Raw genomic sequence first — 57,671 nt, 5'->3', positions numbered from 1 at the left:
TAGCATACACATTAGCTAAACCACCAGCGTTTACTGTAACAGTAGTTTGTTGTGTAATACAATATTCGCCATCATATTTAGCACCAGAATTAGATAAAACATCCTGGTTTTTTACCGTTCCTTTTACAGTAACAATACTTCCAGCGCCACAACGAACGGTTAGCTTTTCAGCGACTAAGTTTTTTAAAACCACCTCAGAACCTTCTTTGGTAATAATATCGAAACCAATGGCTTTAATTTCACTTTCTGAAGCAATTCTACTTCCTTCATTGGCTTCTACAGCATCTAATTTCTTAAAATAGACTGTTGCAGAAATAGCATCACCTTTTAATAATTTTCCTAAAGGTAAACGTAATTTTAATTCGCCATTATTATTTACTAATTCTACTTCTTCAGAATTGGTTCCTTGTAAAATAACTTTGTTCTCCGTTCCTGGTAAAAGTAACACGTCTATTTTATCAAAAGAGGTAACTTTATTAAAATCACCAACAGATTTCTCAGTTTGGGCGAAAGAAATTGAACTTAAGAATAATATCGAATAAATGATTTTTTTCATTTTTATATTTTTAAAGATTCTGAAACAAGTTCAGAATGACAATTGTGAATTTATTTACTATTTTAACTAAACACTGAGACTGAATACTGTGACTGCGACTGAATACTATTTATTTTCTCTAACAAAATGAAAATCCAGTTGTTTTTTCACTAAATCGGCATTCTTTACTTTAACCCAAACTTCATCTCCTAATTGTATTAAATTTTTAGAAACTTCGCCAACTAAAGCATATTGTTTGTCGTCAAACGTGTAATAATCGTCTTTAATTTCTCTAATACGAACCATTCCTTCACATTTGTTTTCGATAATTTCTACATAAATTCCCCATTCGGTCACTCCAGAAACTACTCCTAAAAACTCTTGATCTTTATGGTCTTGCATGTATTTGACTTGCATGTATTTAATAGAATCTCTTTCTGCTTTTGCAGCTAAACCTTCTCTATCTGAAGAATGCATACATTTTTCTTCGTACAATTCTTCACTCACACTTTTGCCGCCATCTAAATAAAACTGTAACAAACGGTGTGCCATAACATCAGGATAACGACGAATTGGCGAAGTAAAATGCGAATAATAATCGAACGCTAATCCGTAATGACCAATATTATGGGTTGAATACGCGGCTTTACTCATACAACGAATCGTAAGAGTATCGACCATATTTTGTTCTTTTTTTCCTTGAACATCTTCTAATAATTTATTCAAAGAAGTAGAAATATCTTGTTTCGATTTTAAATTTAAATTATAACCGAATTTAGAAATCACATTTTGTAACCCAAATAATTTATCTTCATTTGGTTCATCGTGAATTCTGTATACAAATGTTTTCTTTTGTTTTCCTATAAATTCAGCCACTTTTCTGTTAGCCAACAACATAAATTCTTCAATCAAATGATTGGCATCTTTACTTTGTTTGAAATACACACCAACTGGTTCAGCATTTTCATTTAAGTTGAATTTCACTTCTACTTTATCGAAAGAAATAGCACCCGCATTCATTCTTTTTCTACGAAGAATTTTGGCTAAATCATCCATTTTTAAAGTCGCTTCTACAATTGGTTTTGGCGCGTGGTATTCTTTTCCAGTTAAGGAAATATGAGCTGGAATTATATCTGATTTACTTTCGATTATTTCTTGAGCTTCTTCATACGCAAAGCGTTGATCCGAATAAATTACCGTTCTTCCAAACCAAGAATCAATCACTTCTGCCTTTTCATTTAATTGAAAAATAGCGGAAAAAGTATATTTTTCTTCATTTGGTCGAAGTGAACAAGCAAAATTAGATAACACTTCTGGTAACATAGGAACAACTCTATCTACTAAATATACAGAAGTCGCTCTATCATACGCTTCATCATCTAAAATAGTTCCTTCTTGAAGGTAATGAGAAACATCGGCAATATGTACACCAATTTCATAATTTCCATTTGGTAAGACTTGAAACGATAACGCATCATCGAAATCTTTAGCATCTTTTGGATCAATAGTAAACGTTAAGACTTTTCTCATGTCTTTTCGTTTTGCAATTTCTTCTTCTGTTATAGATGTATCAATTTGATTTGCGTAGGCTTCGACTTCAATTGGGAAATCGTATGGTAAACCATATTCGGCTAAAATCGCATGAATTTCTGTATCGTGTTCTCCTGGTTTTCCTAAAACTTTAATCACTTTTCCGAAAGGAGAATCGGCTTTTTTTGGCCAATCGACCATAGAAACTAAAACTACATCACCATGTTGCGCCTCAAATATTTCATTTTTTGGAATGAAAATATCAGTGTACATTTTAGCATTTGTAGTCGTTACGAAAGCAAAGTTTTTTTGAATATCTATAACTCCGACAAATTCTGTTTTCGCTCTTTCTAAAATTTCTAAAACTTCAGCTTCTGGTTTACGAGAACTTCTTCTGTTGTAAATGTAACATTTGACTTTATCACCATCTAAAGCGTGGTTTAAATTGATAAACGGAATATACACATCATCTTCTAATTCTTTACAAACAAAATATCCTGATTTACGAGTGGTCATATCAACAGTTCCTTCGTAATATTCTGCTTTGGAAATGATTCTGAATTTACCACGTTCGGTTTCTTCAATTTTTCCTGCTTTCTTTAAAACTAAAAGTTCTTTAATAATTTCGTTTCTACTTTGTGTATCATTGACTTCAATTATCGCAGCAATTTGCTTGTAATTGAAATCTTTATTGGGTTCTTTCGATAGTATTTTATATACGTGAGCCGAAAAATCTTTGGCTTTTTTTGACATTTTTCTAAAATTCTTTTTCATTTGTTCTTAACATTATTTTTAATGGTCAAATGGTATCGCTTTCTATTTATTTGATTCTATTTTTAATACTTGCGATTTCATATTTCTTCATTAATCATTCTTAATATGGATTAAAAGTACAAAGAAGTATTTATAAATCGGAATTAAGTAGTAAGATTTAATAAAATATTAATTTTTATAAAATCTAAAATAAAATAAAAAAGGTTGTCTAAATAATTTCAGACAACCTTTTTTAAAAACGAAATATGTATTTATTCCACAATAATAGTTTTTGTGGCTTTACCTTGATTTGTGATTACTTCTACAAAATAATTTCCTTTAGCTAAAGATTTAACGTCAATAGTTTTATTTTTTTCTGATTTAATAATTTGACCTAAAGTATTATAAATGTTTACTTTTTCAAGAGTTAAATTATTTTCTAAATTGATATTTATAAACTCAGAAGTTGGATTTGGATAAATTGAGAAATTATCTAAAACAAAACTATCAGAATTTAAGAAAGCGGATAAATCATACACACGTACATGACCAGAATCTGTTCCATTTCCGTCATTATAACGAGCTCCTATTGCTACCGTATTTCCATCACTTGATAAAGAAACACTTGATCCACTCTTATCACCTTCAGATTCTCCATCAATATCTATACCTACTTGAGTCCAAACATCTGATATATTTTTAAAGATACGTACATGACCTAAATCTGCACCATTTCCATCATTTTGAGGAGCACCTATTGCAACTATATTTCCATCACCTGATAAAGAAACAGCATCACCAAATTTATCCATTTCCGCATCTCCATAAATAGGTAAACCTATTAGAGTCCAAACATCCGATATATTTTTATAAATTCGAACAGCACCACAATTAACAATATTTACATTATCATCGAAAAAAGTTCCTATAGCAATTATATTACCATCATTTGATAAAGAAATACTTTTACCACTATAATCAAGAGATGAATCTCCATCAATATCAGAGCCTATTTTAGTCCAAACTCCTGATATATTTTTATAAATCCTTACTTTACCTGAATCAAAACCAGGATCAGTAGAACTACCATCATTGTAAGGAGCTCCTATTGCTAATACATTACCATCACTTGATAAAGAAACACTAGTTCCACTTAGTTCAGTTACTGTTTCTCCATTAATATCTGAGCCAATTTGTGTCCAAGCTCCTAACACATTTTTAAAGATACGTACATGACCAGATTGTGATCCATTTCCATCATTCCCATAAGCTCCTATTGCTACTACACTACCATCACTTGATAAGGAAACACTATACCCGCTATAATCGCCTGCTGCTTCTCCATTAATATCTGAACCCAATTGTGACCAAACTCCTAATATATTTTTAAAAATACGAACATGACCAGAATATCCACCATTCCCATCATTCCCATAAGCTCCAATAGCAACTATACTACCATCACTCGACAAAGAAACACTAGATCCACTAATATCCACTGAAGCTTCCCCATTAATATCTGATCCTATTTGTGTCCAAACACCTAATACATTTTTATAAATACGTACATGACCAGATTGTGATCCATTTCCATCATTTTGAGTAGCTCCAATTGCAATTACACTACCATCATTTGATAAAGAAACACTATCTCCACTATAATCGTCTATTGCTTCTCCATTGATATCTGATCCTATTTGTGTTTGTCCGAAAGAGATTATAGAACTAAGAAATGCTAAAAAGTATAATTTTTTCATATTTAAATAATTTTTATTTTATCAAATGTAATCATTTAATATTATCTTCTAAAATCTGAAAGTTTTCAACATATATTAAAAACAACAAAAATATTTTTTAATTAAATTTAAATTATTGATGGTTATTATAGCGTGTTAATATGTACTATAAATTTATTTTCAAATGTTGTTTTTTAAACTTATAGTTAGTTATACAAAGTAATAAACAATGTTAATTTAATGTAAAGTCTTAGTTTTCAATTTGATTGAAAATTAAAAAGAAATCTTATTAACAACTGTTAAAATCTAAAAGTAGTTATCCTTTGTATAAAACTAAGTTTTCAAAATTTGTTAATAACCATCTAAAAACTATTAATAAAAAAACAATAAGATGTAACAACTTAATTAGGATTTGTAGTTTGGGATTTTGATTACAATTTTAAATCAGATAACCAAAAAAAACTTCTTACATTCTATCTTTAGTTATTAACATGTTTTGTTAAATTAAGATTAACTGATTATCAAGCAATTGCGATTTTCTATTAACAATGCACTTTTTTTGTTAAAATTTTTACGAATTCTTACTTTTTCCTTAACTTAATAATAAATACAAATTTACTTCTTGATACAGAGGATATTGATTATTTTTGTCAAACAATATTAACAACACAATACACACTTATGACTATCTCAATTGGCAATGACCACGCGGGTCCAGACTACAAAAAAGCAATTGTTGACTATCTAGAAAACAACGGACATCAAGTTATTAACCATGGAACGGACACTTTTGAAAGTGTAGATTATCCTGATTTCGGACACGCAGTTGCGTATGATGTGGAAAGTAAAAAAGCACATTTCGGAATTGTAATTTGTGGTTCTGGAAACGGAATTGTGATGTCGGCAAACAAACACCAAGATATTCGTGCGGCTTTATGTTGGACTAAAGAAATTGCGGAATTAGCACGTCAGCATAATGATGCGAATATAATTTCTATTCCAGCACGTTATACTTCTATTCAACAAGCTGTAGAAATGGTTGATACTTTTTTAAGTACCGAATTTGAAGGCGGAAGACACGCGAATAGAGTTAATAAAATTGCTTGTAAATAAATTAAAATAAGATTTCGCTCATTATACAATGTGGGCGAAATTTTAAATCATAGGTAATTGTAATTTTTTTCGAATTGAATAAATTCGAATGGTTGCCGTTACCAACACACATACAATCATACTGATTTCGGCATTAATTTTAAAAAATTTCATAGCTAAATATAAAGCACCACCAATTAAACAAGCTGTGGCATAAAGTTCTCCAGGTTTTAATAAATTCGGTACTGAATTACATAAAATATCGGCTATTAATCCACCAAAAGTTGCTGTAATTACACCCATTATTAAAGCATAACCTTCACTAATTCCAGCTTGAAGGGCAATTTGTAAACCCACAATTGTAAAAAATCCAATACCAAATGCATCTGTCCAAAACAGTAATTTTTTAATCACTTTAAAGTCCAACTTAAAGAAAAATGTTAAGATGGTTGCGATAAGAACTAGTATGATTGCAAAGTTGTCATTAATCCAACTCACAGGTCGAATTCCAATTAATAAATCACGAGTTGTTCCACCGCCATACGCCATTACGAAAGACAAAATCACAGCGCCAATTAAATCGAAACGCTCGGTTCTCGCTTTTAAAACACCGGTTACAGCAAAAACAAATATGCCTAAGTAAGAAAGTATGGGTAAAATTTCCACAGCAAAAAATAAAATCGGTTAATAAGTAAACAAAAATAGTACTATTTCAGCAAAATAGTAGTTTTAATATTATCGCAACAAAAAATAAATTCCAACAATATTTAGTATAAAAATAAATATAAAACGCCACATAAAAGTTGCTTTTGAAATTTTATGGTTAAAAACTAAAATAGCAAACATTCCACCTACAGCTCCGCCAATTGTCGATACTGTAAAAAGCTCTTTTTCAGGAATTCGTCTCTTGTTTTTTATCGCCAAGAATTTATCAAAACCAAAAAGTATAAAACTGATGGCATTTATAGATAAAAGATAAAGTAAAAAGAGTTTCATTTATGATTTAATTATTCGCGCAAAGATAGTATTTTAGCATCTTTATTTATACATATGACCACAATTCAATTCATACAAAACCAAACCAACATTGCCGTAAAAAGCATTGAAAGCACACTTCAATTATTAAAAGAAGATTGTACGATTCCGTTTATTTCTCGTTACCGAAAAGACCAAACTGGAAATTTAGATGAGGTTCAAATTGAGCAAATTGCCAAGCTAAACAAGCAATTTATCGAAATTACAAAACGAAAAGAAAGCATTTTAAAATCAATTGAAGAACAAAATGCGCTTACACCAGAATTGAAACAAAAAATAGATACTTCTTTCGATTTACAAGAATTGGAAGATTTCTATTTACCTTATAAAAAGAAGAAAAAAACCAAAGCCGACACCGCTCGTGAAAACGGATTGGAACCGTTGGCGAAAATCATTATGAGTCAGAAATCTGATGATGTAGAATTTTTAGCTTCGAAATATCTAAACGATAAAGTAGCGAATGAAGACGAAGCGTTACAAGGCGCTCGCGATATTATTGCCGAATGGATTAATGAAAATATTTTCATTAGAAAATCGTTACGAAGAACATTTCAGCGTAAAGCAGAAATCACAACAAAAGTCGTAAAAACTAAAAAAGACGACGAAGCCGCACAGAAATTCAATCAATATTTCGATTGGTCGGAAAACGCCACTAAAGCGCCTTCGCACCGATTATTAGCGATGTTGCGTGCTGAAGCGGAAGGTTTTATCAAGTTAAATGTAGGTTTAAATGATGATGATAAAGCTGAAGTACTTCGTTTTATGGAAGATAATTTAATTAAAACCAACAACGATTGCGCGCCACAAATTGAAAAAGCAATAAAAGACAGTTATAAAAGATTGTTAGAACCAGCCATTTCAAACGAAACGTTACAAGAAGCGAAAACTAAAGCCGACATCAAAGCGATTGATGTTTTTGCAGAAAATTTACGTCAGTTATTATTGGCGCCACCTTTGGGTGAAAAACGCATTTTAGCGATCGATCCTGGTTATAAAAGTGGTTGTAAATTGGTTTGTTTGGACGAAAAAGGCGATTTACTAAACAACGAAACCGTCTATCCACACGCACCACAAAACGACAGCGCCATGGCGATGAAAAAAATTCGTTCGATGGTCAATGCCTACAATATTGAAGCGATTTCTATTGGTAACGGAACAGCTTCTCGTGAAACAGAATTTTTTATTAAGAAAATTGCTTTCGATAAACCACTTCAAGTGTTTGTGGTTTCCGAAGCAGGTGCATCGGTATATTCTGCAAGTAAAATTGCCCGTGATGAATTTCCTAATTACGATGTTACGGTTCGTGGTTCGGTTTCTATTGGAAGAAGATTGTCTGATCCGTTAGCGGAATTGGTAAAAATCGATCCAAAGTCAATTGGAGTTGGACAATACCAACACGATGTCGATCAAAATAAATTAAAAGACCAATTAGATTCAGTCGTAATGAGTTGTGTAAACGCGGTTGGAATTAATGTAAATACGGCAAGTAAATCGTTGTTGAGTTATGTGTCTGGAATTGGTGAAAAAATGGCGGAAAACATTGTCGCTTTTCGTTCGGAAAACGGTCCGTTTGAAGACAGAAAACAATTGAAAAAAGTACCACGTTTAGGCGAAAAAGCCTATCAACAAGCCGCAGCTTTTATCCGAATTAAAGACGGAAAAAACCCGTTAGATAATTCAGCTGTTCATCCAGAAGCGTATGCTATTGTTGAAAAAATGGCGAAAGATTTGGGAATTAAAACCCATGAATTAGTCGCGAATAAGGAAAAAATTACTCAGATTTCACCTGAAAACTATATTACTTCTGAAATCGGAATTCTAACCTTAAAAGATATTCTTAAAGAACTTGAAAAACCAGGATTAGATCCAAGAAAAGCAGCAAAAGTTTTTGAATTCGACCCGAATGTTCGTACGATAAAAGATTTAAAAACTGGAATGATTTTACCAGGAATTGTGAACAACATTACTGCTTTTGGTTGTTTTGTTGATATCGGAACAAAAGAAAGTGGTTTGGTTCACATTTCACAGTTAAAAGCTGGTTTCGTATCCGATGTCAACGAAATCGTAAAACTTCACCAACACGTGCAAGTCAAAGTCGTTGAGGTAGATGAAGCTAGAAAACGCATTCAGTTGACGATGATATTATAAAATACAAAAAATCCCAAACTCCAACTTATAAAGTGGAATTTGGGATTTTTAATATAAGAATAAAAGAATTACTCCTTAGTTTCTTCTTCTTTTTTAGCTGCTGGAGCATTTTCTTCTCCCTTAGCTGCATTTTTAAATTCTTTAATTCCGCTTCCTAAGCCTTTCATTAATTCTGGAATTTTTTTACCTCCAAAAAGTAATAAAACAACTGCGATGATAAGAATTATTTCTGGCGTACCAATTGCACCTAAAGTTATATATAAAGAATTCATTTTTTTATTTTTAATAAATTAATACTGCAAATGTACTACAAAAAAATAAATTTTAAATTAAATTAACTTAATTTTCTATTCCTCTCTAAACCTAACAAATTTGCTATATTTGTATAAAATCAGGTTGTATGTCTCAAAAAAGACTAAAATTTCAAGCACTCAAGCAAAAGTTATTAAGTAAAAGACGTTTCATTATTTTTAATGAAGACACGTTAGCGGAATCTTTTTCACTAAAACTAACCTTAATGAATGTATTTGTTGTGGCTACTTTAGGTACGATTTTAATCATTTTTGTAACGACTTTTATCATTGCTTTCACACCTTTAAGAGAATATATTCCGGGTTATGCTTCTACACAATTGAAAGAACAAGCGACTTTATTAACCATAAAATCAGATTCGTTATTAAAAGTTACCAAAGAAAATAACGCGTATATCAATTCGGTAAAAGCCGTTTTAAATGGCGATTTGGAATATGCTAAGCTAAATAAAGATTCCATTCAAGTTGCCGAAAATGCAAATGAAGCAGCTGATATTTCTATTTCAGAAAAAGAAACAGAACTTAGAAATGAAGTCGCCAAAGACAATAAATACAACGTATTTGACAAAGCAGAATCAAAAGTTTCTTATGTGTTGTTTGCGCCTGTTTCTGGAAAAATCACCAAAAGCTATAATGTAGCTTCCAAAAATTTAGGTGTTAATATCGCTGTGGCGAAAGGAACTCCTGTTAAATCTATTGCACCTGGAACCATTATTTTTTCAGAATGGACGCCATCAAGCGGATTTGTTGTAATTATTCGTCATCAAGATGAAATTTTATCGGTTTACAAAAATCTTTCTTCAGTTACAAAATCGACTGGAAACACAGTAAAATCTAGCGAAGTAATTGCTATTTCTGGCGATAATGCATCGCAAAACCAAATCCATTTTCAATTATGGAAAAACGGAATTCCTATAAATCCCATCCAATTTATCAATTTCGAATAACATGTCAATAAAAGCATTTGCCGCCAAAATATTAGCCAAAAAAGTTCACGCTCAAACTCAAAAATGGGCGAATAACCCTGTTGAAACACAGCATAAAGTGTTCGCAAATTTAATCCGTCAAGCGGAAAACACAGAGTTTGGTAAAGACCATAATTTTTCGAATATCAAATCATTTGAAGATTTTGCCAAGCAAGTCTCAGTGAGAGATTATGAACAATTAAAATCGTATGTAGATAAAGTCGTAGCTGGAGAATCTGACATTTTATGGAAAGGCAAACCGTTATATTTTGCTAAAACTTCAGGAACTACTTCAGGTGCGAAATATATTCCGCTGACAAAAGAATCGATGCCATTTCATATTCAAGCCGCGAAAAACGCCATTTTAAGTTACATTCACGAAACAGGAAAAGCCGATTTTGTAGACGGAAAAATGATTTTCTTACAAGGAAGTCCAGAAATGGAGGAAAAAAACGGAATCAAATTAGGGCGACTTTCCGGAATTGTAGCACATTATGTTCCTAAATATTTACAAAAAAATCGCTTGCCAAGTTGGGAAACCAATTGTATTGACGATTGGGAAACTAAAGTCGATGCGATTGTAGAAGAAACATTTCACCAAAATATGTCGGTGATTTCAGGAATTCCGAGTTGGGTACAAATGTATTTCGAAAAATTAAAAACCAAAGCGAATAAACCTGTTGGCGACTTGTTTAAAAATTTCAATTTGTTCATTTATGGCGGTGTGAATTATGAACCATATCGTGCTAAATTTGAACAATTAATTGGAAGAAAAGTCGATTCAATTGAACTTTTCCCAGCTTCTGAAGGCTTTTTTGCCTATCAGGATTCTCAGAAAGAAAAAGGCATGTTATTACTGTTAAATTCAGGTATATTTTATGAGTTTATAAAAGCCGATGAATTTTTTACAGAAAATCCTAAACGTCTGACAATTAAAGAGGTAGAAATTGGCGTAAATTATGTTTTGATTATTTCTACCAACGCCGGACTTTGGGCATACAATATTGGTGATACAATTGCGTTTACATCTACAAAACCCTATCGAATTATCGTTACTGGAAGAATCAAACATTATATTTCCGCTTTTGGGGAACATGTTATTGGAAAAGAAGTAGAAACAGCTTTGCAAAACGCCATTTCTGGAACAAATATTAGCGTCAACGAATTTACAGTTGCGCCGCAAATTAATCCGAAAAGTGGTTTACCATATCACGAATGGTTAATTGAATTTGATTCGGAACCAGAAAATTTAGAAGCTTTCGCACAGAAAATTGATACAGAAATGCGCCAACAAAATGTGTATTATGATGATTTAATTAAAGGCAACGTGTTGCGAACAATTGTGATTACGAAAGTGGCAAAAAATGGTTTTCAAGACTATATGAAATCCATCGGAAAATTAGGCGGGCAAAACAAATTACCACGATTAAGCAACGATAGAAAAATTGCTGATTTTTTCGAAGGGTAAATTAAGAAATTATTACCTTTTATCAAACGAAAACGGTCTAAAACCAACTAAAAAATAAATTTATTACCTTTGTTGGTTATAAAATAGAAATTAATGAAATGAGCCAACACTTAATTATGATTAATGTTAAAGGATTATAAGGCGAATTCATTTATACCAAAGAGAAAAAATAAAAGACATAAATGAAAGACATTAAAAACATTTCGCGCTCAAGAGCGCAAGAATCGTCGGCAGCTATCGAACGATTGTACATTACCATGCGTCACTTATTTAACCGTGGTTTTTATAAACCAATGGGAATTTCAGGTGAAACATTACGTGAAGCTTTATTATCACTTCGACCAGAAATTTATGGTTCTATTGCAGAAGAAAAAGTAGAATTAAACGGATTATTATACGTGATTGAACGTTTACCAGTAGGTATCGAACAATGTCGTTATATTAATTTAACTTCGGATGAAGGGTATGCCAATTCGCACTTCAAAGCAATTGTTCCTCCAAAAAGAAGAAGAAATTGTTATCGTATTGACGAGGAACAAATGAACATTGAAATTACTCGTGGACGTTCGGATATTTATGATATTTTAACGCACTTAACGTTCATTTTTATCGAATCACACAAAATTAAAGACAGAGTTTTAATTGACGATGAAGGTTTGGTTTCTCGTGATTGGCAAAAACTGGAACAATTTGCACTTCAAACCAAAAAATTCACTCAAGTAGAAAGAGAAATTGCGATGTCTCATGCGTCTAACGTGTTGGGAAGAACATTCGCAGAAGTTCAAGATATTTATGAAGGTTTTGCAACGGCAGAATCGCCAGAGCGTTTTTTACAAATTGTATATTGGTTAGGAAAAATTGCCATTGAAGAAATTGTAGACAACAACAAAAGAACGATTACTTTTAGTCCAATTTTAAGAGAAAGATTAGGACATCATATTTATGGTGAAATTTGGGCAAATAACATCAAAGAAACACTTAGCGCCAACGATTTATTAGAACGACCTATTCATATTATTAGTGCGAACATGCACAGTGTGATGAATTCGGTTTTTGCGCCAGCTGTTTTAGCTGCGAAATATAAAGGAAAAGAAGCTTTTCAAATTTATGAAGATTTAAGCTCTTCATCGCACAAAGATTTACGTAAAAAAGTAGAAGATGTTGCCTTACAACATGGAATGATTTCCTTACCTGATACTTCAGGAACTAACATTGATGTGCAAATTTTTGATACGGCAAAATTCGATTGGAAAAAAACAGCCTTTCCATCGGCAACAATAAAAGACAAACCTGTTCTTATTGTAATGGATTATGCTTTCGGTGAGCAAGCTTATGAAACTATTGATGAGTTATTAAAACCTTATAAAGTAGAAAAAACGAAAACTTTATTAAATGTAGAATCGGTTTCTATCATGGGTAAAGCTGGAATTTTAGAAGGTGGAAAAGGAGATATTATGATTCCGAACGCACACGTGAATGAAGGAACAGCAGATAATTATCCTTTCGAAAACGAATTAACCAAAGAAATGTTTGACGGAAACGGAATTCCTGTTTTTGCCGGACCAATGATTACGGTTTTAGGAACGTCTTTACAAAACAGAGATTTGTTGAAATTTTTCCACGAATCTACTTGGGAAGCTATTGGTTTAGAAATGGAAGGTTCGTACTATCAAAAAGCCATTCAATCGGCATCAAGAATTAGAAGAAGTATCAATCCAAACGTAAAAGTTAGATACGCTTATTATGCTTCGGATAATCCTTTAGAAACAGGAAGTACTCTAGCTTCTGGAGGTTTAGGTACAACAGGTGTAAAACCAACATATTTGATTACCATTAAAATATTAGAACAAATTTTTAACGTAAAATAAAAAATGAGCACAACTTCTCAAGAGCAAGAAATTGATTTAAGCCAAATCGGAAAAAGTATTTCAAAAGTATTTCAAAACGTAATTAATAAATGTTTCGATTTATTATTTTTCATTCAAAAGAAAATAATAATTGTTGCAGCTTTATTTATTTTAGGTGTTAGTCTAGGAATTTATTTAGATAAAGAACCAAATTACGCAAATAATATAGTGGTTATTCCGAATTTTGGAAGTAATGAATATTTGTATGGTAAAGTTAATTTAATAGCTTTAAAATTAAAAGAGAGAGACAAAGCCTTTTTCAAAGCTATTGGAATTTCTAATATTAAAGATTTTAATTCAATTGATATTCAGCCCATAAATGGAATTTATAATTTTATTAATTCGGAAAGTCAAAAAGAAAATTTTGAATTTATTAAATTAATGGCTGAAGATGGTGATATTGAAAAAATCATTCAAGATAACATGACTAGCAAAAATTATTATCTACATAATATAAATATCAAAACCACAATTGCTTACCAGAAAAAAGATTTAATTGAGCCTATTTTAAAATATTTGCAACAAACAGATTATTTTGCAAAACTTCAAAAAGTATATCAAAGTAATTTGGTTGAAAAAGTTACCGCTAATAAATTATTAATTTCTCAGATTGATCAAATTGTTTTAAACCTAACCCAAAATAAAACAGGAGCTGGATTTACTATTTCAGAAAACAGTAGTTTAAGCGAATTGATTCAAAAAAAGGATCAATTGACGTATGAAAATCAAAAATTAGCAATTCATAAATTAGAATATGATAAGATTATTAAAGATCAAAATATTTCTTTAAATCTAATGAACACAAAAGGACTAAACAATAAAATGAAATTAATTTTACCTATTTTATTTGTATCTTTATTTTTATTAGGATATTGGTTTTTTCAAGCATATAAACAACAAAAAAAACGCATTCAATCATAATGAAAAATATTTTAGTAACAGGCGGAGCAGGATTTATTGGCGCGAATTTCGTTCCATATTTTATAGAGAATAATCCAGAGTATCATTTAATAAATTTAGATGCATTAACCTATGCAGGAAATTTAGAAAATGTTTCTGAAGTGGAAAATCATGAACGTTATACTTTTGTAAAAGGAGATATTGTTGACGGAGATTTTATTAGAAATTTATTCGAAAAATACCAATTTCACGATGTCATTCACTTCGCAGCGGAAAGTCATGTTGACAATTCAATTTCTGGTCCAGAAGCCTTTATCAAAACCAATGTTTTAGGAACTTTTAATTTATTGGATACTGCCAGAAAATTATGGATGTCAGCACCAAATCAATATAAACCAGGTTTTGAAAACGCACGTTTTCACCATGTTTCTACGGATGAGGTTTACGGAACATTAGGCGAAACTGGTTTGTTTGAAGAAACGACACCTTATGCACCAAACAGTCCCTATTCTGCTTCTAAAGCGGGTTCAGACATGATTGTTAGAAGTTATTTTCATACCTATGGAATGAATGTAGTCACTTCAAATTGTTCTAACAATTACGGCCCAAAACAACATAATGAGAAGTTAATTCCAACGATTATTCGTAAAGCAATAACTGGAGAAAACATTCCCATTTATGGCGATGGAAAAAACGTACGCGATTGGTTATACGTTTTAGATCACTGTAAAGGAATTGAATTGGCTTTCAAAACCGGAAAATCTGGAGAAACATACAATATTGGAGGAAGAAACGAACGCAATAATTTACAGATTGTAGATAGAGTTTGTGCTATTTTAGACGAATTAAAACCTAAAGCTTCAGGAAGTTATAAAGATCAAATAACGTTTGTAAAAGACCGTCCTGGACACGATTTGCGTTACGCCATTGATGCAACAAAAATTGAAAATGAATTAGGTTGGAAAGCCGATGAAAATTTCGATACTGGAATTGTAAAAACTATTGAATGGTATATTAATAAGTTCTAAGTAAGTAGTATTTCGTTGCTAGTGCAACTTTTTACTTTTTACTTTTTACTTTTATCTTAAAAATAATGAAAGGAATTATATTAGCCGGTGGCTCAGGAACACGTTTACATCCCTTAACTTTAGCAGTTAGTAAACAATTAATGCCAATTTATGATAAACCAATGATTTACTATCCCTTATCAACTTTGATGTGGGCAGGAATCAGTGAAATCTTAATCATTTCAACACCTCACGATTTACCTTTGTTTCAACATTTGTTAGGCGACGGAAGCAGTTTAGGTTGTCGTTTTGAATATGCCGTTCAAGAACATCCAAACGGATTAGCGGAAGCGTTTATTATCGGAAAAGAATTTGTAGGCGATGACAAAGTAGCCTTAGTTTTAGGAGATAATATTTTCTACGGAACGGGTTTAGCAGAATTATTACAAGCAAATAATAATCCAGATGGTGGAATTGTGTATGCGTATCACGTTCATGATCCAGAACGTTATGGTGTAGTAGAATTTGATGCAACCGGGAAAGTACTTTCTATTGAAGAAAAACCAACTGAACCTAAATCAAATTATGCGGTTCCAGGAATTTATTTTTACGATAATTCCGTTTTAGATATTGCCGCGAATATCCAACCAAGTCACCGTGGCGAATTGGAAATTACCGATATAAACAAAGCATATTTAGAACAAGGAAAACTTAAAGTAAGTATTTTAGATAGAGGAACAGCTTGGTTAGATACAGGAACGTTTCAATCGTTAATGCAAGCCGGACAATTTGTTCAAGTAATTGAAGAACGTCAAGGATTAAAAATTGGAGCTATTGAAGAAGCAGCCTATAAAATGGGATTCATCAATGCGGAACAATTGAAAAAATTAGCGGAACCTTTATTAAAAAGCGGTTACGGAACGCATTTAATGAGCATTATTTAATTCTCAATTAGTCAATGTTCAATGTGCCAATTTTTTTAAAAAAATTGACACATTGAACAAAGAATTGGCATATTGAATATTGAAAATTGACAAATTGAAAACATGAAATTTACAGAAACTAAATTAAAAGGATGTTTTATCCTTGAACCAAAAATAATAAAAGACGAACGCGGCTACTTCATGGAAAGTTTCAATGAGAAAACTTTTTCAGAAGGCGTTGGTCAAAACATAACTTTTGTACAAGACAATCAGTCGTTTTCTACAAAAGGCGTGTTGCGTGGTTTACATTATCAAACTGGTGAACATGCACAAGCAAAATTAGTACGCGTTTTGCATGGCGAAGTGTTAGATGTGGCGGTCGATTTAAGACCAAACTCTCCAACTTTCGGACAATATGAAACCGCATTTTTATCAGGAGAAAATCAAACGCAATTTTTTATTCCAAGAGGTTTTGCTCACGGTTTTTTAGTGTTGAGTGAAACGGCAACTTTCTTTTACAAGTGTGATAATTTCTACAACAAAGATTCAGAAGGTGGATTAATATATAACGATCCAACCGTAAATATCGATTGGAATTTTCCAAAGGAACAACTAATTATTTCGGAAAAGGACACTATTTTACCCATTTTAGAAAACGCTAAAAAAGTATGGTAGTTTTAGTAACAGGTGCTAACGGACAATTAGGACAAGCTATTCAGTCGATTGTGGGAAAGTATCCTTCAATCGATTTTGTGTTTTGTACTTCTGCAGAATTAGATATCACGAATAACGAAAATTGCAAAACCATTTTCGAAACATATAAACCCCAATTTTGTATCAATGCAGCGGCTTACACAGCTGTGGATAAAGCAGAATCGGAACCAGAAAAAGCAGTTGCTATAAATGTAACAGGCGCAAAAAATTTGGCTGAGGTTTGTAAATCACATGACACAATTTTGCTTCATGTTTCAACAGATTTTGTCTTTGATGGATTGGCAACAAAACCTTATTCGGAAGAAGACCTTCCAAATCCAACAGGTGTTTACGGTCAAACCAAATTAGACGGAGAAAAAGCCATTCAACAATCTTGGAAAAAACATTATATCGTTAGAACATCGTGGGTCTATTCGCAATTTGCTAATAATTTCATGAAAACCATGTTGCGATTAGCTTCGGAAAGAGATAGTTTATCAGTAGTTTCAGATCAAATCGGAACACCAACAAATGCAGTAGATTTAGCTGAAGCATTATTAAAAATAATAACATCTTGTCATGATGAATCTGTCAGACTGAGCGGAGTCGAAGTCTTCGGTATCTATAATTTCTCAAACGAAGGACAATGTTCTTGGTACGATTTTGCGGCAGAAATATTCAAAGTGAATAACATTTCCATAAAATTAAATCCAATTCCATCTTCAGCTTATCCAACACCAGCTAAAAGACCAGCTTATAGTGTTTTGGATAAAAGTAAAATAAAAGAGGTTTTTGGTATTGAGATTAAGAATTGGGAAGAAAGTTTAAAAAAATTTTGAAAAAATTAGCAATCATTGGCGCTAGCTATTTACAACTTCCTTTAGTAGAAAAAGCAAAAGAAATGGGTATAGAAACGCATTGTTTTGCTTGGCCAGAAGGTGCGGTATGTAAAGAAATTGCTGATTATTTTTATCCGATTTCAATTTTAGAAAAGGAAGCTATTTTAAAACAATGTATAGAAATTAATATAGACGGAATTACCACAATTGCTACAGATATGGCTGTGCCAACTATTTGTTATGTTGCGGAAAAAATGAATCTGATTTCTAATAGTTTTGTTTCTTCATTAGCTTCCACAAACAAATCGGAAATGAGAACAGCTTTTAAAAAAGGCAATTGTTCTATTCCTAAGTTTATTGAAGCAAGTAATAGTGAAGTAACTATTGAAGGATTCAAATTCCCACTTATTGTTAAACCAGTAGATAGATCAGGCAGTAGAGGTGTTACAAAAATTATGTTTGAATCCGAATTGTCAAGCGCTATAAATTATGCGATAACTGAATCGTTTTGCAAGAAAGCGATTGTTGAAGAATATATTGAAGGAGATGAAGTGAGTGTAGAATCTATTTCTTGGAAAGGAAATCACATCATTTTAGCAATTACAGATAAAATCACAACAGGAGCACCCCATTTTGTTGAATTAGCACATCATCAACCATCGGGTTTACCAAAAGAAATCCAAGATAAAATAAAAACAGAAACTATTAAATGTTTGAATGCATTAGAGGTTAATTTTGGAGCAGGACATTCTGAATTTAAAATTACATCAACTGGAGATGTTTATGTTATAGAAGTTGGAGCGAGAATGGGTGGCGATTTTATTGGTTCTCATTTGGTAGAATTATCTACAGGATATGATTTTTTAGAAGGAGTAATTAATATTGCCTTAGGAAAACACGAAACACCAATTTTAAAAGACAATAATTTTTCAGGAGTTTATTTCTTATGTAAAGAAACAGAACAAATTTTACCCTATTTTAGTCAAGAAAATAATTTTGATGTTCAAAAAGAAATTCAAAACCCATCATTAAAAAACAGTACAAATAGTAACGACAGGTCGGGTTATTTAATTTATCAAGCCAAAAATAAAGTTTGCATTTAAATTTATTTATATTTGTAAAAACAATTATTAAGTATGCAGTTTTCTTTTATAGTTCCAATATATAATGATGGATATTTAGTTCAATCTTTTTGCGAAGAGTTTAAAAAAGCTTTCCAAAATTATATTGAAAAAGAAGAAATTGAAAATGATGTAGAACTAATTTTTGTTAACGATGGTAGTAAAGATAATTCGATTAATCTTTTAATTGAAAATTCAAAAACATATAAGTTTGTTAAAGTAATAGATTTAAGTAGAAACTTTGGTCAACATATAGCATTAAGTTGTGGTTATGAAAAAGCAACAGGAAATTTTGTTGGAATGTTAAATGTAGATCAGCAAGAACCACCATCTCAGTTACCAATTTTAATAGATTACTTAATTCAAAATAATTTTGATATTGTATTTGGGACATTTGAAGAAAGAAAAACAAGTTTTTTAAACAAAACAACATCAAAACTATTTTCAATAATACTAAATTATCTTACTCAAAACAACACACCAAGTAATGTTACTACATCAAGAGTAATGAATAGGAAGTTTGTTGATGCCTACAATAAATTAACGGAAAAATCGAGATATTTACCAGGTTTGGAAACATGGTTAGGTTTTAAACATGGGTTTACACCGATTATTCATACCGAAAGAAAAATAGGAAAATCCTCTTATAATTTTAAGAAAAGAATTTTAATGGCATTAGATACAATTGTTTCTTTTTCAGATTTCCCATTAAAACTGATTGTTGGAATTGGTATATTTGTAGCTTTAATAGGCTTTGGACTGACATTTTTTTTATTAATTTCTAAGATGTTTATAACAGATTATCAACCAGGTTACACTACAACGGTTTCATTAATAACTTTTTTAGGTGGAATTCAAATAATGGTAATCGGGTTTGCCTCAATCTATATTGGAAGAATTTTAAAAGAAGTTCAAAACAGACCTTTGTATATAATAAATGAAACATATAATTTTAAATAATCTATGGAATTTAATAAAAATAAAATTTACGATGATTTGAGAATTGAAGAGCATATTTTTCATATGGAATCTAGAGGATATGATGTTTTTGAAGATTTTTTAAATCAAGAAGCTTGTGATTATTTAAAAGAAAAATTAGAAAAAACAATTGATGAATTTGTTCCATATAATAATTCTGAAAGAAGTATTCTAGATAAATATTTAATGCATGATCTTTTAAACAGAGATATTACATTTGCAAAAACATTAGAAGACCCAAGATTACAACAATTACTAGGATCGATATTAGGAGAAAATTGGATTATGTATGCTTACACTTCATCATCATTACCACCAAACGGTAATAATTTTGGAAGCAGAATACATGTTGATAGTCCACGTTGGATACCAAATTATCCAACTAACTTAGGTGTAATTTGGGCATTAAATGATTTTACTTTAGAAAACGGAGCAACTTATATTTTGCCAGGTTCTCACAATACAGAAAAAACACCAAGCCAAGAACTTTTCGAAAAAAACCATACCAGATTAACTTGTAAAAAAGGAAGTGTAATCATTTTTAATGCACGTCTTTGGCACAGAGCTGGAGAAAATTGCTCAAATGAGTTTAGGCATGCACTTACTATGAATGTTTGTAGACCATATATGAAACAAAGAATGGATTGGGTACGATTTATTCCAACAGAAATAACAGATCAATTAAATAGTCAAGCTAGAAGAATAATAGGTTTCGATACCAGATTATCTTCTAACCTTGAAGAATTTTTTCAACCAGAAGACAAAAGACTTTACAAAGCAAATCAAGAATAAAAAACATATGAAAATGGAAGATAACATAAAAGACGCAATTTCAGCAAATATAGCTGTTCACTCTGCAATGGCAAATGATTACAATACTATTGAACCTCATTTTAGACCAGAAAGCATTAAAAGAGTAGATGATATTATTCAAAAATTACATAAAGAAAGCTCTTTTTCAAAAGTATTAGATTTAGGTTGTGGTACAGGTTTTATGATTAATATCGTAAAAAAATATGCTTCAGAAATTGTAGGTGTAGATGTAACACAAGCTATGATGGATAAAGTAGATAAATCTGGAAATGCTTCAATTACCTTAATTAATTCTGATACTGGAACCGTAGAATTACCTCAAAAACATTTTGATTTAGCTACAGCCTATACGTTTTTAGATCATTTATACGATATGAAACCTACTTTTTCAAATGCTTTTAACGCATTAAAAGATGGTGGTGTATTTTATGCCGATTTAAGTCCAAATTATTATTTTTGGAACGATGTTAAAAAAGTTGACGCTACAAAACAATATGACCCAATTCTTCAAAGAGAAATAAATGCGGTTTTATCTAAAGACGCAGAAATTGAAGCACAATTTGGTATTGATAAAAATATTTTTCAAACTGCAGAACACCAAAAGCACATTAAAGGTGGTTTAGTAGAAGAAGAATTAAGAGATTTGCTTATGGAAGCAGGTTTTAAAAAAGTAGAATTTATTTACCATTGGTTTATTGGTCAAGCTCAATTAATTAACGATGAAAATACCGAGAAAACTAAAAGATTTGAACAAGCGGAAATTATGCATGATTATTTAACAAAAGCATTACCAGTTTCTAGAAACTTGTTTAAATATATTGGTTTTATAGCAACAAAATAATGAAAGAAATTTCTATAATTGGTTTTGGCGATTTAGGTGAACAATTTTATTCTTTTTTAAACGAAGAAAATCTTGTTCTGAATGTTTTTGATGATGTATATCAATCCAATCAAGAAAACATAAAAGCTAATTCATTTAATCAATATTTAGAAACGAATTCAAATAATTTTTATGTTGCTTTAGGATATAAACATCTAAAAATCAAACAAGATATTTTAAATAAATTACAAGAATTAAATAAAAAAACACCAAATTTTATACATAAAACGTCATTTATTAATAAAACAGCAGTTGTTGAAAATGCAGTTTTTATTTATCCAATGTGTAATATAGATAAAAACGTATTAATTGAAAATGGAAGTTTAATTAATAATAGCGTTACCATTTCTCATGATTCAAAAGTTGGTAAATGTTGTTATATTTCTCCTGGTGTAATTGTTTCTGGAAATGTAAATATTGGCAATTTTACTTTTATTGGTTCTGGTGTAGTTATATCAAACGGAATAAAAATAGGTAAGAATGTAGTTATTGGTGTTGGTACAGTAGTAACAAAAGATATACCCGATAATTGTTCGGTAATTGGTAATCCAATGAAATTTTTAAAACAACCACTTATTTTAAAATAGGTATTATTGATATGAATAAAAACATGAACATTCCGTTTAACAAACCCTATCTTACAGGTAAAGAAACACATTATATTTACGAAGCGGTAAACTCTCATAAATTATCCGGTAATGGAATCTTCACAAAAAAGTGCCAAAGTTTTTTCGAAAAAAATTATGGTTTCAAAAAATGTTTGCTAACAACATCATGTACAGATGCCTTGGAAATGGCAGCAATATTAATTGATATTCAACCAGGTGATGAAGTAATTATGCCGTCTTATACTTTTGTTTCTACAGCAAATGCATTTGTTTTACGTGGTGCAAAAATTGTTTTTGCAGACAGTTTACCCAATCATCCGAATATGGATTGTGATACACTGGAAGCGTTAATTACTTCAAAAACAAAAGCTATTGTTCCAGTTCATTATGCTGGTGTTGCTTGCGATATGGATGTAATTATGGAATTGGCAAAAAAACACAGTTTATTTGTTGTTGAAGACGCTGCACAAGCCATTGATAGTTATTATACTGGAAAAGACGGAATTAAAAAGGCATTAGGTTCCATAGGACATTTAGCGGCATTTTCTTTTCATGAAACTAAAAACATTATTTCCGGTGAAGGTGGAATGTTAGCCATAAACGACGAACAATTTATAGATCGCGCAGAAATTATTTGGGAAAAAGGAACAAATCGTTCTGCTTTTTTCAGAGGTGAGGTTGATAAATATGGTTGGGTTGATATAGGAAGTTCTTTTTTACCATCAGAAATAATTGCAGCTTTTTTATGGGCACAATTAGAAAACTTAGAAAACATACAAACCAAACGTATAGAAATTTGGAATGATTATTACAATAAATTAAAAGATTGGGCGATAAAAAATTCAATCCAATTACCAATTGTACCTAATTTCGCGACAAATAACGGGCATATGTTTTATTTAACGTGCCAAAACATACAACAAAGAACACAAATATTAGAAGCTTTAAAACAAAGTAATATTTTTGCCGTTTTTCATTACATAAGTTTACATTCGAGTCCATTTTATACCGAAAAACACGATGGTAGAAAATTAGAAAACACTGATAAATTTACCGATTGTTTAATTAGACTACCGTTATATTTTGAATTGGATGTTGAAAAAGTAATTGATACAATTCTTAAATAATCGCAAACAAAACGTACTAAAAAACAAATATGAACTTTACAATAAACATTAATATTGACAAAAAATTAAAAAGTATAAAAATTAATTTTTTACTACTTGGTATACTCATTATTGCTGCAATATTAAGGTTTTATCATTTAGGTTTTCAAAATCCTTGGTTAGATGAATTAACCACGCTTCAGTTATCTGACCCAACGTTACCCTTGTCAAAAACAAATGAATTAATAGCTACAAGAGATGCTTTTCCTGAAGTTTATTATTATCCTCTCAAATTAATGTGTTCATTTTTTGGGCATAATATTTATGTTTTACGGTTTTTTTCTGCAATTTTTGGTGTTTTATCTATTTATACTATTTATTTATTAGTCAAAGAATTAATTAATAAAAAAGCGGGTTATATCGCAGCGGTTTTACTTACCGTTAATGCATTTCATATCTATCATTCTCAAGAAGCAAGAGCATATTCATTATTGATATTTTTTATATTATTTGCTAACTTAAGATTAGTAAAATTTTTAAAAGAGTGGAGTACAAGAAACGCAATTCTATTAGGATTAGGTGTTGGTTTAATTCCAAATGCTCATCCGTTAGGATCACTAAACGTAATGATAATTACAGTTTTTTTATTCTTCTATTTTTTTATTGATAAAACTAAAAAAGAACAAATTCAATTAATTAAAAATTATTTAATAACTACAGTAGTTACATCAATTGTTATTTATCCTGCGTTATCAATTCTTTTCAGGGTTTCAAACATAACAGCTTTTTGGATACCAGAACCTACATTTGAAACTATAAAACAAGCCTTTTTTGAATTATTAGGTAGTTCAGAAATTGTACTCTGCACATATGTAATAGGTTTAATTCTGTTTTTTATTCTGATATTCTTTAATAAAAAAACAGAAACTAACATTAACAAAAAATACATTGTATTATTATTATCAATTTGGGTAATTGTAAACATAGGATTCATCATTGCAAAATCCTACTTACAAGTGTCTATGATTTTGAATAGATATTTTATTGGCTCACTTTCATTATTTGTAATCGCATTAGCTTATGTGTTGTCATTAATAAAAAATAAGAAATTAACAATTGGAGTTGTTGCTATATTTTCAATATTCTCTATTTATTATAATATTTTTAAAAGAGAATATTATAAAACAGTTTTTAAATCCGAATGGTCATTAGTGACTGATGAGATTGTAAAAAACAATAGTCAAAGAAATAAAATAATAGGAGCATATGCATATGTAATGAGTGGGCTACTTTCTTCTACAAACAGTAGAGATTTAGGATGGGAAATAAAACCAGAAGATTATGTCAATAAATTAAGAGACGAACAAATGCCTTTAGAGTCTTTTTGGTTTGTAGATGGAAATTTTAGACCGTTTAGTTTGAGTCCTGAAGATGTAGCGTTTCTAGACAAACATTTTATAATTGATCATCAAATAGATAAATATGACTGTTGGGCAAAACATTATAAATTAAAAAGTGAAATTAATATTGATAATAATACAGAAAAAAGTGATAATATAGATTTAAATCCAAAAATATATTTAACAGACTTCACAAATGGTAATTTAGATGATAAAGGTCATTTACTCATTTTTGAGAGTGGAAAAATTACATCAAAAAAAATCAATTTAATTAAAGGAAAATATAAGTTAAAGGTTCACGGGAACAGTTTGCCAATAAAACCTATTGATAATGTAAATGCTCATATTAAAGTGTTTCTTAACAAAAAGAAAATTGGCGAAACTTTTTTAAGTGAAAATCCTAACAACAACGTCAATACATTCAAGTTTGACAATCAAAATGTGGGTGTAAACGAAATAACTATAGAGTTTGACAACGATGTATCAAAAAATGGTTTAGATAGGAATGTAATCATCTATAAAATTGACTTAAAAAAGATTGGGAGTTAAAATTTAATTTTTATATTTGCAAAAATTACATATAGATTCACGTTAATTTAAATTATAAATAAATAAAAAATGAAAGTTAAAGTTTTATCATTATTAGCAGTATTTACACTTTTTTTATCGTCTTGTAAAGACAAGGAAGCTACAAAAGAAGGTAATGGCGGAAACCCTTTTTTTAGTGTTGATATGCAAGTTACAACCAAAAAAACAGATAACTTCTGTATGTATTTTTCTGAAGATGGTACTACAAATTTTAAGGACAATAATGCTATCTGGAAAGGAGTTAATGGTGGTAAAGAGAAAGAAATTGTATCATTTGCACTAACAGATGAAAAAATACCAACTCATATAAGATTAGATTTTGGACTTAAACAAGATCAAGATTCTGTTGTTGTAAAAAACATAAAAGTTGATTATTACGGAAATAGTTACGAATTTAAAGGTTCTGATTTTTTTAATTATTTTATAAAAGATGAACAGTTTTTAACAAAAACAGACGTAGCTAAAGGTACATTAACAATTTTAGCTAAAGAAGGTGTTTATAAAACACCATATTATTATCCTACTCAATTAACAATTGATAAAATTAGAGAGATAACAACAAAAAAATAATTTAAAAGTGAACGAAAGTTCACTTTTTTTTTGAAATAAAACTAGTATTTTTACAGGATAAATAAAAACCAAATGAAAGTAATAAAATCAATAAGTTTTTTAGTGGTATTACTATTGTTTTTCAATTGTGACAATATTAGTCAAACAAATAATCAATTGGTAGTAAATATAGATGCTGTAATTCAAAAATCAGATTCTATTAACGTTTACTACACCATGAGTAAAGATATTAATTTTACTGACACTCTGTCTTTTTGGAAAAAAGTTAATGGAAGTAAAAAAAACCAAAAAATTGAAATTGTTTTTCCAGATTCTATTCAGCCAAAACAAATCCGTTTAGATTTTGGTAGAAACATTAAACAACCAGATATTGTAATTAATAAAATATCAATTTCTTACAAAAAGAAAAGCATAACATTACAAGCAAAAGAAATTTTTTATACATTCAGAATTGATGAAAGCAATACAGTTTTTGATAAACTAACGGGAAGTATTAGGAGAAAAAATCCTAAGCAATTAATTGGCCCTTCTCTTTATCCGAAAGGTGATAAACTTTATAAAAAATTAAACCAACTTTATTCTGTAAATTAAATGCTGCAATTGTTAAAAAAAATGCTTTTGCACAAACAAATCCAAAATCTAAGTGTATATGGTTTTGGGCAACTTTTCAATCTAGTTACTCCTTTATTGGTTGCTCCTTATATTGTGTCAGTTTGCGGTGAAGAAAATTTTGGAAAAACTGCTGTAGGAATGGCAATTTGTTTTTTTTTAATTGTTTTCATCGATTTTGGTTCGGATATCATAGGTGTAAGAGAGGTTTCTGTAAATAGAGAAAATAAATTAAAATTAAATGAAATTTTTTCCACAACTTATGCTGTTAAGGGTGTTGTTTTAATATTTGTTCTTCTAATAGTTAGCATTTTTTTTTCTATAATTCCATTTTTTTCTTCTGATAAAAAATTATTTTTTTTCAGTTTATTAGTTGTTATTGGTCAATTTATTAGTCCAACTTGGTTTTTACAAGGGTTAGAAAATGTAAAACTAATTACAGTTCTAAATGTGGTTTCTAAAACAATTTACTTAATTGGAGTGTTTTTAACTATTTCTAAAGAATCGGATTATGTAAATGTAAACCTTTGGTGGGGTTTAGGTATGATTATTTCAAATAGCATTGTATTTATAGTGGTTTTAAGGAAATATAATCTTCATTTTAATAATGTTAATAGAGCTGAAATTTGCAATCATTTAAAAGATAATTTCTCCATATTTTATTCACAAATATTTGTTTCTATTCATCAATATGGTCCAGTAATATTAATAAGTTTTTTTGGAAGTAATTTATTAGCAGGACAATATAGAATAGTTGACCAAGTAATTGTTGTTTTCAAAACCTATGTAATTCTGTTTTTTAGTTTTGTCTATCCAAAAATATGTTTTTTAATAGATGAAAATATAAAAAAGGGACTTAAACAATGGTTAATTTATAATGGAATTAATTTGATTTTTGTATTCATTGGAATGATACTCGTTTTTGTTTTTTCATATGAAATAATTTCTTATTTTAATCCAACTAATCGTTATGTTTTAAGTAATTTATTACAAATAGCGGTGTTTATCCCTTTTATATTTGCTATATCAATAGCATTAAAACAATTGATATTAGCTTTTGATTTAAAAAAAGAATACATAACTATAACAATAATTACAGTTGTGTTAAATATATTTACGATTATTGTTATATTGCCAATATATAAGGTGTATGGTGTTTTTTATACATTAATTGCAACAGATATAATTATGATATTTTTCTATATTTTTAAGTTAAAGAAATTTTTATATAAATAAATTTTTTATCTATTAGCATATTAAAAAAAACAATAAAAAAGATGATGGGTAAAATTTCGAAAGTTAGTTTAAATTATATACTATTAATTATTGCAACAGCTGTTATGCTTTTTAATAATTATGAGTTAACTTTTATTGTTTGGTTGCTAATAGCTTTCATTACAACTGAAAAAAAATATTCATTTCAATTTATAAAAATCCTTTCTTGTTTCATATTGATACTTATAATCAGTATATTAACTGATTTGTTCTTTTATCAAAATAATTTATATTATAAAATTAGGGATTTAGCATATTTGCTAAAACCAATTTTGGGATTATTGATAGGTTACAATTTGTCAAAAAAAATGAAACTAAAAACATTTGATTATCTAATAAAATGTGGTTTTGTTTTAGCTCTTATTCATAATGTTTTAGTTGTTATTACAATTTTAAGATTTACTACACTATCTGTTGCGAAAATCAGAGATTACTGCGGTTATTTCAATGATTTTGAACCATATATACTGTTGTTAATACTTTTTAATGAGCAGTTTAACATTGTTCTTTCCAAACAAAAAAAGCAATTGTATTGTTTAATTATTGGAGTCTCAATTTTCTTTTATTTATCGAGAACAAACTTCATTCAATTTGTTATTTTGCTCTTAGCGATTAAAGGTTATTTAATAGTAAATAAAAAATCTTTAAAGATTATCCTTTACGTTTTGTCTTTTTCATTAATTGGATATTCTCTTATTTATCAATATAATCCAAGAAGGAACGGTAAAGCATTTGATGAGTTTTTATATAAAATAAAAATCACCCCTTACGAAGCTTTTAAAACCAAGATTAACGAAGATGATTGGAAAGATTTTAATGACAATTTTAGATCATTTGAAAACATTAAAACATTTAATCAAGTTTTCAATGGAGAAGTACAACCAGCAATTACTGGTAATGGATTAGGAGCTACAGTTGATATTGGTAGAAGAATGTGGACAAACGACGGAACATTTGTTAGATATTATCCTGTTTTACATAATGCATTTAGCACCGTATTACTTAAAAGTGGACTTTTAGGGATATTGATTTATTGCTTGTCAATCTACTATGTTGGAGAAAAAAAATTTAAAAATCTAAATAACTCTGTAGTTAATAACATTAATCTGCTTTTATTTGGTTCAGCTATTTTTTTAATATTTTCAAGTTGGGTTTTTATGGGTTTTTATCTAAAACTCGATAACAAATCCATTATTATTGGTATGCTAATTGCTTATAGAGAGTTTATTGCAAATAAATTAGATAAAAGAATCGTATAGTTTTTCAATTTTTTTCACATACTTTTCAGATGAAAAATGTTCTTTAACCCTAATGTGTCCTTTCTCCCCCATTTTTTTTCTTAATTCATTGTCTTGTACTAAAAGTTCAATTTTTCTTTGTAAATCAAAAACATTTTTGTAATCAAAAAGAAAACCAGTTTCGTTATCAACAACAATTTCTTTTAAACCGCCTAAATTTGATGCAATTACAGGCTTTTTTGATAACATTGCTTCTGTAGCAACTAAACCAAAAGATTCTGCTTCTGTTGAAGGAACAACAACAATATCTACAGAATCATAGATAGGCCAAATGTTTTCTGTAAATGGAAGTATAGTAATCTTTTGATTCAAATTTAAAGTTGTTATTTTTTCATTTAAATTTTCTAAATAAAACTCTTGACCTTTTGGTGTTGAGCCAACATATAAAAGATGAACATTGTTAAAGTTTTTAGTAAGTTTATTAAATGCATTTAATAATAGTTTTTGACCTTTTAACCTACTTATTCTCCCAATTAAAGCAATTAAAACTGTATCATATTCAATCGATGAACAAATTTTATTTCTTAAACGGATTGTCTCAGAAACATTTAAATAAGGAAATTGTCTTTTTTGACCATTATAGATTAAAACTCCCTTTTTTTTAATTTTTGGTAAAATTGAAATAAAATGATTTTCAGTTGCTTTAGAATTGAAAATAACTTTTTTTGAAAAAAAATTGATTATTGAAGGATATATTTTAGCGATTCTTTTTGGCTCTTCTATGATTTCATGTACATGCCAAATATGTGGAATCCTAAAAAAAAAAGAATAAAAAGCACCAATAAAAACAGATGTGGCATTGGAATGAATCAAAGAAATTTTTCTACCAGAAAGTTGATTTCTAATGCTTCTAAAAGACGAAAAAACTTCAAAAGGTAAGCTTAATAAAAACTTCATATTTAATATACCTCTTTTTACTTTAATTACACTCGTCTCAATAATTTCAATGTTTAAATTATTAAGCTTTTCTGTTAATGGTCCTTTTTCATGGAGTACTACAATTGGGTTGTAATTAACAGGAAAATTTTCAAGTAGCTCCAATAAAGCCTTGTCTGAACCATATAGTTCAGCAGACTGATTAATAATTAAAATGTTTTTTTTATTGGTTTTTTGCTGTACCACTACCAAAAAATTTATTTTTTGTTTGTACTAAAAAATTATAATTCTTAGCAAATATTTTTTTCAAAACTGAAGCATCTTCTTTTGGAAACCAATCGGTTGTTCTCGGTGTTTCAATTAACCTTTCGTGAACTTGATATGCATAAGTGGCAATTGATGTTCTGTATTTACCCTCTGGAAAATTAGTCATATCATAACCATGTAATGTATATGGGCCACATTGTTGTATAATTAATCTATTAAAAGGAATTTCTAATTCTGACTCATCATTAGTTCTCAAATCTTTAATTTTTAATTCCCCTCCATATTCCTTTTTCCAATCTTTATTAAGATAAAGCAATAAGTTTAATTCTCTATACCAGTTTTTATTTAATGGATGATAATTAAAATCAAGATGCATATCTAAAAAACTATTTTTTTTCCCTTGATGCAATCCTCCACCAAAATTTTTTGGATCTACAAAAGTATTTTTTGCAATTATGAAACTTAATATTTTATTAAATCTTTCAGATGATAAATCATTGTACAGATCCTCTAATTCTTGGCAAATTACTTTATAGTTCGATTTCTCGAATTTATTATTAGCAAAAGCATAATCTCTACTTTTATTATTTAATTCTGGAATTGAATTATAAGCACGATTCAGTTTTTCTTCATCACAAAAGTTATCAATAATTAAATGTGGAAATGGTTGAGCAGCTAAGTATTTTATTCTAAGATCTTCTAAATTGTGTTCTAGTGCTTCGAAATTGATCATAATTATATTATTTAAGACACAAATTTAAAATATTATTTGAGTAAACGGATAATATTTTTACTAAAATTCTATATTTGCCATCAATAAAAAAAACATATAAAATTGCCAAAATATTAGTTTACGTAAACAACACTTATAACTTGTTAGAAAAATAAGATCTTAACATCTAAAAAATATAATTACATACATGAAAATAGCTATTCTTGGCACAAGAGGTATTCCTAATTACTACGGAGGTTTTGAACAATTTGCGGAATTTTTCTCTGTTTACTTAGTAGAAAAAGGTCACGATGTATATTGTTACAATTCGCACAACCATAAATATCAAGAAAAAACCTTTCATGGTGTAAATTTGATTCATAAGCACGATCCAGAATATAAATATGGCACTTTTGGTCAGTTTATTTACGATTATAATTGTATTATGGATAGCCGAAAAAGAGATTTTGATATCATTTTACAATTAGGATATACAAGTAATTCCGTTTGGTTTTTTCTATTGCCCAAAAAAGCAATTAACATCATCAATATGGATGGTTTAGAATGGAAACGTTCTAAATATTCTAAACCGGTCCAACAATTTTTAAAATTAGCAGAATGGTTGGCGGCAAAATCAGGTGATTATTTAGTTTCAGATTCGTTAGGGATTAAAAAATTCTTGCAAGAAAAATATAAGAAAGACTCGACTTACATCGCTTATGGTGCTTACCCATTTGATTCGCCAAACGAAGAAATTTTAAAGGAATATCAAGTTGAAAAAGAAAATTTCAATATGATAATGGCCCGTTTCGAACCAGAAAATAATTTAGATATGGTTTTGGAAGGTGTTGCTTTAAATACCGAAGATAAAACACCAATTTTAGTAATTGGAAACCATAATACAAAATATGGTGAATATTTAAAAAATAAGTTTAAAACTCACGAAAACATTCGTTTTATGGGTGGAATTTATAATTTAGAGCATTTAAATAATTTGCGTTACTATTGTAAATTATATTTTCACGGTCATTCCGTTGGCGGAACCAATCCTTCTTTATTGGAAGCCATGGCATCACAAGCACTTATAGCGGCTCATAATAACGATTTTAACAAAGGTGTTTTAAAAGAAAATGCATTTTATTTTTCTAACCCAACAGAAGTGAAAAATTTGTTAAATAATAGCAAAAAAAGTAATAACTTGCCGTTCATTAAAAATAATTACGAAGCAATAGTTAATGAGTTTAATTGGACTAAAATAAATGGCGATTATTTACAACTTTTTGAACAATGTATGGAAAGATATAAAGCAGGAAAATCAAAATAATTTTGCTTTCGTTTTTATCCTATTATTATTACTTTCATTACCTTTTAAACTTGCTGTAACCAACACGATACTTGCTTTTTTTGGAGTGGTTGTTATGTGGAATTATAAAAAATTAAAGTTCAATTTATCTTTTTCTTTATTGCTTCCTATTTTGCTTTTCATCTTGATGATGTGCTCTTTTTTATGGACAATTGATATAGAAAGAACTACAAAAGCAGCACCTAAAGAGGCTTTTTTATTGATAATTCCTTTTCTTTTTGCTGTAATTCCAATATTTAGTAAAAATCAAATTAATAAAATTTCAAAATATTACGCTTACGGTTTTTTGATTTTTGCGCTTTTCTTCATTTTTAGAGCGATTGTTAGATACTTCATTTTAAAAGACACTGCGGTTTTCTTCTACCATCAAGATAAAGATTTAGATTTAGGTTTAATTCCAAAAGAATTAAATGCAATACATTTCTCTGTATTTTCAATACTGGCGTACGTACATTTTTTAGCCAATGAATTAAAAACCATTTGGCAAAAAACAGCGATGGCCATTTTATTGTTTTTTATTTTATTACTTTCTTCAAAAAACATCATTTTAGTAGCCATACTTATAACCTTAGTTTATATATTCTATTTTGCTAAATCTGCAAACAGGATGAGGCTGCGAAATTTAATTATATTCACTTTAATTTTTGGATCCGTTGTTTTTTTTGGAAAAATTAAAAATCGTTTTGAAGCAGAATTTCAATCCAATACGAACAAAAGCATTAGTCATAATGTAATTGATGGCGTTCCAGAAGGTGTGCATTATGTGAGTGTTTATGAAGCTTGGAATAATGAAACATTTACTCCAAATGATTATTTTCCTGGAACTGCATTTAGAGTATATCAAGCGCGTTTGTTTTTAGAATTTTTATCTGAAGAAACCATTTTTTGGAAAGGATTCGGGCTCAATGCTTCCTTTAAAAAATTAGAAGAAAAAGGAGACAAATACAATGTATATAAAGGTAGCGGAAATGATGACGGTTATCAAAATAAAAATTTTCACAATCAATATATCCAAAATTTTGCGGAGTTAGGTGTTTTCGGATTACTAATTTTACTGATAATGTTGTTTGTTTTAATAAAAAAAGCATTTCATAACAAAGATTTTATAAATTTTACTTTTTCAATATTAATGATAAGTGTATTTTTGACGGAATCTTTTATGTGGAGACAAAGAGGTGTGGTATTTTTTGTACTATTTTATTGTTTATTTATGCAAGAAAACTACAAAAGAGAAAAATTAAATCAATAACTCATTAATAAATTGAGTTTTAAGAAAATAAAAATGAAAAGAATATTAATAACAGGAGCTGCAGGTTTTTTAGGATCACATTTATGTGATAGATTTTTAGCTGAAGGTTATTTCGTAATTGGAATGGATAATTTAATTACAGGTGATTTAAAAAACATAGAACATTTATTTAAAGAAAAAAACTTTGAGTTTTATCATCATGATATTACAAAATTTGTTCACGTTCCTGGTGAATTAGATTATATTTTACATTTTGCTTCTCCAGCAAGTCCTATTGATTATTTAAAAATTCCAATCCAAACTTTAAAAGTAGGTTCGTTAGGAACACATAATTTATTAGGTCTAGCCAGAGTTAAAAAAGCAAGAATTCTTATTGCATCAACATCAGAAATATATGGCGATCCACTAATTCATCCACAAACAGAAGAATATTACGGAAACGTAAACACAATTGGTCCGCGTGGTGTGTATGATGAAGCAAAACGTTTTCAAGAATCTATCACAATGGCTTACCACACTTTTCATGGTGTAGAAACTAGAATTGTTCGTATTTTTAATACGTACGGACCAAGAATGCGATTAAACGATGGTCGTGTTATTCCTGCTTTTATTGGTCAAGCACTTCGTGGTGAAGATTTAACTGTTTTTGGAGATGGAAGTCAAACGCGTTCGTTTTGTTATGTAACGGATCAAGTAGAAGGGATTTACAGATTATTACTTTCAGATTATCACTTGCCAGTAAACATTGGTAATCCAGATGAAATAACAATTTCTGATTTTGCAGAAGAAATTATAAAATTAACAGGTACCAATCAGAAAGTAATTTATAAAGATTTGCCAGTTAATGATCCAATGCAACGTCAACCAGATACTACAAAAGCAAAAGAAATTTTAGGCTGGAGTGCTAAAGTAAACAGAGAAGAGGGAATGAAAATTACGTATGAGTATTTCAAATCGCTTTCACCTGAAGAATTAGCCAAAGAAGAACACAAAGATTTTTCTAAATATATTTATTAGTAGATGAATAAAGGAAGATATTCCAAATATATTAGACCAATAAGTATAGTCTTAGATTGTTGTTTGATACTTATTTTATCCCTTTATTTTTTTAAGGGACTAAATATTAATTTTCAATGGTTTGGAACATACTTGGTATTAATATGGATCATAATATCTTTTTTTACAAAGTTTTATGAAATATTTAGATTTACAACTCCAGTAAATATTTTATCAAAAACAGCTAAGCAAACGGCTTTGTTCTTGCTTTTAATCATTGCTTTTTTTCCATTTTATAAAGATGCGATTTTTAGCGGTCGAGCCACAGCAAGATATATTGTAACACTCTTGTTTGGTGTGTTGTTACTAAAAAGTTTGGCTTTTTATTATATAAAAAAATACCGAATCTTGACCGGAAATAACTTCAGAAATGTTGTTATTATCGGTTATACAGACGAATCAAAAGATTTAAAAACTATTTTTGATAACCGACCAGATTATGGTTATCGTTTTAAAGGTTTCTTTTCAGACAAGAAAACTGGAGAATACATTGTAGGAAAAGTGGAAGACTTAAAAAAGTTTGTTTTTCAAAATAAAATTGATGAAATTTATTGTTCAATTAATGAAATTTCAAACGACAAACACAAAGATTTAGTTGCTTTTGCAGATGAAAATGAAATTATAATTAAATTCATTCCTGATTCTAAGGCCATTTTTTCCAAGAACTTAACAATTGATTATTACGAGTTATTTCCAGTTTTATCTCTAAGAAAATCACCATTAGACGACTATTATGCGGAGTTTTTCAAAAGAGTTTTCGACATTATATTTTCTTTAATTGTAATAGTCTTTGTTTTATCTTGGCTAACTCCAATTTTAGGATTACTAATTTTATTAGAATCAAAAGGCACCATCTTTTTTAAACAAAGCCGACCAGGAATTAACGAAGAAGAATTTATTTGTTATAAGTTTCGATCGATGAAATTAAACGGAACTACAGAATCTGAAGCATCAAGAAACGATCCAAGAGTTACAAAAATCGGTCGTTTTATCAGAAAAACAAGTATTGACGAATTACCACAATTTTTCAATGTTTTACTTGGTGATATGTCTGTTGTTGGACCAAGACCACATCTTTGGGCACAAAATATAACATACGGGAAAAAAGTAAAAAAATATATGGTTAGACATTACGTAAAACCTGGAATTACTGGATTGGCTCAAGTTAAAGGATGCCGAGGCGAAATTGAAACGGAAGAAGATATGATTAACAGAGTTAAATTTGATGTTTTTTATATTGAAAACTGGTCTTTTTTAATGGATTTTAAAATCATTCTTCAAACGGTAATTAATATTTTTAAAGGAGAAGAAAAAGCGTACTAATGAACTCGTTAGTTTCCATAATTACGCCTTGCTTCAATTCTGAAAAGTATATTTCTCAAGCCGTTCAATCGGTTATTTCTCAAACACATGAAAATTGGGAATTACTTCTTGTTGACGATTGTTCTTCAGATGAAACCTTCTCTATAATTTCAAATTATGCATCTCATGATAAGCGTGTAAAAGCATTTAAACTAGATAAAAACGCTGGAGCAGGTGTAGCAAGAAATTACGCTATTCAACAAGCTCAAGGAAATTATATCGCTTTTTTAGATGCAGACGATTTGTGGAAACCTGAGAAGTTAGAAAAGCAACTCCGCTTTATGCAAAAGCAAAACATTCCGTTCACTTTTTCGTTTTATGAAACGATAGATGAATCTGGAAATTTACGTAATGAAACAATCACAACTCCTTCAAAAATAACTTACCAACAATTATATTTTTGCAATTGGATTGGCAATTTAACAGGAATTTATTCTGTAGATTTCTTTGATAAAATTCCGATTTCGTCCATCAAAAAAAGACAAGATTGGATGATGTGGTTGCAAATCGTAAAGCAAATACAAACTGCGATTCCAGTTCCAGAAAGTTTAGCGTATTATAGAGTTAGAGAAGATTCTATTTCGGCTTCTAAATGGAAATTAATTGCGTTTAATTTCAAAGTTTATCGAGATTTCCATAAACGTAATTTCTTTACGGCTTGTTTAGATACGATGCAATTTTTATATGTTCAGTTGGTCATCAAACCCAAGTATAAGTTAAGATTTTAAACACAAACCAAATCACGTTTCGGCTCCCTTTCCTTTGGAGAGGGTTGGGGTGAGGTATTACAACAAAGAAGTAAATTGCTTCAATTTCCCACGATTGCTTCTCGTTAAAAAGTCTTTTCGAGTATAGGTAAACTTCAAATTCGGTTCTAAATACAAATCAATCGCTTTCTGAATTTCGTCAATTTGTGCGGAAGAAAGTGCTGTCTCACTTACATAATCAATTTCAAAACAATCCAATTTTGTTTGTTTAATAACGAATTCTTTCACGTTTCCATCATCTTCAATAATGCTTTTTGTCACATAATAAAACGTCAATCCTGGCGATTTTTTTCCGCTTGGTAAAATAGCTACATCGTTAGTTCGACCAATTAATTGCTTCAAAATTGGTTTTTTCCAAGTGCTATTTTCGGCTAAAACTCCAATATCGCCAATTTCATATCGAATAAACGGATGCGCTTTGTTGTATAAAGAAGTCACCACTACTTTTCCAGAAATTCCATTAGCAACAGGCTGATTATTCTCGTCTAAAATTTCAATAAATAAAGTTTCAGAATTAACTTGCCATTCTCCTTTCGGATTTTGAAATGCTAATAAATCCAATTCGGAAGCGCCGTATTCATTAACAATCGGAATGCCTAAGTATTTTTCAAGTAAGATTTTATCAGCATCAAAAAGCATTTCAGAAGTGACCATGCAGACTTTTAATGTCGGACAAACGTCTTTTAAAACGATGTTTTTCGATTGTAAAAACTTCGCAAAAAGCACCACAGAACTCGTATAACCATTAATATAATCGAATTTTTTGTTTTGAAATTGTTTCAGAATTTCTTCCAAAACCACATCTGATAAATCGAAAATTGGAAAACGATATCTTTTCGCTAAAAAATCTTTGAAACGTTCTTTATAATATCCGAATTTATCCAAAGGAATACCATAAAATCGCGCTTGAAACGACGTATTAAAATCAATTCCAAACCAACCAAATCGGTAAATATTCGAATACCATGTTAACGCATGCGAAAATTTATCTTTCGCAAAAATAAACGGATCGCCACTTGAACCTGAAGTTTTGTTGATGTAAATATTCTTTTCAAAACCTTTTGAAAGTCTATCTTTTAAAGGAACTTGAAGATTTTTTTTAGTCAGAATTGGTAAGTTGTTCCAATCGGATACATCGGTATTTCCAACTAAATTTTTATAGAAAGTGTTGTTTTCTAAATGAAATTGGACGATTTCCTTTCTTTTATCTTTAATGAATTTTTGATATTCGGATTCAGAAATTTGTAGATTTTTTTCAAATTCAATCTGGGCTTCCTTCATGGGGAAACCATTAATTTTTAACGATAAATTAAATAAGTGGAACACGTTTTCTGAATTTATTCAAAAATAACAAACCTAATTTTATAATCTAACAAAGACTTACTTTTTTTTCCAATTAAAACAAACTATTTTTGCAGCAACAAACAACACACACGATATGAATATTTTACTTTTAGGTTCTGGAGGAAGAGAACATGCATTTGCTTGGAAAATGACTCAAAGCGCACTTTGCTCACAACTTTTTGTAGCGCCAGGAAACGCAGGAACAGCACAAATAGCAACAAATGTTGCGATGAATCCAAACGATTTTGAAACGGTGAAACAATTTGTTTTAGCCAACGCAATTGAAATGGTTGTAGTCGGACCTGAAGATCCTTTAGTAAACGGAATTTACGATTTCTTCAAAAATGACGCAGCTTTAAATACGATTCCAGTAATTGGACCATCAAAATTAGGCGCACAATTAGAAGGAAGTAAAGAATTCGCCAAAGAATTTTTAGTAAAAAATAATATTCCAACAGCGAGATACGAAAGTTTTACTTCGGAAACAGTTGAAAAAGGATATGCGTTTTTAGAAACACTTTCTCCACCCTATGTTTTAAAAGCCGATGGTTTAGCAGCCGGAAAAGGTGTGGTAATTTTAAACGACTTACAAGAAGCTAAAGACGAATTGAAAGCCATGTTAGTGGATGCTAAATTTGGTTCAGCTAGTGCGAAAGTAGTTATTGAAGAGTTTTTAGACGGAATTGAATTAAGTTGTTTCGTGTTAACAGACGGAAAAAATTATAAAATTTTACCAACGGCAAAAGATTATAAAAGAATTGGTGAAGGTGATACAGGTTTAAACACCGGTGGAATGGGCGCTATTTCTCCAGTTCCATTTGCAGATGCGACTTTAATGCAAAAAATTGAAGAGCAAATTGTAATTCCAACGATCAACGGTTTAAAAAACGACAACATTGAATACAAAGGTTTTGTGTTTATTGGTTTGATTAAAGTAGGCGATAATCCGTTTGTGATTGAATATAATGTGAGAATGGGTGATCCAGAAACAGAAGTGGTTATTCCAAGAATTAAAAGTGATTTAGTCGCTTTGTTTCAAGCCGTTGCGACAGAAAAATTATTGGATTTTGAATTCGAATTAGACGAAAGAACGGCAGCTACAATTGTAGTCGTTTCTGGCGGTTATCCAGAAGAGTTTGAAAAAGGAAAAGAAATTTCTGGTTTAGATAACAACACAGAATCCTTGGTTTTTCATGCAGGAACAAAAGAAGAAAACGGAAAAATTGTATCAAATGGAGGTCGTGTTTTAGCGGTAACATCTTTCGGAACTACGTTCGTAGATGCCACAAAAAAATCTTATCAAACTATAGAAAATCTAAAATTTGATAAGATGAATTATAGAAAAGATATCGGGTTCGATTTATAATTGAACCTTAACTTTATACAAGCAAAAATATCCGTAATAATTACTATTACGGATATTTTTTATATTTTAAATACTGTTTTTTATTTTGTTAAGAAAGAATGCGCAGTTGTATCTTGCTCATCTTCTCCAGATTTTTTGAAAATTGATAATTGTTTTGTCCAGTAATATGTCCAATAACAACAAACAATAATAAATACCCAGTTGATAATATTTGCACCCCACCAGTTTGTTAATTCCCAACTTCTTAATAAGTCCAATGGTACAAAAAGTACTTCAACAAATAAAAATTGTATTGCTTCGAAAAATGCTTTCATTTTTTTATTATTATATTTACACTACAAAAATATAAAATATCTTTATGATTGCAAGCCTTTTTAGTAAAACTCGACCAATTAATTACGCATTAATCTTTTTAATGCTACTTTCTTGCTTTTTTTTATATCAATTTCAAGTTTCAAACACCGTTTTTACCACTAATATTATAATTGAAAAGGCAGCGGTTTTTGTTTTAATTGTATTTTCGTTTTTTTTAGTCAACTTTATTTCTTTAAAAAACGCACTAACAAAGAACGATAATTATGCGATTCTTATCTTTTTTGTATTTATACTTTTATTTCCAACCATATTAAATAACACTAAAATTGTATTGTCAAATGTATTTTTACTATTGGCTTTACGACGATTAGTTTCGTTAAAAACTTTAGTTTCTCCTAAAGAAAAAATTTTCGATGCGTCATTTTGGATTTTCCTTTCCGCAATATTCCACTTTTGGAGTATTCTGTATATTGTTTTAGTATTTATTTCGATAATATTCCACTCTGGAAAAGACTTCAAAAACTGGTTGTTGCCTTTTGTTTCATTCCTTTGTGTTTGGATTTTGTACATTTTCGCCAGTTTAGTTTTATTCGATAACTACACAATTGATGACAATATTACTGATGTGAGTTTTAACTTTTTTGCGTTTGATAATGTGTATCAAAATATGGCATTGGCTTTGTTTGTTTCTATTTCAGCCTTGTTTTTTGCTTCACAAACTTTTGATTATCAGAACAAACCTTTGAACATGCAGTCGTCTTATAAACAGATTTATTTTTCGTTTATTTTGGCGGTTGGAATTTATATTTTTTCACCAAATAAATCTAATGATTTGTTAATCTATTCTTTTGCGCCTTTGTCTATTTTAGGTGCGAATATGTTCGAAAAATTTGAAGATTCCGTTTATAAAGAAGTTTCTTTATATCTGTTATTTGCTGTTGGGTTGTTTTTCTTTTTTGCTCAGTTATAACTTATTTCCATACGCTAAATCGCCAGCATCGCCTAATCCAGGAATGATATAGTCTTTCTCATTTAATTTTTCGTCTAACGAAGCCACCCATAAATGACAATTGTCGGGTAAGTTTTCTTGTAAATATTGAATACCTTCTGGAACTGCAATAACGACTGCAATATGAATGTGTTTTGGATTGTGGTCTACTAAAAGTTTATTTAATACCGCTACTAAAGATTTTCCAGTGGCTAACATCGGATCAATTAAAATTAAACTTTTGTTTGTTAAAGTTGGCGTAGCTTTGTATTCTACCAAAATATCAAAGTCATCATCGTTATTATAATGATGTCTGTAGGCTGAAACAAATCCGTTTTCTGCATCGTCAAAAAAGTTCATAAAACCTTGATGAAGTGCTAAACCAGCTCTTAGAATCGAACATAAAACAATATTTTCAGCAATAGTTGTAGTGTGTTTTATACCTAAAGGCGTTTGAACAGCAATGTCTTTATATTCTAATTCTTTACTCAATTCATAAGCCATAATCTCACCAATGCGTTCAATGTTTTTTCTAAAACGCATGCTGTCTTTCTGAATGTTTACATCTCTAAGTTGGGTAAGAAAATGATTTAAAATACTGTTTTGTTCGGAGATATAATGTACATTCATGTGAGATAATTTGAAAATTGAGGTTAAAAGTACAAAAAATCCTTATTTTTGTAAATTAAAATAGAAACTATGTTTGCAGAATTTGCCTTTCCCATTTTTGAACAATCTATAAAAGCGTATCATATTATTGATGATGTGTATCAGCCCGTACTAAATCCTTATGAAAAAGGTTCAGTAGAACACTTGTTGTTTGCAAAAAACTGGGTAGATACCGTACAATGGCACTATGAAGATATTGTCCGTGATCCAAATATTGATCCAGTTGCTGCGTTAGATTTAAAACGTAAAATTGATGCGTCAAACCAAGTTAGAACAGATATGGTGGAATATATTGACGGGTATTTTTTACAGAAATATGCACACGTTCAAGTGAAACCAAATGCTAGAATTAATACGGAAAGTCCAGCTTGGGCGATTGATAGATTATCTATTTTAGCTTTGAAAATTTACCATATGAACGAAGAGGCAACTCGTGAAGAAGCCACTGCTGAACACAGAGCGAAATGTCAGGAAAAATTGAATGTATTGTTAGATCAAAAAAACGATATGTTTATTTCCATTAGTCAATTAGTAGAAGATATTGAAAATGGTGACAAATTCATGAAAGTTTACAAACAAATGAAAATGTACAACGACGAAGATTTGAATCCAGTTTTGTATCAAAATAAAAAATAAATGCCGCAACACATTTTAATTATTAGGCTTTCAGCTATGGGCGATGTCGCTATGACCGTTCCTGTGCTGAGAGCTTTTTCTTTGCAATATCCCGATGTGCAACTCACAGTGGTTTCCCGACCTTTTTTCAAACCTTTTTTTGATGATATTGAAAACGTAAATTTCTTTGCGATTGATTTAAAAGAAAGACACAAAGGCTTTTTAGGGTTGTTGCGTTTGTTTTCCGATTTACGAAAATTGAATATTGATGCCGTTGCCGATTTACATAATGTGTTACGTTCGAAAGTCGTAAGAACATTATTTGCCTTATCAGGTAAAAAAGTGGCTGCTACAGATAAAGGCAGAAAAGACAAAAAAGAACTTACAAAATTAGCCATCAAAACTATTTCTCCAACTAAATCAATGTTTGCCAGACATTGTGAAACGTTTGAAAAATTAGGTTTTCCTTTAGATTTAAACGAACCGATATTTCCTGAAAAAGCAGTTTTATCAGAAGAAATACTTACCATTACTGGAAAAAAAGTAGAAAATTGGATAGGTATCGCACCTTTCGCACAATATGAAAGCAAAGTGTATCCGATTGATTTAATGCAAGTCGTGATTGATGAATTAGCGAAAAATTCTTCGAATAAAATCTTTTTATTTGGAGGTGGTGAAGAAGAAATTAAAAAGCTTAATCAACTAAAAAATAACCATGATACTGTAATTGTCGTAGCTGGAAAAATTAAGTTTCAACAAGAGTTAGATTTAATTTCTAACTTAGAGATTATGCTTTCTATGGATTCAGGAAATGCACATATTGCAGCGATGTTAGGTGTAAAAGTGATCACACTTTGGGGCGCTACTCATCCTTTTGCAGGATTTAAACCGTTTAATCAACTTGATAATTTTTGTATTACTTCTAACAGAGAACAATTTCCGTTTTTACCCACTTCAGTTTATGGAAATAAAAAAGTAGAAGGTTATGAAAATGCGATGCGAAGTATTTTGCCAATTACAATTATAGATAAAATAAAAAAGGAGCTTAATTAGCTCCTTTTTTATTTTATTAAAGTACAGTTTCTATTTTTGCAAGGCTTTTACCAAAGCTTTTAGTTCTGCAATTTCCTTTTTCAAATCTTCAATTTGAGTTTGTTGTTCTTGGATTGCTTTTACAGTTACTGGAATAATATCACTATAATTTACACCTAAATGTTTATTTTTGATTTGTTTGTAATCTCCATTTTCGTTTGCTGGTATCCAACTATGGGTTTGTACTACTTCTGGTAAAACTTCTAATAATTGTTGAGCTGAAAATCCAATTTTCTTTTCTTGTTTTTCAACAGGAATTGACGTATTACCTAATTTATAATTTTTCCAATTATACGTAATAGTGTTTAATTTTAACAATTCATTTAAACCATAAGACAATGGTTTAACGTTGGTTTTTAAATTCATATCAGAAGTAGTAATTACTCCGTTTGTAGCATAAACAGCACCCCATCTTCTGTTAGATTTTCCTAAAGTATTTCCAAAAGAACTTGTTTCATCTGACATTGGGTTAAATCCAGATCCTTCAAAAAACAATTCATTTGTTCCGTCCACAAAATATTCAATAGACCCCATTGCAATAGCTGTTCCTCCTGAACCTCCCGAGTCGAATCCAGCTACAAAATCTTTTGTAAATGTTGTAGAACCAGTATCAACAAAAGTTGTTCCGTCATCACTATCAATAAAAGCATCAGTTCCGAAATTAATATAATTATTAGAAAAGTCAGTATCCATAATTACTCTATTGGTTCCTTGATAAATAATTTGTCCTGGAAATGCAGCTGCAGTATTACTTGAAAAAGTTAAATCATAATTATCAAGATTTAAAGCAGTACCTTGTGTTAAAGTTCCTCCTAATCTTGCTGTAGAGCCTGTTAATGTCAAACCGTTTGTGAATGTATAACTACCAGAACCACTTGGTAAGGTTACCGAGTTACCATTTGAAATAGAAAGTGTACTTCCAACCAAACTTAACGTTTGACTATCTGTCCCGCTACCTCCAGTTGGAGTTGCCCAATACCCATTTCCATTAGCATCAGAAGTCATTACTTTTCCACTAGCTTGAGTTCCATCTTCTAATCTAAAACTATAAGAACCACCAGTTGGAGCACTTGTTTCGGTAACTAAAACATTATCAATAGAAGCGCCATAATCAAAAGTTCCTAAATATTCAAAACGAAGTGAATAACTATTTCCCGCTACCACAGTTCTAGTTCCAGAAAAACTGGTGTTTGCATCTGAAGAAAGCACTCCAACAAGGTTTGCTCCAACGATAGCATTGGTAGTATTGTTCCATAAGTAAGCACGAAATGATTCAGCACTTCCAGTAAAATAATTATAACGATAATCAAATGAAATTGTAACAGTAGTAGAAGTGGGTGCAGATGTGAAATTTATGCTGGCAGTAGAGTTTTGATCACATCCAGATTCATCAGAATAAATAAATAACCAACCTCCAGTACATGTTGTACAATTTGCATTAGCATTTCCGGTAGTAGTTCTTTCCCATCCATTTACTGTTGCTGGAGAAGCGCAGCCACTAGTTGTGTTACTAGAATGTGTAACAGCATAGGCCGCATCAAAATTTTGATTTAATAAATTTACGGTTCCGCCACCACTTGGTAAAGTAGTCGTTCCTACCACATGTAATGTAGCTGTTGGAATTGTGGTATTGATTCCCACTTGTGCTTTAACACTTATTACAATGACAAATGATAAAAGAATTAATATTTTTTTCATAAAAAATTTATTTTAATAATTTTCGTCACAAAAATAGTTAATTATGTGATTTTTTTAAAAAAAAGTAGTCCAATATTACGGAAAAAGCACTAATTTCTTTATATTTGATGATAAATTATCTAAATTAGAATGGATTTCATTGAAGGCATTACTGTTGTATCTTTTGTAATTGCTATAACAACGGTTTATTGTTTTTATTTAAGAAAAATTAAATTTATTAGTGTCCTGTTCTATTTTTCTTGGTTTTTCGTTTTTTTTAGTTTGTTATTATCAACAACCCCAAAATTTAAAATTTACGAATCTCTAGTAAGTGCTTTTGCTTTATTGTTTTTCGTTTGGTTAATTTTATTGCCTCCGCTTTTATTCAACTTAATAAATAATGAAAAACAAAAAACAAATATAGTTTTATCTCATTTTTATCTGCCAAGTATTTTATTTTTGATAAATTTATTTTCAATTGTTTTTTTTAGTTTAAATAATGAAACGGAAAAAAACTTTGCATATGAAGTCGTTGAGAATGTTATGACTTATGTAAACTATATCGTAATATTATTTATCTTCCCAATATCTACCGTTTATTACAGCTTTGTTTCCTATCAATTATTATTTAACAATAACGAATTTAAAAACGAATCTTATTTCAAGTCAAATTTATTTGTTTTTATATTGTTGTATAATTTATTTATTTGTTTTTGGTTTCTAAATTATCTTTTGGATTCGCCAACACTAAAAATGATAATAAAATCTTGGTTTATACTTTATTTCCCGATTAGTTTATTTGTAATATATAAAGCCCATTCAAAAAAAGCTGAAAAGATTAATCCTTTGGAACTGATTAATGAGAAGTTAATATATCTTTTTAATACGGAACATATGTATTTAGAGCCAGAATTAACAATTAGAAAATTAGCTAGAAAAATTGGGACAAATGAGAAATATTTATCTAATGTTATTAATAAAGTTCACAATCAAAACTTTTCTGTATTTATAAATAACTATAGAATAGAATATGCAAAAAAACTCCTTTTAGATTCAAATTATGAGAATCTAACTCTTGAAGCTATTGGAAGTTTGTCTGGTTTTAATTCAAAATCATCATTCAATAGTGTGTTTAAAAAAACAACAGGATTAACTCCAACAGAATATAAAACAAAAGCACCAGTTTCATAATTTGAAACTGGTGCTTTTTGTTTAAATTATATCAATTTAAATATTATCAAAATCAACTTTAATTTCTGAAGTTGTTGGAACAGCCTGACAAGCTAAAACCAAACCTTCTGCTACTTCGTTGTCTGTTAAAATCTGGTTTTTATTCATCACTGCACTTCCTTCTGTAACTCTACAAATACAACTGCTACAAATTCCACCCTGACAAGAATAAGGCACATCTAAACCTTGTTTTAATGCCGCTTCTAAAATGGTTTGTTTCTGACTCATTTCAAAAGTCACTTCATCAGAATCTACTAAGATTGAAATATTAGTATGACCATTTTGTCCGGCTGCAGCTTTGTTTTCTGGAGCTGGAGAAGTACCAAATAATTCAAATTTGACATCTTTTTCCGCTACATTGTTTTCTTTTAATGTTGCCGAAACTACTTTTATCATTTCTTCTGGTCCGCATAAATAAAACTTTGAAAAGGTTTTATCTGCATGTTTGTTTTTAAGAACAGTGTTTACCACAGCTTTGTCAATTCTTCCGAACAATTCACCAGCAACATTAGCTTGACTATAAACGAAATGCACGAAAAAGCGACCTAAATTTTTTAATTGTAACGCGTGTAATTCATCATGGAAAATAGTTTCTGCTTCTGTTTTATTTCCATAAACCAAAACAAATGTGCTATTCGGTTCTTCTTCTAAAACACTTTTCGCAATAGATAATACGGGTGTAATTCCACTTCCTGCAGCAAAAGCCGCATAACTTTTTTGATGATCGTGTTTCGCTTCAAAAATAAATTTTCCTTCTGGAACACTTACTTCTAGTAAATCACCAATGGCTAAATTGTTATTTGCAAATTTCGAAAACGTTCCGCTTTTAACTTCTTTAACAGCAATTCTCATCTCGCCACTTTTTGGAGAAGAGCAAATAGAATACGCTCTACGAATTTCTTTTCCGTCTAAAGTCAATTTTAAAGTAACATATTGTCCCGCAATAAATTGATATACTGCTTTTAGTTCTTCAGGAATATTAAAAACGATGGAAACTGCACTTTTAGTTTCTCTTTTGATTTCTTTTATTGCTAATTTATAAAAATCCATATTTTTTCTTTTAAGAAAATACTCAACTTTTATATAAAAGCAAAGTATTTAGTTTAATATTTTTGTTTAAGTTAATTTAAGACTATTTTTTTTTCTTCCTCAAAACATCTAAAGCTTTTACGTTTGAAGGTTTTTTCCCACTATCGTTTCCTAAACCACCATTTTTAATTTCGTTAGTATCTTCATTATGTAAATACTCATTTAATTTTATTAACATATTATAATTATAACTTTCTAAGGCATTCAAATTGTTTTTTAAAAAGTTTGAATACGAATAAAAAAGGATGAAACCTTCTTCAATATTAGTCCAATATGTCTTGTTTAAATTTATTAATTTGTCAAATTCTGTTTTCGTTAATGAAATCTTATTTGTATAAATTTTTTTTAAAACTTCATTCTGATAGTTACATATTTTATCTTTTGACAAGCTATCTTGAATTATAATATTATTCTTTTCTTTTATTTGTGAAAATAGAAAAAAAGGAAAAATAATTAATAAAAGTACAACGTTTTTTTTCATAGTTTAAAAATATAAATCCTATAGTTTTTTTTATTTTGTAAACAACGCTCTTAATTCCGTTGCATCACTAGCTTTCATTTTTCCAGCTAATACTAAACTTAATTGTTTTCTTCTTAATGCGGCTTCAAAACGTTGAATTTCTAATTCCGTTTGTGGTTCAATTGGTGGAACCGGCATTGGAGTACCCATTTCGTCTACGGCAACAAATGTATAAATACCTTCATTAGCTTTTACTTTTATTCCGGATTCTCTGTCTTCAATCCAAACATCAATATAAATTTCCATAGAAGTTGAAAACGTTCTCGACACTTTTGCTTCCACGGTTACCACACTTCCTAATGGAATAGATTTATTAAATGCTACGTGATTTACAGATGCAGTTACACAAATTCTACGAGAATGACGACGCGCAGTAATACTTGCAGCTCTATCCATACGAGCTAATAATTCACCACCAAAAAGATTATTTAAAGGGTTAGTTTCACCAGGTAAAACTAAATCTGTAAGAACAGTAATTGAGTCTGAAGGATATTTGTTTTGCATTGTTTTTTTACAAAGATAATAACTCTGATTTAAAAACAAGGCATAAAAAAATCCCAAAATTGGGATTAGTCTATTAGTAACCAAGCATCGATGCTATCTTTTGCTTTTATTTTGAGTTTTAAATTCTGCGCGTCTTTTAAATTGGAATAGCTTCCAAAGGCTACAGGAATTAATCCGTATTTGTTTTTGGTTAGTAAATGCGCCTCGAAACCTTGAGAAGCTAATAGTTTCCTAGCTTTTTCTGCATTTTGTTCACTTCTATATGCGCCTGCCACAACGTGGTATTTTGCGTTTGGTTTTTCTTCTAAAGTTAAATCGACAGCTGCCATCGGATTAGGTAAAACGAAAGTAGCTTCTTGTAATTTTTGATTTATTTTTTCTTGAACAGATTTTTCTACTAAAATGGTTTTTTGATCAATCGTATAATCGTAATACATTTTATAACCATAGGTTCCAGCTGAAGAAAAAAGCGCAATTGCCGCAGCATATTTTAACCAATTGGTATTTGGTTTGGTTTGAACTAATGGAATAACCGGAGTTTCATCTTCAATAACTTCTTCTTCTAAAATTTCGTTTTCTAAAACTTCTTGAGCGATAGAAATGGTTTCAGTTGAATTTTGTGTTTGATTTTCTCTGATGATTTCTGGAGAATTAAAACCAGACAAACCAAAAGAATCCATTAAATAATTGACAGAATTATTTGGTTTAAAAACTAAATTATTTTCAGAATTTGAAGAAATTTCACCAATATTTTCTAAGGTTAAAACTTCTTTATTTTGGAGCTTTTCTAACCAAAAAGTAACTTGCGTTTGAATTTTCGCTAAAGCACTTTCATAGCTAATTTTTTCTTGCAACGCAATATGATTAGCCAACAAACCATCATTAGTTTTGATGTTAGAATTGAAAGAAATAACTTTTCTCGGCGGTACAAACGAATTATGACCTTCCGCTATTTGAGCCGATTGCCATTCGCTTAAAAAAGCACCAAAACCAGGAATGCTTACACATTGGTATCGGTACAATAATCCAGAAATGTATTTCTCTATTTTCATAATAGCAAAATTAAGTATTCAAAGACAAAAACAAAATTTTATCAACAATTTTTATTAACAATCTACGCTTTATGTTTATTAAGGTTTGATTTTCATATTACTAAAAAATAAATATATTTGCAGGATATATTATACGCCATGTTACATACTGAATTATTACACGCACTCGCACTTTTAAAAGTGGACGGAATTGGTGATGTTGTTGCCAAAAAACTAATTACCCATTGTGGTTCTGCCCAAGATGTTTTTCAATCTAAGAAAAAAGCACTGTTAGCTATTGATGGTGTGGGCGAAATTCTCTACAAAAAATTACAAGAAAAAAATGTTTTTCAGTTAGCTGAAAAGGAGCTTCTATTTGTTGAAAAAGAAAACATTTCTATTTCTTATTATTTAGACCAAAACTATCCCGAACGATTGAAACATTGTATCGATGGTCCAGTTGTTTTGTTCCAATCAGGAAATATTAATTTTGAAAATAGAAGGATGATTAATATTGTGGGAACACGCCAAATTACTCCTTACGGAACAGAATTTACCAAAAAATTGATTGCTGATTTGGCCCCATTAAATCCAATTATCGTGAGCGGATTTGCTTATGGTGTAGATATTGTCGCGCATCAAACTGCAATGGAAAACAATTTGCAAACGATTGGCGTTTTAGCACACGGATTGAATCAAATTTATCCGAAAATGCATAAAAAATATATGGCAAAAATGGAACAAAATGGTGGCTTTATGACCGAATTTTGGAGCACATCGAATCCAGATAGAGAAAATTTCATAAAGCGAAATCGTATTGTGGCCGGAATGTGCGAAGCTACAATTGTAATTGAAAGTGCCGAAAAAGGTGGTTCGCTAATTACTGCAAATCTCGCCAACGATTATAACCGAGATGTTTTTGCCGTTCCCGGAAGAATTACAGATAAATTTAGTCAAGGTTGTAATAATTTGATAAAAACACAACGCGCACATTTATTAAATAGCGCTGCAGATTTGATTTATATTTTGAATTGGGATTTGTCTGATAAAAAAGTGAAGCCAATACAAAAACAATTGTTTGTTTCCTTAACGGAAGAAGAACAAAAAATTTATGATTATCTTCTAACGAAAGAACAAGAAGTAATGGACATCATTGCTTTAGATTGCGATTTCCCGATTTTTAAAATTTCTTCTTTATTATTGAATATGGAATTGAAAGGCGTAATCAGACCATTGCCAGGGAAATTGTTTGAAGCGGTGTAGATACCGAAACGAGTTCGGAATGACATAACACACAATCTTGTCAAGCTGAACTTGTTTCAGCTTCTCCACTAAATAATTTAGATCCTGTAACAAGTTCAGGATGACAAAATCTTTGTAAAAAATGGCTTATAGAACATATCATAATTATTGGGTTTATATTTTGACTAATAAACCAAATGGCACATTATATATTGGAGTAACTGGAGGAATTGATGATAGAATGGAAAGACATATAAATGGTGAAGGATCTAAATTTACATCCAAATATAAGTTGAATCTTTTGGTTTATTTTGAAGAGTTTCAATATATAGGCGATGCAATTGCTAGAGAAAAGCAATTAAAGAATTGGCACAGACAATGGAAAATAAACTTAATTGAAAAAGAAAATCCTTCTTGGATAAATTTATGGAAAAATATAGATTCCGAAACAAGTTCGGAATGACAAAGCACGAAATCTTGTCATCCTGAACTTGTTTCAGCTTCTATTCATTTAATTTAGATCCTGAAACAAGTTCAGGATGACAGAAATGAGGTTTAGTTCGGAATGACAAAAAAACGATTACATAAACCCTAATTTCTCTCTTACTCTTTTTAAAACACCATCTGCGACTTTACCCGCTTTTGCTGCGCCATCAAAAAGTAATTTATCTACTTCTTCTAGGTTGTTAATGTAGTAATTGTATTTTTCTCTTTCTGTTTTAAATTTCTCCGCAATTAAATCATATAATGCTTGTTTTGCGTGTCCGAAACCATAATTTCCAGCCAAATATTTAGCTTTTAATTCCGCAATTTCTTCTTCCGAACCTAATAATTTATATAAACCAAAAACATTACAAGTATCTGGATTTTTAGGTTCTTCTAAAGGCGTGCTATCCGTTTCTATGCTTTTAATTTGCTTTAATAAGGCTTTATCATCTAAGAAAATATTGATAAAGTTATTACGAGATTTACTCATTTTTTGTCCGTCTGTTCCAGGAATCAACATCGTGTCTTCGCTAGTTTTTCCTTCTGGTAATACGAACGTTTCACCCATTTGATGGTTGAAACGAGAAGCGACATCACGAGTGATTTCTAAATGTTGCATTTGATCTTTTCCAACAGGAACGATTTCTGCATCGTATAATAAAATATCGGCAGCCATTAACATTGGATAGGTAAACAAACCTGCGTTTACGTCATCTAATCTGTCGGCTTTGTCTTTAAATGAATGCGCTAAAGTCAAACGTTGAAACGGGAAAAAACAGCTTAAATACCAAGACAATTCTGCGGTTTGTGGCACATCTGATTGACGGTAAAACACCACTTTATTAGTGTCTAATCCGCACGCTAACCAAGCGGCTGCTGTGCTGTATGTGTTTTGCTTTAATTCGGTTCCGTTTTTAATTTGCGTAATCGAATGTAAATCGGCAATAAATAAAAACGATTCATTTGCAGGATTATTTGCCATTTCGATAGCTGGAATAATTGCACCTAATAAATTTCCTAAATGTGGCGTTCCTGTACTTTGTACGCCCGTTAATATTTTTGCCATTTGGTTACTTGTTTTTGCAAATGTAAGTTTTTATGTAAAAAGAGCCAAGTGATTTTATGACTTTGCGACTTAGTGAAAGGGTGATTTGGGGTGATTTTGATTGTGTAAAATTTATACGATGAATATGATGATAATTTTGAGTTGAAAATGGATTAAAAAGTTAGTTAAAAAGATATAACGTGATTAATAACCCCGATTGCAGTGGCATCCTTTTACAAATTGCTACTTAAAAAGCAATTTGTAACAGATATAACGGAAAGCGGGTGTGATTTTGTTTTGAAGTACTATATTTGTGTTTCATAAAAAAAATAAAAATGAAGGTTTTACTTTATCCATTGTGGTTTTTATACAGAATTTGGTTTTACATGTTAATGTTGGTACCAATAATTATTTTGTTTCCATTTATTTTTGTTACTATTTTAAGTGAAAAAACCTATCCGTTATTTTTTAAAATTGCGCGACTTTGGGCTAAAATTATTTTAATTGGAATGGGTTTTAGATATTCCATTGAAGGTGATGAAATTTTTGAAGACGGAAAAAGTTATATGCTTGTTGCCAATCATACTTCTATGACAGATATTATGCTGATGTTAATTGCGGTGAAAAATCATCCGTTTGTGTTTGTGGGAAAAAAAGAATTGGTTAAAATTCCGATTTTCGGATTTATTTATAAGCGCGTTTGTATTTTGGTGGATAGAAAAAGCAGCAAAAGCAGATATGAAGTTTTTGAACGCGCCCAAAAAAGAATTCAACAAGGTTTAAGTATTTGTATTTTTCCAGAAGGCGGTGTGCCAGATGAAAGTGTTTTGTTAGATGAATTTAAAGATGGTGCTTTCCGAATTGCGATTGAACACCAACTACCAATTGTTCCCATGACTTTTTTTGATAATAAACAACGCTTTTCATATACTTTTTTTAGTGGAACTCCAGGTAAAATGAGAGCTGTAATTCATCCACCAATTGAAACAAAAGGCAAAGGAATGGAAGAAAGACATCAGATAAAAGAGGAAGTCCGACAAATTATTTTGGCAGATTTAGAAAACGATAACAAGTAAATAATCCTATTTTCTCCATCTCCTTTGTTGAGGATTGGGGTGAGACAATAAAAAAGCACCATTGGCGTGGCGCTTTTCCAGTTTCAATCGTATAAAAGTATTGAAACAACTTAACTAAATTATATAACTAACTTTAAAATTTGTAACTAATATTTTACAACCTCTTTTTATTCTCCTTAATTCTCAAAAACAATATCTATATAAGGTATCGCCCAATCATTCAGAGGTACACCAGTTCCATAAAATGAAGAACCAGTGATTTTTAGATTACCAAACGTAACAGGAAAATTTAAGTTTCTAACTAACCTACCAATTGTATTGCCAATATTGCTACCCCAATTTGTTTGAATTCTTTTAATTGTATATGAATGACCAACTACTACTTGTATAGGTGTTATTGCAACATATGATGTTGCTGTGGAAGAAAAAGTATGACTACCGCTATATAAGACAGTACTTGCCGTGTTATCATAAATCTCCATAGCATATGGTGTGGTATTAAATGTTGGCAAACTTTTATATCCAATTGAACAAATAGTTTTGTTTGATGAGACTTCAAAAGTATAGGAATGGGTTACTAAATCCATTGTAGTTACATCTTGATGTGAGGCATCCGCCAAATTGTTATAAAGTTGATTAAACGTGGTGTTAGAGGAATCACACTGTAGCGGATTGTTTACAATTGATTCGTCATCTCCATCAGTACAACTAATAACTATTGGAATAATAAGACAAATTAACAGGTTGATAAATTTTAATTTCATAGATTTTTGTTGTGTTTTTTAACTTTAAAATTTGTAACTAATTCCGGTATTTACACCAATAACATACGGTGTAAAATCTTCGGAGTTTTTATTAAATGTGTTAATTTGATATTTCAATGTAGGTTCTAAATTCAACTGAAAATTTTTCATAAAATTATAACTAAAACCTAACCCGACATTACTACTAAAATGCACATCATTTAAGTTAGAAGCCTTTCCAATTTGCATATTTCCGTCAGGTGCTTTAATAGAAACTTCATTTTCTGTTAAAAACAAAGTACTCATTCCGCCTTTTATAGCCACACCAAATTTTTTGTTTAAAATAGCGTATGACAATTCTAATGGGACTTCAACATATTGTATTCTCTGATTTAAATTTCCAAAATTTTGATTCGACTGCACAATTTGATTTTCAATAGCATTTTTAGAAACATCTTTTTCGTGTTTTAACACTAAATATTTACCATTAGCATTTCTTTCAATATTGGTATTTGCAATTTTAGATTGATCTTCAAAACTAGAATAGAAAGCAATGTTTTCGGTATCATAATCTAAATTCAAATTACTAACTCCGGTTTTTATTGCTAGGCGTTTGTTTAAATTATAAGCAATACCAACACCATAACTTGTAGAATTATTAAACGTTTTTTCGTTGGAAGCAAATTCTTCGGAAAGCGGAGAACCACTTGCAAAAGAATTGAAGAAAACAGGCGCAACATAACTGTTTACAGCCCATTTGCTTCTTTTCTCTTTTTCATCAACAACTTTTTTGGTCTCTTTTTCACGAAGCAATTTTTCCATCGGGTTTTCCTCAATAGCTGCTGTTGCTGATGTTATGGTATCTGTTTTTATTTCTTCTACTCCAACAATTGCGTTTGAATTTGAATTTTCTAAGCTATTTTCAACTAAAACACCGTTAACAGCATTGTTGTTTTTTGATGTTAAATTTGAAGAATTAGAATTATTTACATCTGTTAATCCAGAATTAGAAGTCGTATTTTTAGATGTATTTAAACTATTTGTATCTGTTAATCCAGAATTCAAACTGTTTTTAGACGCATCAAATTTATCAAATGTATTTATATCTGTTAATCCAGAATTCAAATTGTTGTTTTTAGAAGAATCAAATTTATCGAAAGCATTTTTATCTACAACTCCAGAATTTAAAGTAGTATTTTTAGACGCATCTAATTTATCAAAAGCATTTTTATCTATAACTCCAGAATTTGAAGTAGTATTTTTAGACGTATTTAATTTATTAAAAGTGTTTACATCTGTTAAGCCAGAATTAGAAGCATTCTTTTTGGATATATTAAAATCGTTAAACTCAGAATTTAATTGGAATCCTTTTTTAGATTTATTTTTATAATTTATAGTGTTTCGATTATTGCTAACAATTTCAGAATTGGAAGTGTTAAATGAAGCATTGCTCTTTTTAAAAGTAGTTGTGTTCGTTTGTTTTTTTCGATTTGAAACGAAATTAGTATTCGATTTGTTTGTGTTTGAATTTAGTGCAGCACCTTTATTTAAATTAGAATCTGTTTTAGAATCTGCATTCGAATTTGTTGAATTGTCATTATTTACAAGTGAATTTGAACTGCTTCCAGTTTCATTTGTAAATGACACATTCGATTTGTTTTCCTTTGTAGCTGATTCAGTAGAATTGTCTGAATTCGTTTCCACATCATTCTGATTAGATGTATTGTTTTCTTTAGTAATGTCTGAATTAACAACAGCGTTGTTTTTTGTATTCGTGTTTTTGAAATCAGTATCTGTGTTGAAAAAAACAACAGAAACAATGGCAACAAAAGAAGCAGCAATTCCAGCGGTTTTAAACCAAAACGGAATAACTCTTCTTTTTTTCTCTTTTGGATGTAATTTCTCTTGAATGTTTTCCCAAACAAAATCAGGTGGGGAAACTTCAAAATCTTTAAATTTTTCCTGAAAAAGACGTTCTATATTTTTGTTTTCTTTCATTTCTTTAAGCAATATTTTTCAGCGGTAACAAAATGGTATCGCTTTATAAATAATTATTAGTTACTAATTGCGACTTCATTTTGTTTTTGAAAATGCGGTATTATATTTCTGTATTTTTTCTTTTAAAATCATCTTAGCTCTTGCCAAGTTAGATTTTGAAGTGCCGTCAGTTATTTCTAACATTTCTGCAATTTCTTTATGCGAATAACCATCAACCACATATAAGTTAAAAACCAATCGGTAACGATCAGGCAATTCTTGAATAATTTTTAACAAAAAATCCATGGTTACTGATTCGTCGTCAATTTCAACTTCTTCTACATTCGGAATATTATCTGAAATTATTTCTAAAAATGTGCCTTGTTTTCTATATTGTTGTAAAACATAATTTACAACTAATCTTTTTGCCCAACCTTCAAAAGAACCGTTTCCGTTAAACTGTTTTAACTTATCAAAAAGGATCAAAAAACTTTCTTGTAAATTATCTTGTGCTTCTTCATAACTTCTCGAATACTTTAAACTAACCGCAAACAATTTTGGAGCTAAAAGCTTATACAATTGTTCTTGAGCTTGAGTATTGTTGTTCTTACATTCATGTAGAAGACTTTCTATCATTTATCTTTATTGTACAACTATTGAATATTCTTCAAAAATATCTGCACCAGCGGTGTCTCTTCCTTTCCAAAATTTGAACAAATAAGTTCCAACTTCAGTAGGTTTAAATTTTAAAAGTTGTGCTGCAGCTTCAGTAGTCGATTCTGCACAATTACTTTGATCCAACACAAAACTTTGAATTGCTACAGTTCTTGTAAACCCATCTTTTTCATAATAAAACCCATCAAAACCATGACAAACTGTCGGCCTTAAAAACTTTACAGTAATCTCGTTTTCCACATCAACATAAAATTCAGTTGGCATTATAACTGAATCTACAGGCAAAACTTCATAATGTATAGTTTGTTCATTACTTTCTGTTGAACAAGAAATCACCAACAAGAAAATTCCAATAAGTGCTGATATTTTTTTCATTTTATACTTTGTTTTTATTTATAGATGCAAAAATTACAAAAAGGTTGCGTTATAATCAAAAAAAAATCATCCTTTTGGATGATTTTTAATTTCTTATGCGTTTTGCTCTTTTAGTAAGGCTTTAATTTTAGCTTCTAATTCGTCCATTAATTCTGGATTATCCTTAATTAATTGTTTTACCGAATCTCTTCCTTGTCCTAATTTGGTTTCGCCGTAACTAAACCAAGAACCACTTTTCTTTATAATTTCAAAGTCAACTGCTAAGTCTAAAACTTCTCCAACTTTAGAAACACCTTCGCCATACATAATGTCAAATTCACAAGTTCTAAAAGGTGGCGCTACTTTGTTTTTTACAATTTTTACTTTTGTTCTGTTTCCAATAACATTGTCGCCATCTTTAATTTGTGATGAACGTCTGATGTCAATTCTAATAGAAGCATAAAACTTTAAGGCATTTCCTCCAGTTGTCGTTTCTGGACTTCCGAACATCACTCCAATTTTATCTCTCAACTGATTGATAAAAAATACAGTACATTTTGTTTTATGAATCGTTCCTGTTAATTTTCTTAAAGCTTGTGACATTAAACGAGCATGTAATCCCATTTTACTATCACCCATATCACCTTCAATTTCACTTTTTGGTGTTAAAGCAGCAACCGAGTCAATAACCACAATATCAACCGCTCCAGAACGAATTAAACTTTCAGCAATTTCTAATGCTTGTTCTCCGTTATCTGGTTGAGAAATAATTAAATTATCAATGTCAATTCCTAATTTTTCCGCATAAAAACGGTCAAAAGCGTGTTCCGCATCAATAAAAGCGGCAATTCCACCTGCTTTTTGAGCTTCTGCTATGGCGTGTAAAGTTAAGG

56 protein-coding genes (2 of these 56 running past the window's edge) are annotated in these 57,671 nt (G+C 30.1%); 34 read left to right on the top strand and 22 right to left on the bottom strand.

What is annotated here, in order from left to right; translation table 11 throughout:
* The 3 genes from G6N05_RS10850 to G6N05_RS10840 all read right to left on the bottom strand — a co-directional run.
* Window positions 1-556: the 5' portion of a head GIN domain-containing protein gene (locus G6N05_RS10850; RefSeq protein WP_166128646.1), read on the bottom strand. Its footprint begins 113 nt before the window's first position; only the first 556 of its 669 coding nucleotides appear in the window; the start codon lies at window positions 554-556; the stop codon falls past the left edge of the window.
* A gap of 105 nt (window positions 557-661) precedes the next feature.
* Complete coding sequence (rnr, locus tag G6N05_RS10845; RefSeq protein WP_166128642.1) at window positions 662-2,839, bottom strand: ribonuclease R; 2,178 nt, start codon at window positions 2,837-2,839, stop codon at window positions 662-664.
* 251 nt (window positions 2,840-3,090) lie between these two features.
* Window positions 3,091-4,575, bottom strand: a complete 1,485-nt coding sequence (locus G6N05_RS10840) for a T9SS type A sorting domain-containing protein (RefSeq protein ID WP_166128638.1) — start codon at window positions 4,573-4,575, stop codon at window positions 3,091-3,093.
* Between the two features lie 660 nt (window positions 4,576-5,235).
* On the opposite strand from G6N05_RS10840, the gene rpiB reads away from it, so the two are divergent.
* A complete protein-coding gene (gene rpiB, locus G6N05_RS10835; RefSeq protein WP_166128635.1) occupies window positions 5,236-5,667 on the top strand; it encodes a ribose 5-phosphate isomerase B in 432 nt (143 codons plus the stop codon).
* A gap of 42 nt (window positions 5,668-5,709) precedes the next feature.
* Here the strand turns inward: rpiB and G6N05_RS15775 are convergent, their stop codons facing one another.
* Complete coding sequence (locus G6N05_RS15775; RefSeq protein ID WP_166128632.1) at window positions 5,710-6,312, bottom strand: trimeric intracellular cation channel family protein; 603 nt, start codon at window positions 6,310-6,312, stop codon at window positions 5,710-5,712.
* 69 nt (window positions 6,313-6,381) lie between these two features.
* A complete protein-coding gene (locus G6N05_RS10825) occupies window positions 6,382-6,642 on the bottom strand; it encodes a DUF1294 domain-containing protein (protein ID WP_166128629.1) in 261 nt (86 codons plus the stop codon).
* Between the two features lie 54 nt (window positions 6,643-6,696).
* Between G6N05_RS10825 and G6N05_RS10820 the strand changes: the two genes are divergently transcribed.
* Window positions 6,697-8,829 (top strand): Tex family protein, encoded by a 2,133-nt coding sequence (locus G6N05_RS10820; protein ID WP_166128625.1) that lies wholly within the window; start codon window positions 6,697-6,699, stop codon window positions 8,827-8,829.
* Window positions 8,830-8,897: 68 nt separating this feature from the next.
* Here G6N05_RS10820 and G6N05_RS10815 read toward each other — a convergent pair whose 3' ends face one another.
* The gene (locus tag G6N05_RS10815) at window positions 8,898-9,101 is read right to left on the bottom strand and encodes a Sec-independent protein translocase subunit TatA/TatB (RefSeq protein ID WP_166128620.1); all 204 of its coding nucleotides are present in this window, start codon (window positions 9,099-9,101) and stop codon (window positions 8,898-8,900) included.
* Window positions 9,102-9,229: 128 nt separating this feature from the next.
* Here G6N05_RS10815 and G6N05_RS10810 point away from each other — a divergent pair, with 128 nt between their 5' ends.
* The 19 genes from G6N05_RS10810 (at window position 9,230) to G6N05_RS10720 (ending at window position 29,049) form a co-directional block, all read left to right on the top strand.
* Window positions 9,230-10,087, top strand: coding sequence for a murein hydrolase activator EnvC family protein (locus G6N05_RS10810; protein WP_166128616.1), 858 nt, complete (start codon window positions 9,230-9,232; stop codon window positions 10,085-10,087).
* Window position 10,088: 1 nt separating this feature from the next.
* Entirely contained in the window at window positions 10,089-11,573 is a 1,485-nt protein-coding gene (locus G6N05_RS10805; protein ID WP_166128613.1) for a GH3 auxin-responsive promoter family protein, read from the top strand.
* A 182-nt stretch (window positions 11,574-11,755) separates the two neighbouring features.
* On the top strand, window positions 11,756-13,441 hold the full coding sequence (locus G6N05_RS10800; RefSeq protein ID WP_166128609.1) for a DUF6909 family protein: 1,686 nt from the start codon (window positions 11,756-11,758) through the stop codon (window positions 13,439-13,441).
* 3 nt (window positions 13,442-13,444) lie between these two features.
* On the top strand, window positions 13,445-14,401 hold the full coding sequence (locus G6N05_RS10795) for a hypothetical protein (protein ID WP_166128606.1): 957 nt from the start codon (window positions 13,445-13,447) through the stop codon (window positions 14,399-14,401).
* Window positions 14,401-15,408 carry a dTDP-glucose 4,6-dehydratase gene (gene rfbB / locus G6N05_RS10790; protein WP_166128602.1) on the top strand — a complete coding sequence of 336 codons (1,008 nt, stop codon included), beginning with the start codon at window positions 14,401-14,403 and terminating at the stop codon, window positions 15,406-15,408. The genes G6N05_RS10795 and rfbB overlap by 1 nt, the downstream gene beginning before the upstream one ends.
* A 65-nt stretch (window positions 15,409-15,473) precedes the next feature.
* Window positions 15,474-16,331, top strand: a complete 858-nt coding sequence (gene rfbA, locus G6N05_RS10785; protein WP_166128599.1) for a glucose-1-phosphate thymidylyltransferase RfbA — start codon at window positions 15,474-15,476, stop codon at window positions 16,329-16,331.
* A gap of 102 nt (window positions 16,332-16,433) precedes the next feature.
* Entirely contained in the window at window positions 16,434-16,985 is a 552-nt protein-coding gene (gene rfbC, locus G6N05_RS10780) for a dTDP-4-dehydrorhamnose 3,5-epimerase (RefSeq protein WP_166128595.1), read from the top strand.
* Window positions 16,979-17,842, top strand: a complete 864-nt coding sequence (gene rfbD, locus G6N05_RS10775) for a dTDP-4-dehydrorhamnose reductase (protein WP_166128591.1) — start codon at window positions 16,979-16,981, stop codon at window positions 17,840-17,842. The genes rfbC and rfbD overlap by 7 nt, the downstream gene beginning before the upstream one ends.
* On the top strand, window positions 17,839-18,945 hold the full coding sequence (locus G6N05_RS10770; protein ID WP_225875161.1) for an ATP-grasp domain-containing protein: 1,107 nt from the start codon (window positions 17,839-17,841) through the stop codon (window positions 18,943-18,945). The genes rfbD and G6N05_RS10770 overlap by 4 nt, the downstream gene beginning before the upstream one ends.
* A gap of 33 nt (window positions 18,946-18,978) precedes the next feature.
* Window positions 18,979-19,923, top strand: coding sequence for a glycosyltransferase family 2 protein (locus tag G6N05_RS10765; protein ID WP_166128587.1), 945 nt, complete (start codon window positions 18,979-18,981; stop codon window positions 19,921-19,923).
* 3 nt (window positions 19,924-19,926) lie between these two features.
* Window positions 19,927-20,733 (top strand): phytanoyl-CoA dioxygenase family protein, encoded by an 807-nt coding sequence (locus G6N05_RS10760; RefSeq protein WP_166128583.1) that lies wholly within the window; start codon window positions 19,927-19,929, stop codon window positions 20,731-20,733.
* A 13-nt stretch (window positions 20,734-20,746) separates the two neighbouring features.
* Window positions 20,747-21,595, top strand: a complete 849-nt coding sequence (locus G6N05_RS10755; protein ID WP_166128578.1) for a class I SAM-dependent DNA methyltransferase — start codon at window positions 20,747-20,749, stop codon at window positions 21,593-21,595.
* Window positions 21,595-22,221, top strand: coding sequence for an LbetaH domain-containing protein (locus tag G6N05_RS10750; RefSeq protein WP_166128574.1), 627 nt, complete (start codon window positions 21,595-21,597; stop codon window positions 22,219-22,221). The genes G6N05_RS10755 and G6N05_RS10750 overlap by 1 nt, the downstream gene beginning before the upstream one ends.
* An 11-nt stretch (window positions 22,222-22,232) precedes the next feature.
* The gene (rffA, locus tag G6N05_RS10745; RefSeq protein WP_225875160.1) at window positions 22,233-23,369 is read left to right on the top strand and encodes a dTDP-4-amino-4,6-dideoxygalactose transaminase; all 1,137 of its coding nucleotides are present in this window, start codon (window positions 22,233-22,235) and stop codon (window positions 23,367-23,369) included.
* Between the two features lie 29 nt (window positions 23,370-23,398).
* Window positions 23,399-25,297 (top strand): glycosyltransferase family 39 protein, encoded by a 1,899-nt coding sequence (locus G6N05_RS10740; protein WP_166128569.1) that lies wholly within the window; start codon window positions 23,399-23,401, stop codon window positions 25,295-25,297.
* 69 nt (window positions 25,298-25,366) lie between these two features.
* Window positions 25,367-25,906, top strand: coding sequence for a hypothetical protein (locus tag G6N05_RS10735; RefSeq protein WP_166128565.1), 540 nt, complete (start codon window positions 25,367-25,369; stop codon window positions 25,904-25,906).
* A 72-nt stretch (window positions 25,907-25,978) separates the two neighbouring features.
* On the top strand, window positions 25,979-26,497 hold the full coding sequence (locus tag G6N05_RS10730; protein ID WP_166128560.1) for a hypothetical protein: 519 nt from the start codon (window positions 25,979-25,981) through the stop codon (window positions 26,495-26,497).
* A gap of 21 nt (window positions 26,498-26,518) precedes the next feature.
* The gene (locus G6N05_RS10725; protein ID WP_166128555.1) at window positions 26,519-27,751 is read left to right on the top strand and encodes an oligosaccharide flippase family protein; all 1,233 of its coding nucleotides are present in this window, start codon (window positions 26,519-26,521) and stop codon (window positions 27,749-27,751) included.
* Window positions 27,752-28,098: 347 nt separating this feature from the next.
* Complete coding sequence (locus G6N05_RS10720; RefSeq protein WP_166128550.1) at window positions 28,099-29,049, top strand: hypothetical protein; 951 nt, start codon at window positions 28,099-28,101, stop codon at window positions 29,047-29,049.
* Here G6N05_RS10720 and G6N05_RS10715 read toward each other — a convergent pair.
* Both G6N05_RS10715 and G6N05_RS10710 read right to left on the bottom strand, forming a co-directional pair.
* Entirely contained in the window at window positions 29,029-30,210 is a 1,182-nt protein-coding gene (locus G6N05_RS10715) for a glycosyltransferase family 4 protein (RefSeq protein WP_166128545.1), read from the bottom strand. The genes G6N05_RS10720 and G6N05_RS10715 overlap by 21 nt on opposite strands.
* A complete protein-coding gene (locus tag G6N05_RS10710) occupies window positions 30,188-30,964 on the bottom strand; it encodes a 2OG-Fe(II) oxygenase (RefSeq protein WP_166128541.1) in 777 nt (258 codons plus the stop codon). The genes G6N05_RS10715 and G6N05_RS10710 overlap by 23 nt, the downstream gene beginning before the upstream one ends.
* Before the next feature lie 187 nt (window positions 30,965-31,151).
* Between G6N05_RS10710 and G6N05_RS10705 the strand changes: the two genes are divergently transcribed.
* From G6N05_RS10705 to G6N05_RS10685, 5 genes are read left to right on the top strand one after another with little or no spacing between them, the layout of a single operon-like run.
* On the top strand, window positions 31,152-32,267 hold the full coding sequence (locus tag G6N05_RS10705; protein WP_166128536.1) for a DUF1972 domain-containing protein: 1,116 nt from the start codon (window positions 31,152-31,154) through the stop codon (window positions 32,265-32,267).
* A complete protein-coding gene (locus G6N05_RS10700; RefSeq protein WP_166128532.1) occupies window positions 32,203-33,555 on the top strand; it encodes an O-antigen ligase family protein in 1,353 nt (450 codons plus the stop codon). The genes G6N05_RS10705 and G6N05_RS10700 overlap by 65 nt, the downstream gene beginning before the upstream one ends.
* Before the next feature lie 33 nt (window positions 33,556-33,588).
* Window positions 33,589-34,572 carry a UDP-glucuronic acid decarboxylase family protein gene (locus G6N05_RS10695; RefSeq protein ID WP_166128527.1) on the top strand — a complete coding sequence of 328 codons (984 nt, stop codon included), beginning with the start codon at window positions 33,589-33,591 and terminating at the stop codon, window positions 34,570-34,572.
* A 3-nt stretch (window positions 34,573-34,575) separates the two neighbouring features.
* Window positions 34,576-35,934, top strand: a complete 1,359-nt coding sequence (locus tag G6N05_RS10690) for an undecaprenyl-phosphate glucose phosphotransferase (RefSeq protein ID WP_166128522.1) — start codon at window positions 34,576-34,578, stop codon at window positions 35,932-35,934.
* Entirely contained in the window at window positions 35,934-36,701 is a 768-nt protein-coding gene (locus G6N05_RS10685; protein WP_166128517.1) for a glycosyltransferase family 2 protein, read from the top strand. The genes G6N05_RS10690 and G6N05_RS10685 overlap by 1 nt, the downstream gene beginning before the upstream one ends.
* Window positions 36,702-36,758: 57 nt before the next feature.
* Here the strand turns inward: G6N05_RS10685 and G6N05_RS10680 are convergent, their stop codons facing one another.
* The gene (locus G6N05_RS10680) at window positions 36,759-38,066 is read right to left on the bottom strand and encodes a phenylacetate--CoA ligase family protein (protein WP_166128514.1); all 1,308 of its coding nucleotides are present in this window, start codon (window positions 38,064-38,066) and stop codon (window positions 36,759-36,761) included.
* A gap of 112 nt (window positions 38,067-38,178) precedes the next feature.
* Here G6N05_RS10680 and purD point away from each other — a divergent pair, with 112 nt between their 5' ends.
* Window positions 38,179-39,450, top strand: coding sequence for a phosphoribosylamine--glycine ligase (gene purD / locus G6N05_RS10675; RefSeq protein WP_166128509.1), 1,272 nt, complete (start codon window positions 38,179-38,181; stop codon window positions 39,448-39,450).
* An 80-nt stretch (window positions 39,451-39,530) separates the two neighbouring features.
* Here the strand turns inward: purD and G6N05_RS10670 are convergent, their stop codons facing one another.
* The gene (locus tag G6N05_RS10670; RefSeq protein WP_166128505.1) at window positions 39,531-39,764 is read right to left on the bottom strand and encodes a DUF6341 family protein; all 234 of its coding nucleotides are present in this window, start codon (window positions 39,762-39,764) and stop codon (window positions 39,531-39,533) included.
* Window positions 39,765-39,808: 44 nt separating this feature from the next.
* On the opposite strand from G6N05_RS10670, the gene G6N05_RS10665 reads away from it, so the two are divergent.
* Entirely contained in the window at window positions 39,809-40,735 is a 927-nt protein-coding gene (locus tag G6N05_RS10665) for a DUF6427 family protein (RefSeq protein ID WP_166128501.1), read from the top strand.
* Here G6N05_RS10665 and upp read toward each other — a convergent pair.
* Window positions 40,730-41,383 (bottom strand): uracil phosphoribosyltransferase, encoded by a 654-nt coding sequence (gene upp / locus G6N05_RS10660; RefSeq protein ID WP_166128497.1) that lies wholly within the window; start codon window positions 41,381-41,383, stop codon window positions 40,730-40,732. The genes G6N05_RS10665 and upp overlap by 6 nt on opposite strands.
* Before the next feature lie 69 nt (window positions 41,384-41,452).
* On the opposite strand from upp, the gene G6N05_RS10655 reads away from it, so the two are divergent.
* Together G6N05_RS10655 and G6N05_RS10650 are read left to right on the top strand one after the other, a co-directional pair.
* Window positions 41,453-42,058, top strand: a complete 606-nt coding sequence (locus G6N05_RS10655; RefSeq protein ID WP_166128493.1) for a DUF4254 domain-containing protein — start codon at window positions 41,453-41,455, stop codon at window positions 42,056-42,058.
* A complete protein-coding gene (locus G6N05_RS10650; protein ID WP_166128488.1) occupies window positions 42,059-43,090 on the top strand; it encodes a glycosyltransferase family 9 protein in 1,032 nt (343 codons plus the stop codon).
* A gap of 30 nt (window positions 43,091-43,120) precedes the next feature.
* Here G6N05_RS10650 and G6N05_RS10645 read toward each other — a convergent pair whose 3' ends face one another.
* Window positions 43,121-44,827 (bottom strand): tail fiber domain-containing protein, encoded by a 1,707-nt coding sequence (locus tag G6N05_RS10645; RefSeq protein WP_166128484.1) that lies wholly within the window; start codon window positions 44,825-44,827, stop codon window positions 43,121-43,123.
* 732 nt (window positions 44,828-45,559) lie between these two features.
* Here G6N05_RS10645 and G6N05_RS10640 point away from each other — a divergent pair.
* Window positions 45,560-45,997, top strand: a complete 438-nt coding sequence (locus G6N05_RS10640) for a helix-turn-helix domain-containing protein (protein WP_166128480.1) — start codon at window positions 45,560-45,562, stop codon at window positions 45,995-45,997.
* 36 nt (window positions 45,998-46,033) lie between these two features.
* On the opposite strand, the gene G6N05_RS10635 is transcribed toward G6N05_RS10640, so the two are convergent.
* The 4 genes from G6N05_RS10635 to G6N05_RS10620 form a co-directional block, all read right to left on the bottom strand.
* Window positions 46,034-47,086, bottom strand: a complete 1,053-nt coding sequence (locus tag G6N05_RS10635) for a ferredoxin--NADP reductase (RefSeq protein WP_166128476.1) — start codon at window positions 47,084-47,086, stop codon at window positions 46,034-46,036.
* Between the two features lie 82 nt (window positions 47,087-47,168).
* The gene (locus G6N05_RS10630) at window positions 47,169-47,606 is read right to left on the bottom strand and encodes a hypothetical protein (protein WP_166128471.1); all 438 of its coding nucleotides are present in this window, start codon (window positions 47,604-47,606) and stop codon (window positions 47,169-47,171) included.
* A 30-nt stretch (window positions 47,607-47,636) separates the two neighbouring features.
* On the bottom strand, window positions 47,637-48,149 hold the full coding sequence (locus G6N05_RS10625; RefSeq protein ID WP_166128467.1) for an acyl-CoA thioesterase: 513 nt from the start codon (window positions 48,147-48,149) through the stop codon (window positions 47,637-47,639).
* Between the two features lie 65 nt (window positions 48,150-48,214).
* Entirely contained in the window at window positions 48,215-49,201 is a 987-nt protein-coding gene (locus G6N05_RS10620) for an HU domain-containing protein (protein WP_166128462.1), read from the bottom strand.
* 138 nt (window positions 49,202-49,339) lie between these two features.
* Here G6N05_RS10620 and dprA point away from each other — a divergent pair, with 138 nt between their 5' ends.
* Window positions 49,340-50,443 (top strand): DNA-processing protein DprA, encoded by a 1,104-nt coding sequence (gene dprA / locus G6N05_RS10615; RefSeq protein WP_166128894.1) that lies wholly within the window; start codon window positions 49,340-49,342, stop codon window positions 50,441-50,443.
* A 121-nt stretch (window positions 50,444-50,564) separates the two neighbouring features.
* Window positions 50,565-50,885 (top strand): GIY-YIG nuclease family protein, encoded by a 321-nt coding sequence (locus tag G6N05_RS10610; RefSeq protein WP_166128458.1) that lies wholly within the window; start codon window positions 50,565-50,567, stop codon window positions 50,883-50,885.
* Between the two features lie 117 nt (window positions 50,886-51,002).
* Here the strand turns inward: G6N05_RS10610 and trpS are convergent, their stop codons facing one another.
* Complete coding sequence (gene trpS / locus G6N05_RS10605) at window positions 51,003-51,974, bottom strand: tryptophan--tRNA ligase (protein ID WP_166128453.1); 972 nt, start codon at window positions 51,972-51,974, stop codon at window positions 51,003-51,005.
* Window positions 51,975-52,288: 314 nt separating this feature from the next.
* On the opposite strand from trpS, the gene G6N05_RS10600 reads away from it, so the two are divergent.
* Window positions 52,289-53,029 carry a lysophospholipid acyltransferase family protein gene (locus tag G6N05_RS10600; protein ID WP_166128449.1) on the top strand — a complete coding sequence of 247 codons (741 nt, stop codon included), beginning with the start codon at window positions 52,289-52,291 and terminating at the stop codon, window positions 53,027-53,029.
* A 176-nt stretch (window positions 53,030-53,205) separates the two neighbouring features.
* On the opposite strand, the gene G6N05_RS10595 is transcribed toward G6N05_RS10600, so the two are convergent.
* The 5 genes from G6N05_RS10595 to recA form a co-directional block, all read right to left on the bottom strand.
* Window positions 53,206-53,649 (bottom strand): hypothetical protein, encoded by a 444-nt coding sequence (locus tag G6N05_RS10595; RefSeq protein WP_187003009.1) that lies wholly within the window; start codon window positions 53,647-53,649, stop codon window positions 53,206-53,208.
* 168 nt (window positions 53,650-53,817) lie between these two features.
* Complete coding sequence (locus tag G6N05_RS10590) at window positions 53,818-55,770, bottom strand: porin family protein (protein WP_166128440.1); 1,953 nt, start codon at window positions 55,768-55,770, stop codon at window positions 53,818-53,820.
* Between the two features lie 75 nt (window positions 55,771-55,845).
* Window positions 55,846-56,385 (bottom strand): RNA polymerase sigma factor, encoded by a 540-nt coding sequence (locus G6N05_RS10585; RefSeq protein ID WP_166128437.1) that lies wholly within the window; start codon window positions 56,383-56,385, stop codon window positions 55,846-55,848.
* Between the two features lie 6 nt (window positions 56,386-56,391).
* The gene (locus tag G6N05_RS10580) at window positions 56,392-56,799 is read right to left on the bottom strand and encodes a hypothetical protein (RefSeq protein WP_166128432.1); all 408 of its coding nucleotides are present in this window, start codon (window positions 56,797-56,799) and stop codon (window positions 56,392-56,394) included.
* Window positions 56,800-56,892: 93 nt separating this feature from the next.
* On the bottom strand, window positions 56,893-57,671 hold the 3' portion of the coding sequence (gene recA / locus G6N05_RS10575) for a recombinase RecA (RefSeq protein ID WP_166128428.1). 226 nt of this gene lie beyond the right edge of the window; 779 of the gene's 1,005 nt are visible here — the last part of the coding sequence; its start codon lies off the right edge, out of view; its stop codon occupies window positions 56,893-56,895.

Source organism: Flavobacterium bernardetii (genome assembly GCF_011305415.1).
GTDB classification, from domain to species: Bacteria; Bacteroidota; Bacteroidia; order Flavobacteriales; family Flavobacteriaceae; genus Flavobacterium; species Flavobacterium bernardetii.
Note: the sequence above shows the minus strand (reverse complement) of the source record. Positions and strands in the feature narration are given on the sequence as shown.

Excerpts from the sequence above, each read along its gene's own strand:
- dprA (WP_166128894.1), top strand. The coding sequence starts at position 49,340 with ATGTTACATACTGAATTATTACACGCACTCGCACTTTTAAAAGTGGAC.
- G6N05_RS10795 (WP_166128606.1), top strand. The coding sequence starts at position 13,445 with ATGAGCACAACTTCTCAAGAGCAAGAAATTGATTTAAGCCAAATCGGA.
- G6N05_RS10720 (WP_166128550.1), top strand. The coding sequence starts at position 28,099 with ATGAAACTAAAAACATTTGATTATCTAATAAAATGTGGTTTTGTTTTA.
- G6N05_RS10840 (WP_166128638.1), bottom strand. The coding sequence starts at position 4,575 with ATGAAAAAATTATACTTTTTAGCATTTCTTAGTTCTATAATCTCTTTC.
- G6N05_RS10750 (WP_166128574.1), top strand. The coding sequence starts at position 21,595 with ATGAAAGAAATTTCTATAATTGGTTTTGGCGATTTAGGTGAACAATTT.
- G6N05_RS10825 (WP_166128629.1), bottom strand. The coding sequence starts at position 6,642 with ATGAAACTCTTTTTACTTTATCTTTTATCTATAAATGCCATCAGTTTT.
- G6N05_RS10655 (WP_166128493.1), top strand. The coding sequence starts at position 41,453 with ATGTTTGCAGAATTTGCCTTTCCCATTTTTGAACAATCTATAAAAGCG.
- G6N05_RS10635 (WP_166128476.1), bottom strand. The coding sequence starts at position 47,086 with ATGGATTTTTATAAATTAGCAATAAAAGAAATCAAAAGAGAAACTAAA.
- G6N05_RS10585 (WP_166128437.1), bottom strand. The coding sequence starts at position 56,385 with ATGATAGAAAGTCTTCTACATGAATGTAAGAACAACAATACTCAAGCT.
- G6N05_RS10690 (WP_166128522.1), top strand. The coding sequence starts at position 34,576 with ATGAATAAAGGAAGATATTCCAAATATATTAGACCAATAAGTATAGTC.
- G6N05_RS10665 (WP_166128501.1), top strand. The coding sequence starts at position 39,809 with ATGATTGCAAGCCTTTTTAGTAAAACTCGACCAATTAATTACGCATTA.
- rnr (WP_166128642.1), bottom strand. The coding sequence starts at position 2,839 with ATGAAAAAGAATTTTAGAAAAATGTCAAAAAAAGCCAAAGATTTTTCG.
- G6N05_RS10700 (WP_166128532.1), top strand. The coding sequence starts at position 32,203 with ATGGCGATTATTTACAACTTTTTGAACAATGTATGGAAAGATATAAAG.
- G6N05_RS10580 (WP_166128432.1), bottom strand. The coding sequence starts at position 56,799 with ATGAAAAAAATATCAGCACTTATTGGAATTTTCTTGTTGGTGATTTCT.
- G6N05_RS10640 (WP_166128480.1), top strand. The coding sequence starts at position 45,560 with ATGATAATAAAATCTTGGTTTATACTTTATTTCCCGATTAGTTTATTT.
- G6N05_RS10760 (WP_166128583.1), top strand. The coding sequence starts at position 19,927 with ATGGAATTTAATAAAAATAAAATTTACGATGATTTGAGAATTGAAGAG.
- purD (WP_166128509.1), top strand. The coding sequence starts at position 38,179 with ATGAATATTTTACTTTTAGGTTCTGGAGGAAGAGAACATGCATTTGCT.
- G6N05_RS10590 (WP_166128440.1), bottom strand. The coding sequence starts at position 55,770 with ATGAAAGAAAACAAAAATATAGAACGTCTTTTTCAGGAAAAATTTAAA.
- rffA (WP_225875160.1), top strand. The coding sequence starts at position 22,233 with ATGAATAAAAACATGAACATTCCGTTTAACAAACCCTATCTTACAGGT.
- G6N05_RS10755 (WP_166128578.1), top strand. The coding sequence starts at position 20,747 with ATGGAAGATAACATAAAAGACGCAATTTCAGCAAATATAGCTGTTCAC.
- G6N05_RS10820 (WP_166128625.1), top strand. The coding sequence starts at position 6,697 with ATGACCACAATTCAATTCATACAAAACCAAACCAACATTGCCGTAAAA.
- G6N05_RS10630 (WP_166128471.1), bottom strand. The coding sequence starts at position 47,606 with ATGAAAAAAAACGTTGTACTTTTATTAATTATTTTTCCTTTTTTTCTA.
- G6N05_RS10645 (WP_166128484.1), bottom strand. The coding sequence starts at position 44,827 with ATGAAAAAAATATTAATTCTTTTATCATTTGTCATTGTAATAAGTGTT.
- G6N05_RS10600 (WP_166128449.1), top strand. The coding sequence starts at position 52,289 with ATGAAGGTTTTACTTTATCCATTGTGGTTTTTATACAGAATTTGGTTT.
- G6N05_RS10650 (WP_166128488.1), top strand. The coding sequence starts at position 42,059 with ATGCCGCAACACATTTTAATTATTAGGCTTTCAGCTATGGGCGATGTC.
- G6N05_RS10725 (WP_166128555.1), top strand. The coding sequence starts at position 26,519 with ATGCTTTTGCACAAACAAATCCAAAATCTAAGTGTATATGGTTTTGGG.
- G6N05_RS10810 (WP_166128616.1), top strand. The coding sequence starts at position 9,230 with ATGTCTCAAAAAAGACTAAAATTTCAAGCACTCAAGCAAAAGTTATTA.
- G6N05_RS10610 (WP_166128458.1), top strand. The coding sequence starts at position 50,565 with ATGGCTTATAGAACATATCATAATTATTGGGTTTATATTTTGACTAAT.
- G6N05_RS10695 (WP_166128527.1), top strand. The coding sequence starts at position 33,589 with ATGAAAAGAATATTAATAACAGGAGCTGCAGGTTTTTTAGGATCACAT.
- rfbC (WP_166128595.1), top strand. The coding sequence starts at position 16,434 with ATGAAATTTACAGAAACTAAATTAAAAGGATGTTTTATCCTTGAACCA.
- trpS (WP_166128453.1), bottom strand. The coding sequence starts at position 51,974 with ATGGCAAAAATATTAACGGGCGTACAAAGTACAGGAACGCCACATTTA.
- G6N05_RS10730 (WP_166128560.1), top strand. The coding sequence starts at position 25,979 with ATGAAAGTAATAAAATCAATAAGTTTTTTAGTGGTATTACTATTGTTT.
- G6N05_RS10800 (WP_166128609.1), top strand. The coding sequence starts at position 11,756 with ATGAAAGACATTAAAAACATTTCGCGCTCAAGAGCGCAAGAATCGTCG.
- rpiB (WP_166128635.1), top strand. The coding sequence starts at position 5,236 with ATGACTATCTCAATTGGCAATGACCACGCGGGTCCAGACTACAAAAAA.
- rfbA (WP_166128599.1), top strand. The coding sequence starts at position 15,474 with ATGAAAGGAATTATATTAGCCGGTGGCTCAGGAACACGTTTACATCCC.
- G6N05_RS10620 (WP_166128462.1), bottom strand. The coding sequence starts at position 49,201 with ATGAAAATAGAGAAATACATTTCTGGATTATTGTACCGATACCAATGT.
- rfbB (WP_166128602.1), top strand. The coding sequence starts at position 14,401 with ATGAAAAATATTTTAGTAACAGGCGGAGCAGGATTTATTGGCGCGAAT.
- G6N05_RS10815 (WP_166128620.1), bottom strand. The coding sequence starts at position 9,101 with ATGAATTCTTTATATATAACTTTAGGTGCAATTGGTACGCCAGAAATA.
- G6N05_RS10805 (WP_166128613.1), top strand. The coding sequence starts at position 10,089 with ATGTCAATAAAAGCATTTGCCGCCAAAATATTAGCCAAAAAAGTTCAC.
- G6N05_RS10685 (WP_166128517.1), top strand. The coding sequence starts at position 35,934 with ATGAACTCGTTAGTTTCCATAATTACGCCTTGCTTCAATTCTGAAAAG.
- upp (WP_166128497.1), bottom strand. The coding sequence starts at position 41,383 with ATGAATGTACATTATATCTCCGAACAAAACAGTATTTTAAATCATTTT.
- G6N05_RS10765 (WP_166128587.1), top strand. The coding sequence starts at position 18,979 with ATGCAGTTTTCTTTTATAGTTCCAATATATAATGATGGATATTTAGTT.
- G6N05_RS10625 (WP_166128467.1), bottom strand. The coding sequence starts at position 48,149 with ATGCAAAACAAATATCCTTCAGACTCAATTACTGTTCTTACAGATTTA.
- G6N05_RS10710 (WP_166128541.1), bottom strand. The coding sequence starts at position 30,964 with ATGATCAATTTCGAAGCACTAGAACACAATTTAGAAGATCTTAGAATA.
- G6N05_RS10705 (WP_166128536.1), top strand. The coding sequence starts at position 31,152 with ATGAAAATAGCTATTCTTGGCACAAGAGGTATTCCTAATTACTACGGA.
- G6N05_RS10735 (WP_166128565.1), top strand. The coding sequence starts at position 25,367 with ATGAAAGTTAAAGTTTTATCATTATTAGCAGTATTTACACTTTTTTTA.
- G6N05_RS10740 (WP_166128569.1), top strand. The coding sequence starts at position 23,399 with ATGAACTTTACAATAAACATTAATATTGACAAAAAATTAAAAAGTATA.
- G6N05_RS10670 (WP_166128505.1), bottom strand. The coding sequence starts at position 39,764 with ATGAAAGCATTTTTCGAAGCAATACAATTTTTATTTGTTGAAGTACTT.
- rfbD (WP_166128591.1), top strand. The coding sequence starts at position 16,979 with ATGGTAGTTTTAGTAACAGGTGCTAACGGACAATTAGGACAAGCTATT.